At 38.9% G+C, this 44641-nt stretch carries 47 protein-coding genes and 3 tRNA genes; 14 read left to right on the top strand and 36 right to left on the bottom strand.

Annotated elements, in window-relative coordinates:
• The first annotated feature begins 409 nt into the window (after positions 1 to 409).
• The gene (locus ABJL82_RS13200; protein WP_347275161.1) at positions 410 to 1942 is read left to right on the top strand and encodes a glycosyltransferase family 39 protein; all 1533 of its coding nucleotides are present in this window, start codon (positions 410 to 412) and stop codon (positions 1940 to 1942) included.
• Between the two features lie 48 nt (positions 1943 to 1990).
• Here the strand turns inward: ABJL82_RS13200 and ABJL82_RS13195 are convergent, their stop codons facing one another.
• The 3 genes from ABJL82_RS13195 to ABJL82_RS13185 form a co-directional block, all read right to left on the bottom strand.
• A complete protein-coding gene (locus ABJL82_RS13195; protein WP_347275160.1) occupies positions 1991 to 2338 on the bottom strand; it encodes a hypothetical protein in 348 nt (115 codons plus the stop codon).
• A 231-nt stretch (positions 2339 to 2569) separates the two neighbouring features.
• Complete coding sequence (locus ABJL82_RS13190; RefSeq protein ID WP_347275159.1) at positions 2570 to 3313, bottom strand: MIP family channel protein; 744 nt, start codon at positions 3311 to 3313, stop codon at positions 2570 to 2572.
• Between the two features lie 367 nt (positions 3314 to 3680).
• Positions 3681 to 4916 (bottom strand): RCC1 repeat- and reductase domain-containing protein, encoded by a 1236-nt coding sequence (locus ABJL82_RS13185; protein WP_347275158.1) that lies wholly within the window; start codon positions 4914 to 4916, stop codon positions 3681 to 3683.
• A gap of 438 nt (positions 4917 to 5354) precedes the next feature.
• Between ABJL82_RS13185 and ABJL82_RS13180 the strand changes: the two genes are divergently transcribed.
• Positions 5355 to 6254, top strand: coding sequence for a DUF4438 domain-containing protein (locus ABJL82_RS13180; protein WP_347275157.1), 900 nt, complete (start codon positions 5355 to 5357; stop codon positions 6252 to 6254).
• Between the two features lie 192 nt (positions 6255 to 6446).
• Here ABJL82_RS13180 and ABJL82_RS13175 read toward each other — a convergent pair.
• From ABJL82_RS13175 to murD, 3 genes are all read right to left on the bottom strand, one after another.
• Positions 6447 to 6523: transfer RNA gene (locus ABJL82_RS13175), tRNA-Pro, on the bottom strand.
• 148 nt (positions 6524 to 6671) lie between these two features.
• The gene (locus ABJL82_RS13170) at positions 6672 to 7508 is read right to left on the bottom strand and encodes an HDOD domain-containing protein (RefSeq protein WP_347275156.1); all 837 of its coding nucleotides are present in this window, start codon (positions 7506 to 7508) and stop codon (positions 6672 to 6674) included.
• Positions 7505 to 8884: a UDP-N-acetylmuramoyl-L-alanine--D-glutamate ligase gene (murD, locus tag ABJL82_RS13165; RefSeq protein WP_347275155.1), complete on the bottom strand. Its 1380-nt coding sequence runs from the start codon at positions 8882 to 8884 to the stop codon at positions 7505 to 7507. Before murD ends, ABJL82_RS13170 begins: the two co-directional genes overlap by 4 nt.
• Before the next feature lie 599 nt (positions 8885 to 9483).
• Here murD and lexA point away from each other — a divergent pair.
• Positions 9484 to 10140, top strand: a complete 657-nt coding sequence (gene lexA, locus ABJL82_RS13160; RefSeq protein WP_347275154.1) for a transcriptional repressor LexA — start codon at positions 9484 to 9486, stop codon at positions 10138 to 10140.
• 19 nt (positions 10141 to 10159) lie between these two features.
• A complete protein-coding gene (locus ABJL82_RS13155; RefSeq protein WP_347275153.1) occupies positions 10160 to 10408 on the top strand; it encodes a hypothetical protein in 249 nt (82 codons plus the stop codon).
• Between the two features lie 412 nt (positions 10409 to 10820).
• On the opposite strand, the gene ABJL82_RS13150 is transcribed toward ABJL82_RS13155, so the two are convergent.
• From ABJL82_RS13150 to ABJL82_RS13135, 4 genes are all read right to left on the bottom strand, one after another.
• Positions 10821 to 11651 carry a metallophosphoesterase gene (locus ABJL82_RS13150; protein ID WP_347275152.1) on the bottom strand — a complete coding sequence of 277 codons (831 nt, stop codon included), beginning with the start codon at positions 11649 to 11651 and terminating at the stop codon, positions 10821 to 10823.
• Positions 11652 to 11721: 70 nt separating this feature from the next.
• Positions 11722 to 12138, bottom strand: a complete 417-nt coding sequence (locus ABJL82_RS13145; RefSeq protein WP_347275151.1) for a CBS domain-containing protein — start codon at positions 12136 to 12138, stop codon at positions 11722 to 11724.
• On the bottom strand, positions 12113 to 12880 hold the full coding sequence (locus ABJL82_RS13140) for a hypothetical protein (RefSeq protein WP_347275150.1): 768 nt from the start codon (positions 12878 to 12880) through the stop codon (positions 12113 to 12115). Before ABJL82_RS13140 ends, ABJL82_RS13145 begins: the two co-directional genes overlap by 26 nt.
• Positions 12881 to 12938: 58 nt before the next feature.
• Positions 12939 to 14285, bottom strand: coding sequence for a glutamine synthetase family protein (locus ABJL82_RS13135; RefSeq protein WP_347275149.1), 1347 nt, complete (start codon positions 14283 to 14285; stop codon positions 12939 to 12941).
• Between the two features lie 396 nt (positions 14286 to 14681).
• Between ABJL82_RS13135 and ABJL82_RS13130 the strand changes: the two genes are divergently transcribed.
• A complete protein-coding gene (locus ABJL82_RS13130) occupies positions 14682 to 15131 on the top strand; it encodes an MOSC domain-containing protein (protein WP_347275148.1) in 450 nt (149 codons plus the stop codon).
• A 3-nt stretch (positions 15132 to 15134) separates the two neighbouring features.
• Complete coding sequence (locus ABJL82_RS13125) at positions 15135 to 15641, top strand: MogA/MoaB family molybdenum cofactor biosynthesis protein (protein ID WP_347275147.1); 507 nt, start codon at positions 15135 to 15137, stop codon at positions 15639 to 15641.
• 249 nt (positions 15642 to 15890) lie between these two features.
• Here the strand turns inward: ABJL82_RS13125 and ABJL82_RS13120 are convergent.
• From ABJL82_RS13120 to ABJL82_RS13090, 7 genes are all read right to left on the bottom strand, one after another.
• A tRNA-Glu gene (locus tag ABJL82_RS13120) sits at positions 15891 to 15965 on the bottom strand.
• Positions 15966 to 15984: 19 nt separating this feature from the next.
• A tRNA-Lys gene (locus ABJL82_RS13115) sits at positions 15985 to 16057 on the bottom strand.
• 85 nt (positions 16058 to 16142) lie between these two features.
• A complete protein-coding gene (frr, locus tag ABJL82_RS13110; protein WP_347275146.1) occupies positions 16143 to 16703 on the bottom strand; it encodes a ribosome recycling factor in 561 nt (186 codons plus the stop codon).
• 5 nt (positions 16704 to 16708) lie between these two features.
• Complete coding sequence (gene pyrH, locus ABJL82_RS13105) at positions 16709 to 17434, bottom strand: UMP kinase (RefSeq protein WP_347275145.1); 726 nt, start codon at positions 17432 to 17434, stop codon at positions 16709 to 16711.
• Positions 17435 to 17461: 27 nt separating this feature from the next.
• Complete coding sequence (locus tag ABJL82_RS13100) at positions 17462 to 18052, bottom strand: translation elongation factor Ts (protein ID WP_347275144.1); 591 nt, start codon at positions 18050 to 18052, stop codon at positions 17462 to 17464.
• A gap of 186 nt (positions 18053 to 18238) precedes the next feature.
• Positions 18239 to 18934 carry a 30S ribosomal protein S2 gene (gene rpsB / locus ABJL82_RS13095; protein ID WP_347275143.1) on the bottom strand — a complete coding sequence of 232 codons (696 nt, stop codon included), beginning with the start codon at positions 18932 to 18934 and terminating at the stop codon, positions 18239 to 18241.
• A gap of 599 nt (positions 18935 to 19533) precedes the next feature.
• On the bottom strand, positions 19534 to 19797 hold the full coding sequence (locus tag ABJL82_RS13090; protein ID WP_347275142.1) for a SemiSWEET transporter: 264 nt from the start codon (positions 19795 to 19797) through the stop codon (positions 19534 to 19536).
• Positions 19798 to 19950: 153 nt separating this feature from the next.
• Between ABJL82_RS13090 and ABJL82_RS13085 the strand changes: the two genes are divergently transcribed.
• The 3 genes from ABJL82_RS13085 to ABJL82_RS13075 all read left to right on the top strand — a co-directional run bounded on the left by ABJL82_RS13085 (position 19951) and on the right by ABJL82_RS13075 (position 22767).
• Positions 19951 to 20985, top strand: coding sequence for a tellurite resistance/C4-dicarboxylate transporter family protein (locus ABJL82_RS13085; protein ID WP_347275141.1), 1035 nt, complete (start codon positions 19951 to 19953; stop codon positions 20983 to 20985).
• A 262-nt stretch (positions 20986 to 21247) separates the two neighbouring features.
• On the top strand, positions 21248 to 22237 hold the full coding sequence (locus ABJL82_RS13080; protein ID WP_347275140.1) for a KpsF/GutQ family sugar-phosphate isomerase: 990 nt from the start codon (positions 21248 to 21250) through the stop codon (positions 22235 to 22237).
• 5 nt (positions 22238 to 22242) lie between these two features.
• Positions 22243 to 22767 carry an HAD-IIIA family hydrolase gene (locus tag ABJL82_RS13075; RefSeq protein ID WP_347275139.1) on the top strand — a complete coding sequence of 175 codons (525 nt, stop codon included), beginning with the start codon at positions 22243 to 22245 and terminating at the stop codon, positions 22765 to 22767.
• Between the two features lie 179 nt (positions 22768 to 22946).
• Here the strand turns inward: ABJL82_RS13075 and ABJL82_RS13070 are convergent, their stop codons facing one another.
• The 6 genes from ABJL82_RS13070 to ABJL82_RS13045 form a co-directional block, all read right to left on the bottom strand.
• Entirely contained in the window at positions 22947 to 24035 is a 1089-nt protein-coding gene (locus tag ABJL82_RS13070) for a glycosyltransferase family 1 protein (protein WP_347275138.1), read from the bottom strand.
• 98 nt (positions 24036 to 24133) lie between these two features.
• Positions 24134 to 25330, bottom strand: a complete 1197-nt coding sequence (locus tag ABJL82_RS13065) for a glycosyltransferase family 1 protein (protein WP_347275137.1) — start codon at positions 25328 to 25330, stop codon at positions 24134 to 24136.
• On the bottom strand, positions 25314 to 26768 hold the full coding sequence (locus tag ABJL82_RS13060) for a flippase (protein ID WP_347275136.1): 1455 nt from the start codon (positions 26766 to 26768) through the stop codon (positions 25314 to 25316). The genes ABJL82_RS13065 and ABJL82_RS13060 overlap by 17 nt, the downstream gene beginning before the upstream one ends.
• 238 nt (positions 26769 to 27006) lie before the next feature.
• On the bottom strand, positions 27007 to 28587 hold the full coding sequence (locus ABJL82_RS13055; RefSeq protein ID WP_347275135.1) for a DUF2079 domain-containing protein: 1581 nt from the start codon (positions 28585 to 28587) through the stop codon (positions 27007 to 27009).
• Positions 28588 to 28618: 31 nt separating this feature from the next.
• Positions 28619 to 29119 (bottom strand): hypothetical protein, encoded by a 501-nt coding sequence (locus ABJL82_RS13050; protein ID WP_347275134.1) that lies wholly within the window; start codon positions 29117 to 29119, stop codon positions 28619 to 28621.
• 52 nt (positions 29120 to 29171) lie between these two features.
• Positions 29172 to 34055: a hypothetical protein gene (locus ABJL82_RS13045; protein ID WP_347275133.1), complete on the bottom strand. Its 4884-nt coding sequence runs from the start codon at positions 34053 to 34055 to the stop codon at positions 29172 to 29174.
• 218 nt (positions 34056 to 34273) lie between these two features.
• Between ABJL82_RS13045 and ABJL82_RS13040 the strand changes: the two genes are divergently transcribed.
• Together ABJL82_RS13040 and ABJL82_RS13035 are read left to right on the top strand one after the other, a co-directional pair.
• Positions 34274 to 34414 (top strand): hypothetical protein, encoded by a 141-nt coding sequence (locus ABJL82_RS13040; RefSeq protein WP_347275132.1) that lies wholly within the window; start codon positions 34274 to 34276, stop codon positions 34412 to 34414.
• A gap of 28 nt (positions 34415 to 34442) precedes the next feature.
• A complete protein-coding gene (locus ABJL82_RS13035; RefSeq protein ID WP_347275131.1) occupies positions 34443 to 34775 on the top strand; it encodes a hypothetical protein in 333 nt (110 codons plus the stop codon).
• Positions 34776 to 34955: 180 nt separating this feature from the next.
• Here the strand turns inward: ABJL82_RS13035 and ABJL82_RS13030 are convergent, their stop codons facing one another.
• Both ABJL82_RS13030 and ABJL82_RS13025 read right to left on the bottom strand, forming a co-directional pair.
• Positions 34956 to 35165, bottom strand: coding sequence for a DUF2283 domain-containing protein (locus ABJL82_RS13030; protein ID WP_347275130.1), 210 nt, complete (start codon positions 35163 to 35165; stop codon positions 34956 to 34958).
• Positions 35166 to 35245: 80 nt separating this feature from the next.
• Entirely contained in the window at positions 35246 to 35521 is a 276-nt protein-coding gene (locus tag ABJL82_RS13025; RefSeq protein ID WP_347275129.1) for a hypothetical protein, read from the bottom strand.
• Between the two features lie 213 nt (positions 35522 to 35734).
• Here ABJL82_RS13025 and ABJL82_RS13020 point away from each other — a divergent pair, with 213 nt between their 5' ends.
• A complete protein-coding gene (locus ABJL82_RS13020) occupies positions 35735 to 36040 on the top strand; it encodes a hypothetical protein (RefSeq protein WP_347275128.1) in 306 nt (101 codons plus the stop codon).
• A 167-nt stretch (positions 36041 to 36207) separates the two neighbouring features.
• The gene (locus ABJL82_RS13015; RefSeq protein ID WP_347275127.1) at positions 36208 to 37326 is read left to right on the top strand and encodes an IS4 family transposase; all 1119 of its coding nucleotides are present in this window, start codon (positions 36208 to 36210) and stop codon (positions 37324 to 37326) included.
• Positions 37327 to 37687: 361 nt separating this feature from the next.
• Here the strand turns inward: ABJL82_RS13015 and ABJL82_RS13010 are convergent, their stop codons facing one another.
• From ABJL82_RS13010 to ABJL82_RS12965, 10 genes are all read right to left on the bottom strand, one after another.
• Positions 37688 to 37954: a type II toxin-antitoxin system mRNA interferase toxin, RelE/StbE family gene (locus tag ABJL82_RS13010; RefSeq protein WP_347275163.1), complete on the bottom strand. Its 267-nt coding sequence runs from the start codon at positions 37952 to 37954 to the stop codon at positions 37688 to 37690.
• Positions 37954 to 38169 (bottom strand): hypothetical protein, encoded by a 216-nt coding sequence (locus tag ABJL82_RS13005; protein WP_347275126.1) that lies wholly within the window; start codon positions 38167 to 38169, stop codon positions 37954 to 37956. The genes ABJL82_RS13010 and ABJL82_RS13005 overlap by 1 nt, the downstream gene beginning before the upstream one ends.
• 831 nt (positions 38170 to 39000) lie before the next feature.
• Positions 39001 to 39282 carry a DegT/DnrJ/EryC1/StrS family aminotransferase gene (locus tag ABJL82_RS13000; protein ID WP_347275125.1) on the bottom strand — a complete coding sequence of 94 codons (282 nt, stop codon included), beginning with the start codon at positions 39280 to 39282 and terminating at the stop codon, positions 39001 to 39003.
• Complete coding sequence (locus ABJL82_RS12995) at positions 39269 to 39487, bottom strand: DegT/DnrJ/EryC1/StrS family aminotransferase (protein ID WP_347275162.1); 219 nt, start codon at positions 39485 to 39487, stop codon at positions 39269 to 39271. The genes ABJL82_RS13000 and ABJL82_RS12995 overlap by 14 nt, the downstream gene beginning before the upstream one ends.
• Before the next feature lie 86 nt (positions 39488 to 39573).
• Positions 39574 to 40131, bottom strand: coding sequence for a Uma2 family endonuclease (locus ABJL82_RS12990; RefSeq protein WP_347275124.1), 558 nt, complete (start codon positions 40129 to 40131; stop codon positions 39574 to 39576).
• 204 nt (positions 40132 to 40335) lie between these two features.
• Positions 40336 to 40599 carry a PIN domain-containing protein gene (locus ABJL82_RS12985; protein ID WP_347275123.1) on the bottom strand — a complete coding sequence of 88 codons (264 nt, stop codon included), beginning with the start codon at positions 40597 to 40599 and terminating at the stop codon, positions 40336 to 40338.
• Between the two features lie 3 nt (positions 40600 to 40602).
• On the bottom strand, positions 40603 to 40824 hold the full coding sequence (locus tag ABJL82_RS12980; protein WP_347275122.1) for a hypothetical protein: 222 nt from the start codon (positions 40822 to 40824) through the stop codon (positions 40603 to 40605).
• Between the two features lie 173 nt (positions 40825 to 40997).
• Positions 40998 to 41606 carry a hypothetical protein gene (locus tag ABJL82_RS12975; protein WP_347275121.1) on the bottom strand — a complete coding sequence of 203 codons (609 nt, stop codon included), beginning with the start codon at positions 41604 to 41606 and terminating at the stop codon, positions 40998 to 41000.
• 129 nt (positions 41607 to 41735) lie between these two features.
• Entirely contained in the window at positions 41736 to 41993 is a 258-nt protein-coding gene (locus tag ABJL82_RS12970) for a DUF5647 family protein (protein ID WP_347275120.1), read from the bottom strand.
• Entirely contained in the window at positions 41990 to 42301 is a 312-nt protein-coding gene (locus ABJL82_RS12965) for a hypothetical protein (protein WP_347275119.1), read from the bottom strand. Before ABJL82_RS12965 ends, ABJL82_RS12970 begins: the two co-directional genes overlap by 4 nt.
• Before the next feature lie 59 nt (positions 42302 to 42360).
• Here ABJL82_RS12965 and ABJL82_RS12960 point away from each other — a divergent pair, with 59 nt between their 5' ends.
• On the top strand, positions 42361 to 42678 hold the full coding sequence (locus ABJL82_RS12960; protein WP_347275117.1) for a hypothetical protein: 318 nt from the start codon (positions 42361 to 42363) through the stop codon (positions 42676 to 42678).
• A 365-nt stretch (positions 42679 to 43043) separates the two neighbouring features.
• Here ABJL82_RS12960 and ABJL82_RS12955 read toward each other — a convergent pair whose 3' ends face one another.
• The gene (locus ABJL82_RS12955) at positions 43044 to 43991 is read right to left on the bottom strand and encodes an aldo/keto reductase (protein WP_347275116.1); all 948 of its coding nucleotides are present in this window, start codon (positions 43989 to 43991) and stop codon (positions 43044 to 43046) included.
• Positions 43992 to 44641 lie beyond the last annotated feature (650 nt).

Genomic DNA, 44641 nt, shown 5'->3' with positions numbered 1-44641 from the left:
ATTACGTTTAACTCGGCATTGATTATACCACCTAACTTATTGTTAATCAAGATGATATATCGTTTTTTTGTGATGCTTTTCTTAACTTAATGACATTGGGTTGCAAACCTGAACCCGCGAATGTAGTCGCACGCAGACAGGGGTGTTTTGAATTTTATGCTTTGTCATTAGAATTTGTTTCGTATTTCGTATTTAGCATTTCGGATTTCACCATTAAATATTTTGCCAAAAAATGCAAAGAAATTACGGATAAGGTACTATCAGGAATTTCTCAATGAGTTGAGGTTTTTAAAATAATTTCTACCTCCCACCGTCCACAGTCGGCAATCGGCAATTTGCCGACTGTAGATTGCCAATTGCCGACTGTATTGAACCATTTAACTATTTTACACCTGCAGACAAATAGATCTTGATTGCTAAAAAAATATATTGGTATTTTATCGGCTTTTTTGGGGGGGTTGCCCTCCTGTTCTGGGAACTGGATGACATTGTCGGTATCCACAGAGACGAAGCGATATTTGGCCTGTTAGCGGAAATGATTCTCGAAGGAGTGCGGCCTCTCACCGGTATTTTCAACAATTATACATCTCCGGTCCATTCATACATGCTTGCTGTTTGCGTATGGTTTTTTGGGAATTCTGTGTGGAGTCTGCGGTGTCTGGGCCCCGTCTTTACCCTCATAACCATTATTGCAATTTTTGATATTATACGGCAACATTGCGTTATCCGGGCGCGATGGACAGCCGGCCTTCTTCTCACCTTCCCGCCCGTTGTAATGCTTTCACGGCTTTGCGGAGAAGTCTTTGTGCTTAATCCCTTTTTCTTTTTCGGGACAATTTGGATATACGTAAAACTCTGTAATAACGCAAAAAAATACGTCCGGATAACAGGATGGATACTCTCCGGTTTTGTTCTGTCGTTTGGAATCTGGAATCACGTAATTTTTCTCCCAAGCGCAGTTTCTCTCGTCATTTGCTATGCACTATTCAGGTGGCCCGGACTGCGGCGTTTTTTAATCCATGGTATGTTTTGCCTTATCGGGTTTTCAATTGGACTGATACCACGGTTTGTTTCAATGCTTGCGCTAGGAATGGACTTATTTCCCCAAAAACCTTCCATTCCTCCGGCTTCATTGAAAACCGCGCTCTTAAATCTTCTCTATACCCTATCGGGAGACGGACTTTACGCGCGGTTTTCAGGGGGAAGCATCCTCCCATTCGTATGGGGAATCCCGGCAATATTAGCGATCTTCGCAACAATATTCCTTGTTTCAAAACATGATAAAACGGAAAAGAAGATGTTTTGGGGTATCATTACCTTTATTGCCATTAACTTTGCCGGTATCTGGCAAATTACGCCATTCGGTTCTGTCGGTTCGCGCATATGGCTGATTATCGCATGGGTATTACCTGTTTTCTTAGGGTTTTGCAAGACAAACGCTAATAGAGGGTTGTGGCGTGTTTTGGGCGGCATTGTGATTTTAATAAATTTGACATTGTTGGCGGCAAATTATTATATTCCAAACAGCCGTTCAAACGGCGTAATAGAACCTTCCGTTTATGTGGGCGGTAAAACCGACAATACATGGGATTATTACGATCACCGCCAGATCACGGAAGCACTGCTTCAGTCAGATGCGGAATACATTTTTATTTCCAATATTAACGTATTTACCTTCTACTATTTAACTCCGGAAGACCAAAGACACAGGATAAAACTGCTTTGGCCCGTCATATTGGGAGGCGGAGGAAATACCCCGGAGAAAGAAAAGCTATACGGGCAGATAACCTACAAAGGGCAAATGCCCAAAACCGCCCTTTTTGTTTTTTATAACACAGACAAAGATTATCTGGCACATTTTATACAGCAACCGTTTTACAACATGACGGTTCAGGCAAAGGACATTGCCGTTCCAGGATTTCTTATTTACCGTTTAAAATAATATTGCAACATATTTGTTACAGGGTCAAATGGTTTTATACTGGTTGAATTATTTTGTGGAGATTGTAAAGATACCGCTATTTGGGGATTCTTTAATGTTGCGGGTATACACCCAGCCTACCTGCCCTTTTGCGGTTTTTACAAAAGCCGCCTTTTCCATTTTATTGATAAACACAATTTTTTCCCCGTGATGCGCTTTCCCAATTACACCGGAGAGCTTGCCATTTTTATAATTTTCCAATAAATATATTTCTTCTTTCGTTATCGTTACACGACTTTTGCCGCTACTGCCCATAAGTCTGAATCCGCTCGTTTTTTGAAGTGATTTCGCCACAAATAATACGAAGGCTGCGATAATAAATAGTAGTATAGTGGTGGTAAGCAGCTTTTTTAGCATGATGACATTCTTTTACTCTTTTTTTATCTGATGAAAAAACAGGACAATTGTCAGGTGGTATTCTAAGGGAAAAAATGGAATATGTCAAAAATGTGAAAATAAAAGTGGATTTTCTTCCCAAACAAGCCGGAAAAGAAAATAAAGGGAGAAGGGAGGGAAAAGTCCTAATACATTTTAAAACGATTTTTTGTTGCCACTGGAAAAAAGCAGGTTTGCAATCCGTATGCTACATTACCGTATTCTCTTTTGGCGGAAAGCAGGAATCGTCGTTTTCTTTACCGCCCTCATCTTTTTTTCTTTTTCGGCGAACACAGCATCGTAGAAAAAAGCGGCGGCCACACCGCCTAAAACAGGACCTACCCACCAAACATAATGGTTTGCAAACTGCCATGACGCGATGGCTGGCCCAAATGCCCTTGCCGGGTTCATTGCACCACTGCTAATCGGGCTGCCAATAAGGACGCCGAACAACACAACAAGCCCGATAGTTAATCCGGAAAAACTACCAAAAGACCTTTTATCAATTGCCGTCCCAAAGACTGTAAGAACGAGCAGAAAACTAACGATAAACTCCATAACGAGTCCCTGCATTACAGAAATCCCGTCCCCTAACGTGCTTGATCCCAGATAAACCGTATATATTGCTTCAGGAAATAAAATCTTAAGGACAAAACCAGCCAACGCAGCGCCGGCAATCTGTGCTGCAATGTACTTTATAGCCAGATTCGGATTCATCCTTCTGGTGACCCAACATGCTATTGTAACAGCAGGGTTAATATGTGCGCCTGAAATATAGCTTAGTGCATATGTTATAGAGACAATTGCCAATCCATAAGCAATGGAAATCCCTAAAACCCCAATACCGACCCCTCCTGCTTTCCGCAGGTAATAATCTGTACAAATTGCGCCGGCAGCAATAAAAACAAGCGTAAAAGTGCCTAAAAATTCTGCAATGTATTTTTTGAATGAGTCCACCCCAGATTTCTCCTCTATTAAGTTTCTAAAACACAAAATCTAAAAAATGAAACCTTCACATTTTTCTACAGGACAAACATCTAACAGGATGAAGCTTAAAACAACACGAAACCTTATAGTTACTGTATTATTTTTAAAAAAACAAATTCCACCCTTAAAACGGGAATTTTAGAATAAAAAAAAGTAATTTATCTCTAAGATATTTGCTGGCATGCTTTTGAAGAAATCGCCCATTTCGTAATGCTTATACATTTAATCCTGGTATTTGTCAAGTGTTTATTTTGACAATTTTTACGTAAAAATGAACAATATTTAATAATAGTTTTGTCGACGAAATACATCGGGTAGCCGCCTATTAATACTGTAATTATTTCACGGGGGTGGGAATTGAAGTGTTTGCAGATGCGCTATCTTCCTTTGGGGCAGGCGTAATGGTTTGATCCAATTTGATATGTGAGGGAATGGGGAGTTTTTTGTAATTGAGCGTACCATCTCCCAATTGGCCATATTCGTTATTTCCCCATGCCCAAATCGTTCCGTCTTTCTTTAAAGCGAGACTGTGATAATATCCTGCCGCTATTGAAACAATATCGCTGAGTCCATGCACCTTTAATGTAGTATATTGATAATTGGAAGTAGAGCCTGTCCCAAGCTGCCCTGTCCTGTTGTATCCCGTTGACAACACAGTACCGTCCTGTTGCAAAATGAGAGCATGATAGCCGCCGGTTGCAATTGAAACACTATTATTAAGCCCATTAATACGAATTGGAATTTTGCTATTTGTTTGTGTTCCGTTTCCCAGTTGACCATAGGTATTCATACCCCATCCCCAAACACTGCCATCAGCTTTCACGGCTACATTGTAATTGTTCCCGCTTGCAATAAAAACTGCCCCATTGAAATCATAAACCGGCGTAGGGATGGAACTTTCCGTCATAGTACCATCCCCCAACTGTCCATATCCATTGGCGCCCCAACCCCATATTGTTCCATCCGCCTTCAGCGCAAGATTGTGATGATTGCCGCCCGAAACTGCAACAACATTGTTCAGTCCCTGTACTTGCATGGGTTTATATGCATCCGATTTTGTTCCATCGCCTAGCTGGTCTAACTCGTTATTGCCCCATACCCAAACTGTTCCGTCTGATTGCAAAGCAATACTATGGTAGAATCCGGCACCAATCCCAGTGACGTCTTTTATGGTTTTCACCTTTACCGGCGTGTTGCGGTTTTCGTTCGTGCCGTCGCCTAATTGCCCAAATCGGTTATTTCCCCATGCCCAGACGGTTCCATCTGATTTCACGGCAAGATTATGCTCCCATCCGGCAGCAATAGAAACTATACCCTCCAGTCCTTTCACCTGTATGGCAAATTTCCGGGGATTGGTAGTACCATCGCCCAATTGTCCGGTATGGTTACCCCCCCACGCCCAAACAGTACCATCTGATTTCAAAACAAGGCTGTGAGAACCTCCACCTGATATTTGAGGAACGGCAGCAAATAACGAACAACAGAAAGTTAACATTGCCGCTACTATTAAAATACAATAAGAAATGTTACTCGCCATGTTTTCTGAAAACCCCTTCTGTAACTTTATTATCATCGTATCTATTTGCCTGTACTTGTTTTAATATCAATCGGAATAAAAATACATCAAACTTAATATGTGTATAGTTTATAACAATAATACGTTTGAAATTGCAAAAAAAAAATATATTATTCGGTTTCCGTTACTTAAACAATTTCCTTATCCCGAAAAACAATGGCGGAGAGTGTACGAAAAATATCAATATAAATCTTGGCAGCACTTTAGTTTTTTGAAAAATTCCAATAATCGTAATGTAGGGGCGAAGCATTTGCTTTAAATTGTCATAAAATGTGTTCATACCCAAGCGGACAAATGCTTCGTCCCCTAATTTTTCAAAAACTAAAGTGCTACAAATTTTGTATTGCCATTATTCCGTACCCTATGCTAGATTACGCCTGCATATTAGTGAAGATTCGTTAAACCTCAGTATTAGAGGAGAAAAAAAGACATACTATGGAAACAAATGGGAATCGTCTTGTTGAAATATCTGCATTGGGTGAAGTCTCCAGTCCATCAGGCGGAGCAAAGGCATACAGCATATCTCCCGAAGGGATACCTGCCATATTACCAGGCATAGGCGGAATTACTTATAATGTAAAAATTGGGGATAGTGCGATACAATGGGAAGCGGACCATGTTGAGCCCTGTGTATCCATCAGGAATAAAGACAAGGAAGAAAATGGTGCGCTCAATTTATTGGCTTGCATCGGAAATAGCGCAAAAGTTGTGTCTGGAGACGCAAAGGGAGATACAGGCGTCGTTACGGGAAAACATGGCGGCATAGAAAACGTGCTGGTAGATTTTGATGATAAAACTATTGAAAAACTCGTAATAGGCGACAAAATACTTATTCGCTGTATCGGTTTGGGCTTTTCTTTTGCAAATTGCCCACAAATAAAAACCATCAATCTCTCCCCTAAACTTCTAGAAGCATTGCCAATAAAATATGACAAGACAAAAGGGGTGATGCAAATCCCAGTAACACACACTATACCGGCAGCAATTATGGGATCAGGGCTTGGCTCACAACACTGTTATCGGGGAGATTATGATATACAATTGTTCGACAAACAAACAATAGAAAAACATAACCTGGATACCTTACGGCTGGGAGATATTGTAGCGATTATGGATGCGGATCATTCCTATGGAAGAATATATAAAACCGGGGCTGTAACGGTAGGGGTTGTTGTTCACACAAATTGCATAACAGCAGGCCACGGACCTGGGGTTACCACATTGTTTACTTCCGCTGAAGGCAAAATCTCTCCCTATAAAGACAAGAATGCCAATATAGGCGTTTATTTGAATATTGGAAGATTTAGAAAATCCAAAAAAAGAAAAACAAAGTAACATCTTACTTCAATTAACATTGGTACATTAGCACTTATTCCCATGCGTACCAGCGATTCGTTTGGAAACAAGCCGTTTCTGTGGCTGCAGTGTTATAATCACGACGCTGTCAAAGTTTTCCATAAGCACATAATATACAAAGATATGTTAAAAACGTGAACTGTTACAAATATTATAAGTAGTTGTCATTATTGGTCGGGGTGGCGGGATTTGAACCCACGACCTCTTGAACCCCATTCAAGCGCGCTACCAAGCTGCGCTACACCCCGACTTTGGGAATACTATCTTATTTTCCATCTATTATCAACTTTAAATCTCTTCATTATAGATGTGTTGTTTTTCTGAATATGAGATGAAGGGAAATTGTTCGGCGCTGCAGTGCGGTATATTGCCTCTATTTTACAAAGGGACACCGCCTTATTTCCCAATGCAAAATTCACAAGATATTTCTTCCAAAATACTCTCTACCTGGTCTTCTTTCCCTGCAAACAATTTCATTGAAAAATCATTTTCCTCTATATCTTTCTTGCTTAATACGGCATGGGCATAGTATTTATTCTCCAAAATATCTGCAAGTTTGACAATTTCTATCAGCCGTTGTGAACCGGCTGGAAACTCCTTCACGCTATCGAAAGAGTGATGATAGTGTATTACGTCAATGAGTCTTTGCGGGAAATTCCACTTATTTGTTATTAATTCTCCAATTATTGTATGGTCAAAACCAAAAATCTTTATTTCCGCATCAATAGCATCTATCTGTTTTTCATTAACTTCTTGCTGTAATGTTAAATAGGCGTCCGGATACACATTTATAATAAATGCCTTGCCAATATCGTGGATGATTCCTGAAACTGCCGCATCATTAAAAAGATTCCTTTGTAAATGCTTTGCCAAAATCATGGATGCAGCAGATACCTGCATTGTGTGTTTCCACAGAAAATCATCTTTTGTTTTCAAATCTTTCATGATATTTTTCAGGGCATGTTCAATAACAAGAAATTGCAACCCTATTAAACCTAACGTGACAATCGCATCCTTTAAACTTTCCGCCTTTTTTGCCCTCCCGTAAAAAGAAGAATTGGCCACCTTAAACACCCGGGAAACGACTCCTTGATCTTTTTCGACCAACGAGAGGATTTCGTTAATATTTACCTTTGCTTTGCCAATTAAAGTATTTAATTCAATGACAACAGTAGGAGCGCAAGAAATATTTCCCGCTACATCCAAAATTTCTTCGGCGCTATATTTAGTCATAGTGACAACACCATATTTTTAAATTGTTTGCCGCGTTCTTCATAGTTATTAAACATATCATAGCTAGCGCAGGCTGGCGAGAACAATAAAACGCCTCCCGGTGTTGTAAGGGTATTTGCTGTTTGAAAGGCGTCTTTTAAGGTATTTGCAATGCATACATGGGGGTATTCTTTTTCCCCCTTTTTTAAAGAAATAAGTACCTCTATCTTGTTTGCAGTCTTTCCAATAAGAACAACAGCTTTACAGCAATTTGCACAAACTGCGGCAAATTCCTCAAAATCGCTTCCCTTATCGTATCCTCCAGCAATAAGCACAGAGTCCTTAAAACTCATAATTGCGGCAATTGCAGATTCGGGAGTGGTTGCTTTAGAATCATTATAATACATGACGCCTTTTGCCTCTCTTACAAATTCCAAACGGTGTTCTAATCCACAAAAAGAAGTAACTGTTTTTTCAATGGTTTGTTTGTTTGCGCCGTGTAAATATGCTGCACACGCTGCTGCAAGTACATTGTGGAGATTGTGGTCTCCAGGAAGTTTGATTTTTGATACACAGGGTATCGAAATGGTATTCCCATTTATGGATATTACAATATGTTCGTTTTCACGAAATGCGCCATTTTCTACCGGTTGTTGTGTGCTGTACCACAAAACACGGCCATTACATTCTTTTTCCCATGTTCTCAGCTCCGGGTCATCGTAATTCAGAATGGCGGAATCACTCTGCTTCTGATGCAAGATAATATTCTTCTTTGCATGGATATAAGAATCAATGTCTTTATGCCTGTCCAGGTGGTTGGGAGAAATATTTGTTACTATACTTATACAGGGACTCTTTTTAATTGAAGAGAGCGATTCCAGTTGAAAACTGGATAGCTCCAGCACCACAATATCCGCAGGCTTCATTTCTTCGAGTTGCAGAAGCAGTGATTTACCGATGTTGCCGCCAACCCATATCTTATTGGAGGTTTGTTGCAAAATGTCGCCAATCAGTGTAGTTGTGGTGGATTTCCCGTTGCTGCCGGTTACTCCAATTGTGAAAGCGGGACAAAGTTTAAAGAATATGTTCATTTCTGTGTCAATGGGAACGCCGTTTTCCCTTGCAATTTGTATGAATTTTGAATCCATGGGAACTGCAGGGCTGACGATGACCATATCGGTATTGATAAAATCTTCCTCTCTGTGTTCGCCCAGCCGGTAAGTAATCTGCAGATTTTCAAGATGCCGCAGGGATTGTGAAAGGTCTGTTTTACTCTTTATATCCGTTACCGTGACATGCGCCCCCTGCCTTGCAAGAAATTGTGTTATGCCAATGCCGCCCCCAAACACACCAAGTCCCATAACGGTAATTCTTTTATTTTTAAATTCTATATACATTTCACTTGTTTTGTTTATTTCACTCAAAATTAAAAGGAGAAATCGTAACACTTTCGTTTTTTGAAAAACGTAAGAGCGAGAGACGAAGCACGAAGCACGAAAGACGAGAGACGAAGTATGTCCGTAGTCCATCGTCTGTCGTCTGTCGTCCGTCGTCCGTCGTCCGTCGTCCATACATCGTGCGGAAAACAGCGCTATTATTGGAATTTTTCGAAAAACTAAAGTGTTACGAGAAATCCGTATCCCTGATTTCTCCACTAAGGAACTGGTTGTTCCTGTGAAGCTTATAGATAAAACGTTTCTCAAAAGACGCAATCCAGATGATTTTTTTGCGATGCTTTTAACACTCCAACAGGCAGCGTAATGTCTGAATATAACCATTCAATGATTTATTTGCAATAGTGGTGAAGCCGAAAACTATTTGTTTTGCTTGAATTCTCATCAACAAAGTCTTTATCAAAGAACGAAAAACTCTCACAAGAATATTTTAAAATCAAATCCGCTCGATTTAAGAAAAAAATCGCCGCTTAATTTTTAACAAAGTAATGTTTTAAAAAGAGAATTGACAAAGTTACAGCAAAAAATATAATGGTAAACATATGTCCACCAATGAAGAAAAATTAACGGATACTGCTTTAACAAAAAAACAGGCGGATTTTCTAGCCTTTTTGAAAACATCTCTTCGGGAAAAAGGGTATCCGCCTACGGTACGCGAGATTATGCAAGGGATGGGCCTTTCCAGCACCAATATCGTCAAAAAGTACCTTGACATCCTTGCCCGTAAAGGACACATCAAAAAACAATATAACAGTCCCAGGGCTATTGAAATTATAGAAGCCCCGGCTGAAAATGCAGAGACGAATCTCATCCCCATTGTTGGAAGGGTCAAAGCAGGCGCTCCTCATCCGGCAATAGAAGATATTACGGGATATCTTGCAGTAGATAAAACAATCTGCCGTACCGGAGACGCATTTTTTTTGCGAGTTGAGGGAGACAGCATGATTAATGCTCATATACAGGAAGGCGACCTCGTCCTGGTGAGGCCGCAACCGGTTGCCAATAACAGGGAAATTGTAGTTGCCCTCATAAATGACGAGGCCACGGTCAAAAGATTCTATAAGAAGGGAAATACGCTGGAATTGCGCCCGGAACATCCAACGATGAAACCCATTGTACTCCAGGGAGAACAAGATGAGGTTCGCATCATTGGAAAGGTTACTGCGGTGGTGCGGTTGTTAGAGAAGTTACAACAATGATTTCCGGAGGGATAACGGTATGATTACAGAAGTTCATGAATCGATCAAAGTAGGGGCGATTTTTGGTGATAACAAAAAAAAGCTCAAACCCGTTTGGTTTATTTGGAACGGCACAAAATATACAATTCGGGAAATTACCTACATCTGGACGGAAAGGGTTGGAAAAACGGTGATACACTACTTTACGGTTACCGAAGGCGCCAATTTTTTTTCCATCTCCTATAACACTGATACCCTGTTATGGATACTCCATTCCATTTATACCTAAATTGGAGAAAAAAGTTAATAACTATGTAATACCTCTTCCCAAATTCCAAAAGCGTCGAATATAACCCTCTGTTTTTTTGATAATTCCAGACTGGGACAAATGAACCTTGTTGTCTCAAAAGTGGGGACAACTTATCACATTTTGCCTATTTTATGCTCAATTTATTACTGTTTTTCTATTAAAGTGGGAAATTCATATCGTGAAATAGGATAAAATTGCCCATTTGACCCAGTCTGACTGTTGAGGAAAGTTTTAAAACAATGAAGGGCTAAAGTCGTAACGCACAGATATTAAAAGCGATACGATTTCTGCTTGTCGAAGTTGGGTTAAGCTGGCATAGCCAGAACCATTAAATATTTTGCCAAAAAATGCAAAGAAATTACTGATAAGGTATTAAAGGAAGAAGAAAGAACTATGCATGTTGCAAACCATTTCTTATGGTGAACAGCGTGATTTCAGGCCGCGCAAAAAACCGTACCGGCAAATTAGATACGCCTATGCCCCTGTTTACATACAGTAGCGTATTTCTTTCACGAAAGAGACCCGCAGCATAACGAGCCCCAAATTTTGAGTAAACGATAGGCGGTCCATAAAAGGGGAAACACACTTGTCCCCCGTGAGTATGACCGGATATAACAAAATCGACATCTTCATGCCGGATTATTTCAATTGCGTCAGGATTATGTGCCAGTAAAATCTTTGGATTCTCATCCATTCCTTTCAGGGTTTTTTTAACATCTATTTCACCCTGCCAGAGATCATCTATGCCCGCAATAAATATATACTCGTCATCCCTATATAAAACAATATGCTCATTTATGAGTAAGCGAATACCATTTCTATGCAATTCGTCATAGGTGCTTCCCTTATCATCATGATTTCCAAGGATAGCGAAAACTCCCTCTTTTGCCTTCAATTCAGATAATTCTTTTGCCACCGAAGGGAGATAATCGTTGCTGCCAAAAACATAGTCTCCCGTCAGGACTATTACATCAGGACATAACGCATTGGTCTTGTGGACACAATTCCGTATAAAATCCTTTGATACATATTCACAATGGTGGATATCTGAAAGTTGTGCTATCCTTAAACCTTCAAATTTCGCCGGTAAATCCTCAAGCTTAATGGTAACGTTGTTTATTTCTACCCACCTGGGCTCTAAAAAATGGCCATAACTCCCTACTGATACCATACCCAGTACACATCCGCCTGCTCCTTTTATAAACGTTCTTCTTGAAATCATACTGGCAATATTTTCCGGATCTAAAAAAAAGACAGGTTAATTTGCAGGAACTCTTTTAAAAACAAAATGGTTATCTGTTTTTTCTGCATTCATGAACAAAACACTGCAATACATCCGTTTCCGTTATCAAGCCAAGAAGAGTATTTTTACCTTCAACCACCGGCAAACAGCCAACCTTTTTATCAATCATAATCTGTGCAGCATCTTCAATTGTAGTGTCCGGCGAAATGGCAACGACGTTTTTTGTCATTACCTCCGCAACTTTAACAGAATCAAGAAAAGTCTTATTTTCTTCCCAATTCGTAACAATGGAAGTCAGCGACGCCTTGTAAAGATCTCTTTGCGTCAAAATGCCCACTATTTCTTTTCCATTTACTACAGGCAAATGCCTGATTCTCCCCAAATACATAATATCTTCGGCAAAGCCAAGCTTTGAATCGGCATTAAGGGTGACCAACTGTTTACTCATTATTTCCTTTACTAACATCTTTTCCCTCCATTCTAATAGCCTCTTCCAATTTTTTATTCCACTCCGTTCCATAATGGTGCTGAAGATTCCCTTTTATCTTCTCATCCCATCTCCTGTAAGCGTCTTCTATCGTAGTAATAGGCTGGTGTTTTTCGGATAAATATAAAATATTTTCTGTTCGTTTCGGCAGAGGAATCAGGATAAAATCCTGTTTCTCCGACCCTACGGATATATCCGCAAGACAAACTCCCTTTGCATTTAGCAATATTTCCCTTGTGGCGGAAACTTCATTGCCTGAGAATATTCCGCGCAAAGCGGTCAAATCATCCCTGATTGCGAAAAAGGCCTTCCATTCACGCTTATAGACAAGCTGCTGATAAGCGCCTGAAGTATTATATTCGTTATAAATGCATGGTCCTGTTATTTCCTGCCCGGAAGCGGCTCCGGCACAATCAGGATAATCCATGCATTGTACGGGCCTGTACTTATAAATCCTGCACCGCAAATCCATTTTTAACGACAAGGCTTCCGGGTCTGCCGAAATGATAACATCAAGAAACCGGCAAGATTCATACAATTCGTTCCTGCGCCCTTCGCTCATAGCCAACAATTTTACATGCCGAAAGCCTGACCCTCTTTTTAGAAAATATTTTATAAAGCCGATATGCCCGCTGTTTGCAGGAATCACACAGGTAAAACAACACATTCCATCGGAACACATGCTTTCGGCAAAGGCAATATTGTAACCGCTCTCATTCATGGTATGGCTTTTATCCACTCGCAATTAATTGATTTTTGATACCCGTAATCAGGGATAACTATGTGGTTTCAAGATATTTTTTCTGTTCCCACTCCGTTACCTGAATCCTGTATTCATCCCATTCGGAAAATTTTGAATGTAAATATATTTGATAGGTATGTAAACCCAGCGCCCTCTTCATCAACTCGCTCTGTTCTAATTCATGCAATGCCTCCCCCAAAGACCCAGGCAACGTTGCAATATTACGGTATGCCAGTTCCTCCTTATTAAATTCATACACATTTTCTTCCGTTGCCTTTGGCAATTCAAGCTTTCTTTTTATACCATCCAGGCCTGCTTCCAGCATTACTGCCAAAGCAAGATAGGGATTGTTGCTTGGGTCAGGACACCTTAGCTCAGCCCTTGTTGCCTGCTCCCTGCCGGGAGAATATCTCGGCACCCTGATAAGGGCAGATCTGTTTTTCTGTCCCCAGCATATATACACCGGCGCTTCATATCCCGGAACCAATCTCTTATAGGAATTCACGGTTGGAGAAAGTATTGCGCTCATCGCCCTTACATGCTCCAGTTGTCCGGCAATAAAATGCTTTGCGTTCCTGCTTAATTTATACGTGTCATTTTCATCAAAAAAAATATTGGTGTTTGTCCTTATATCAAAAAGGCTCTGATGACAATGCATCCCGCTGCCACATATCCCAAAAATCGGTTTCGGCATAAAGGTAGCATAGAGATCATGCTTATGTGCAATGGATTTTACCACCTGTTTGAAGGTCAGGGCATTCTCCGCCGTCCGCAACGCTTCTGCATATTTAAAATCAATCTCATGTTGACCTGGAGCTACTTCGTGGTGGCTCATCTCCACATTGATACCCATTTTCTCAAGGGTAAAAATAATATCCGCCCTCACATTCCCCGCAAGGTCCCTGGGAGAAAAATCAAAATAACTTCCTACATCATGTGGGGTGGGCATAACGGCCCCGTCATTCTTCGGTTTAAATAGGAAAAATTCCAGTTCAGGCCCCACGTTATATTCAAAATTCATATCACTGGCATTTTTAATCGCCCTCTTTAATATGTAACGGGGATCTCCCTCAAAAGGCGAACCTTCAGGCATATAAACATCACAGAACAGCCTCGCAGTCACAGCAACCGTCTCCCAGGGAAGCAACGCATATGTACTTGCATCGGGTTTTAAAAACATATCACTTTCACAAATCCTTGTAAAACCTTCAATTGATGAACCGTCAAACCACAACCCTTTCTCCAAAGATTCCGGGAACTTTTCAATTGGTATGGTAACTGCCTTTACACTGCCGTTAATATCGGTAAATTGTAACTGAACAAGCTTTACCTTATCGTCTTTTGCCCGGTTAATTACTGCCAAATCAATATGTTCACCCGACATGCAATCTTGCCTTTCTCTGGTTAAAAACAGATTTTACTAAAATTGTTTTCCATGGTAAATTTCTCTGCAATGAAAATTTTGACCAAACAATCGTAATCTTTTGAATAGAATGGATTGAAGAAGCAATTTTAATTGTAACAGTTACAAAAAACAAGGATTTTATACACCGCTACAGGCAGTTGCGGAGCGAACTTATTAATAAATTGTGGTAGTTTGTTATTGGTCATTGGTCATTGGTCTTTCGTCTTTCGTCCTTGATTATGCACCGCAAGAGGTTCTCCTTGACACCAAAAACTTCCCTTGTTAAACTTCTTCCGGGATTTCCGATTTGCAATAGTGTGCAGTAAAAAAATATATTGTAATCATTAATAAACTTATTCGTATATTCAAATACCCATGGGGAAAATTGTAGCTGTCTGCGTAAGCGAAAGAAAAGGTATCCAGAAACGAAATATAGGCAAATGCAGGGCAATTAAACACTATGGCCTTGAGGGAGATGCCCATGCAGGAAAATGGCACCGCCAGGTAAGTCTGCTTGCAACGGAAAGCGCCGACGTGATGCGTAATAAAGGTTTAGAGATAAAAGACGGCGATTTTGGAGAAAATATTGTCACCAGCGGCATAGAACTAAAATCGCTTCCTGTTGGAACTACGCTAAAAATCGGAAATGATATTATCATAAAGATATCCCAAATCGGCAAATTGTGCCATGACCGCTGCGCCATTTATTACAAGGCGGGCGACTGTATCATGCCGCGGGAAGGGATTTTTGCAGAAATCCTTAGCGGCGGAATTATTAAAGCCGGAGATGAAATTTTAATACATGAAGATCCCCCTGGGGTATAAACTATGATTCGCGCCGCAATAGTAACATTGAGCGATAAAGGGTCAAAAGGGGAGCGCGAAGACAAAAGCGGAGAGGTTATCCGTACGATGCTCCAACAAATCAATACATCCATTGTCGCATACGAAATAATCCCCGATGAAAAAGACCTCATTATCAAAAAACTCCGTGAATTCTCCAAACTATCCGATCTTATCATCACAACCGGAGGTACTGGAGTCGGCCCTCGCGATATCACGCCTGAGGCAACACGGGCGGTGATAGAAAAGGAATTGCCCGGCTTCGGAGAAGCAATGCGTATGGAAGGGATGAAGCACACACCAAGGGCAATGGGTTCCAGGGCGGTGGCAGGGATATATCAGCAAACCCTTATCATAAACCTTCCCGGAAGCCCGAAAGGCGTTGAGGAAAACCTCTCTGTCGTTCTGCCGGTTATTCCTCATACCATAAACCTTATCAAAGGCGCCGTTACAGATTGCGCCAAAGACCGGGAGCAACACCCCCACAGGTAGCCACCCGAAATTGCAGAAAATTGAATGTCTCTCCTCTTCAAAACTGCATCAAAAACAACGACATCGCCCCCACAAACAGCACTCAGTCTGTTGAAAAGCATATTCCCTATAAGCTCCATAGGAACAATCTGTGTATGAAGGGTTCAGGGTACAGACATAAAAAACATAGAAGAAATGGTAGGTCAAAATTTGTTATAAAAGAAAAAAGCCATAAGAGTTTGGTCTCTTATGGCTTTTTCAAATCATATATGACCCCATGGGGATTTGAACCCCAGTTCACAGATCGAAAATCTGTTGTCCTAGACCAGGCTAGACGATGGGGCCATTTATGCACAATAGTAAATGAGGGCAGATGGACTCGAACCATCGACACCCGCCTTAAAAGGGCGGTGCTCTACCGACTGAGCTATGCCCCCATTATACAGAAATGTATGAAGATTGCACGCAAAAAATAAAATTACAAAGGGAAAAAAATGATAATATACGTTTCAAACGGTACGTTTATACCTTGAGTATTTCTTCAGTCTTTTTTTTGATTAAATCATTTACCTTAGTTTCAAAGTCTCTGATAATTTTTTGAATTTCATCCTTGGCGCGTTTGACGTCGTCTTCTGTTAAAATATTTTCCTTCTTTTCTTTATCCGCTTGTTTATTTGAATCCTGCCGTATATTACGCAAAGAAACCTTTGTTGATTCCCCAAAATCTTTTACGGTTACGGAGAGTTTTTTTCTCCTCTCCTCATTAAGCGGAGGAACAACAATGCGCAGGGTTTTAGCTTCAACAGAAGGGGTCAGGCCGATGTCTGATTGGATGATTGCCTTTTCGATATTAGATACTATAGTAGTATCGTAAGGTTTTATCAGGATTGACTGTGCATCAGGTGTGGAAATCACCGCAAGTTGCTTTAAGGGGGAAGGGTTCCCGTAGTATTCAACCCGTATATTTTCTACCAGGCCAGTGCTTGCCCTACCGGTTCTTATTCCTTTCAGATCATCTTGCAAATGGGCGATAACCTTTTCCATTTTTGCCTTTGTTTCTTTGCAAATCGAATCTATTGACATATCGGTTAATTTCCTATAAAAGTACCAACAGATTTTCCCAAAACAGCCTTTTCAATATTTCCCTTTTTATTCATGTTTAATACGATTATTGGCAATTTGTTTTCCATGCTCAATGATACAGCAGTCATGTCCATTACGCCTAATTGCCGGTTTAATACTTCGGCATAGGTCAGTTTGCTTAACAGCTTTGCGGATGGATTCTTAACTGGATCATCTGTATACACGCCGTCAACTCTTGTGGCTTTAAGCATCACGTCGGCATTAATTTCTATCGCGCGTAAAGCAGCCGCGGTATCGGTTGTGAAATAGGGGTTTCCCGTTCCTCCCGCAAAAATAACAATATTTCTTTCTTCAAGATACCGTAAACAATTTCGTAAAATAAAAGGTTCTGTAATATTCTTAATTTCAATTGCGCTTATTACATGCGTTTTCATATTGCACTCTTCCAGGGTGTCCTGTAAAAGCAATGCATTTAAGATGGTGGCAATCATCCCCGCCTGATCCGCCACAATTCTGGATTTTCCCGAACGGCCAAATTTAGCGCCGCGCAACACGTTGCCGCCGCCAACAACAAGCGCCGTTTCAGCGCCGAGTGATAAAATCTTTTGTATCGTCTTGGCAAATGTTGCAAATTTTTCAGTATCAATGCCTTTTCCGTTTTCACCACCAAAGCCTTCACCACTAACTTTCAATAAGATACGTTTATACTTGATTTTCTTATTTTTCGGCATAATGGTTGTGTGCGGCAATCTAAACTGCTAGCTATTTCCCCCTACTTCCAGCCTGGCAAAGCGATTAATTTTGATATTTTCCCCTATTTTTGCGATAATTGCAATTAATAAATCCTGAATAGTTTGTGAGTCGTCTTTTATAAACGGTTGTTCCAGCAGACATCTTTCCTTATAAAAATTTTCCAGCTTTCCCTTAACGATTTTTTCAGAAATATCAGCTGGTTTTCCTTTAGCGTCCTCCATAAAAACCCTTTTTTGTGCTTCCACAATTTCCGCAGAAATATCTTCCCTTTTTATTGCTATTGGATTGGTTGCAGCAATTTGCATGCAAATATCTTTTAAAAACTGCTGAAAGACCTCATTTCTTGCCACGAAATCTGTTTCACAATTCACCTCAACCATTACGCCTATTTTCCCGTTAGTATGAATGTAAGAACCTATTCTGCCTTCGGCAGTTGTTCTTTGTTCTTTCCCGGAAGCTTTGGCAAAACCTTTCTTTTTTATAATTTCCAGTGCTTTATCATAATCGTCATTTACTTCATCCAGGGCGTTTTTGCACTCTAATATTCCCGCGCCTGTTTGTTCACGCAATTTCATAACACTCGCTTTATCTGCCATCGGTATCCTCCAAAATAATATAGCTACGAACTATCATTGCTGCGAAGCCGGTAATCTTGTTATTACAAATAATCAAGCGGAACATCTTGAGATGTGTATCTTTAAAGGCAGTTGTTAGATTGGCAATCCAAGGATATACAAACTCTGAATTTCACGAAAAATGGAAGGGCTTTCGTAAAAACCTGATTAATCTTTTGTCAGCGTAACAAGTTGTTCTTTTCCGGCAAGAACGGCGTCTGCTACCTTAGATAAAAAGAGATTGATCGACCGTATCGCATCGTCATTCCCAGGAACACAAATATCCACCATATCAGGGTCGCAATCGGTATCCGCCAGGCAAACAGTTGGTATACCCAACTTTTTTGCCTCTTTTATAGCGTTGTGTTCATATCTTGGGTCCACTACCACAAGTGCTCCTGGAAGTTTGGTCATATTGCGAATGCCTTCCAAATTGGTAAGTATTTTCTTGTATTCTCTGTTGAGGGAGGAAATCATCTTTTTACTGTATTGGTTGATTTCGCCTGTCTCTTTCATTTTTTCCAATTCTTCAAGACGTTCTAAACGACTCCTGATAGTATCAAAATTTGTCAACGCGCCACCAAGCCATCTTTCGCTGACATAATGCATGCCACACCGCTTTGCTTCTCGCACGGTAATATCCTGCGCCTGCCACTTCGTGCCGACAAACAATATATCTTTCTTTGTTTGCACCAAGTTCGTTACAAATCGGCAAGCAGTGATAAGACCCTTCACCGTTTCCCGTAAATTAATGATATGAATCAGATTTTGCTTGCCGAAGATAAAAGGTTTCATCTTTGGGTTCCACCTGCTTGTTCTATGTCCGAAATGAAACCCTGCTTCGACTAATTCTTGAATATTCACAATAGACAAATAACGCCCTTTCCAGATTGAGATAATAAAAGAAAATAAAGGAATTTTTCAGAAAAGATGAGATTATAGTCATTATAGGCAGGTTGTCAAGTATATTTAATTATAACCACACGGCAACGTCAAAGTCACCCTACGAAAGACGCGAATCAGGAATTTGTGCCAAAAGCTCCTGTCAATAATTTGTTACCTGGAGAAAATAAAAAAGCCCAACCACAAGAAGATTCCTCAAAGAAGCCATTGCCCTTGGGGCATTTTTAGTGCGTATTCGAGAATGTCCTTCACGGAAAGCGGTATCACGCACATAATGAAGTCCATTTTCTATTGACTAGTGTCCGTGGGAAAACTTAACCCAACTTCGACAAATTTATCATGAAAAAGGCAACAAATTGAGCATGTAATAGTCATAACCTATTGGTATGGTTGAATGTTGCTTTTGGTGTTCGCAAAAAAAATATAAAATCACCCATGAGAACTCAAAGATGTAGTGCCGAAAAATGAAGGACTAAAGCCGTAACATATTAAAATTAGAGGCGATACAATTTCTGTCTGTCGAAGTTGGGTTAGGTATTATTTTTTAAAATGTGCAATTATTATTTGCCCTTGTATTTATATAAAAAGCGCAAAGAGAAAATAGTACTCACAAAAGAAAGGGTAAATCCATTGGCAAGCACAATGATTATATCTCTTAAATGTAACCCGTAAACTAACCACATACTGCAGCCGAATAGTAAAAGGGATAACATTATCGGGGAAACATCATTTAATTCCTTTGTCTTTATCCCGCGGATGATTTGCGGGATAAAACCTACTGTCGTACACAATGCTGCAATTGTTCCTATTATAGACCATGTCATATATATTTCCCCGTTTTTTTTGTTATTATCAAATAATTGTTAAAGCATACCAAAAAGGATTGCAAAAAGTAAGATCAAACGCTATATTTGACGATTTAATGGGCGGTAAGGAATGTGAAAGAACAATGAGAAAAAAAGGGGGATAAAAGATAAATGGGCGGAATAAGAAACATGATAAAGGCATTACATCCGGCTTACTTTGCGTTTGTCATGTCAACAGGCATTATATCTATAGCGTCAAATATGTTGGGAATAACACCGGTAGCACTGGGGTTGTTTTATTTAAACATTGCTGCATATGCGGTTATATTGACGATCCAGATACTGAGGATAACTATGTACTGGAGTTTACAATACGCAGACATATCAAATCCGAAACTTGGACTGGTTTATTTTACGATAGTAGCCGGAACAAATGTGCTTGGAGCGCAGTTTGTGAACATAGTCAACTGCCCGTGCGTCGCCAAGGCATTGTGGTTTTTTGGAATATTTCTGTGGGTGGTGATCACCTTAACAACATTCACCTTGTTATTTTTGAAAAACGAACAGCGGATAGAGAGCACAATACACGGGGGGTGGTTGATATCGGCGGTAGGCACGCAGTCGGTTGCGGTACTTGGTGCATTATTATCGCCGCGTTTTGCAGAGACGTCAAACTTTATCCTGTTTTCCTCGATGGTATGGTGGATGATAGGATGTTTCTTATACGTGGTGATGATAACGTTAATAACGTATCGGTTAATATTTTTCAAGATAGCGCCGGAGGTGTTGGTGCCTCCGTACTGGATCAACATGGGAGCAGTGGCGATAACTACGCTTGCGGGGGCAGCAATAAGTTTAAGCATCCCGAAGATAGGAGGACCGTTTTTAGAGATGGGAGGATTTGTCAAGGGATTTTCTGTGTTTTTCTGGTCATTTGGAACGTGGTGGATTCCGTTGTTGACAATACTAGGGATATGGAAGTACTTGTATAACCGAACGCCGTATAAGTATACTCCGCTGTACTGGGGACTGGTGTTTCCGTTGGGAATGTATACGGCATGTACGCTAAAGCTGGCAGAGGCGCTGGGGATAGGATATATATCAAACATATCAAAGGTATTTATATATATAGCGTATATTGCCTGGCTGATAGTGTTCGCGACTATGATTCGTTCTTTTCTTAAACCGGCTCCGGCAAAGCAATAGCGCAATGCCAGTTTCCTGGAGTCTTTTAGCAAACCACACGATATTTTTTTTGTAATAATTTAGTTTTTTGGAAAATTCCAATAATAACGATGTTTACCGCACTGTGTAGGGGCGAAGCATTTGCATGTTTGAGTATGAACGCATGTATGCCAGTTATCGCAAATGCTTCGCCCCTACTTTTGGAACGGTTTTTTTTCCATTTCATAGCACTAAAGTATTATAAATTTCATCTCTTTCACCTCTAAGATAAAATCCTTACGTTATGTTGAATGGCTTAACAGAAAAACAGCCTCTGTCTGACATAGATTATGCGAAAAAAGTATTATTACTCGAGTCAGAAGCAATAAAAAATCAGATTCATCGTATTGACAATCATTTTCAAAAAGCCGTAGACATCATATTTACGTGTTCCGGCAGGGTCGCAGTTACCGGGGTTGGAAAGGCTGGCATTATTGGACAGAAGATTTCGGCCACTTTGGCAAGCACCGGCACTCCTTCCTATTGGATTCATTCTTCCGAAGCCAGACATGGCGATCTTGGTAAAATTGTTGCCAGCGACATTGTACTAGCGTTGTCAAACAGCGGCGAAACAGAGGTGGTGTTGCTTTTGCCATTTCTGAAACAAATGGGAACAAAGATAATCTCCGTTACGGGCAATAATAAATCTTCACTGGCGCTGCATAGCGATGTCGTTCTTGATATTGGAAATGTTGAAGAAGCCTGCCCTTTAGGCATTGCTCCTTCTTCAAGTACAACGGCGATGCTTGCCATTGGGGACGCCCTTGCGTTAACGATATTTAAAAAGCGGAATCTTAGCAAAGAGGAGTATGCCTTTTATCATCCTGGCGGAGAACTTGGAAGAAAATTACTACCGGTTGAAGTTGTTATGCGCAAAGGCAGGGAAAATCCTGTAGCGGATGAAGATATGCCTCTGCTGGATGTCCTAGGCATTATGACGGAAACAAAAGGTAACCCGGGCGCAGTGAGTATTGTTGATAAAAATAACCGGTTGACCGGGTTTTTTACGGACGGAGATTTGAGAAGGCTTTTAAGAGAAGGGACGTCATTTTTATGTAAGACAATAAAAGAGGTTATGACCCCCTCTCCCAAGGTAATCAATAATCGTTGTTTAGTTGAAGAGGCATATAAAATACTGAGAGAAAACAAGATTGACCAAATTCCTGTGGTTGACGATTTTCATACACCAGTCGGCATTTTTGATGTGCAGGATTTATTGGAGGTTAGATTTTAAATACGGTGAAAGAGATAAAACTTGTTATTATTGACGTTGATGGTGTTTTAACAGATGGCTCGATCTTTATTGATAGTGAAGGGCGGGAATCAAAGATTTTTAACGTGCTGGACGGCACGGGTATATCTTATCTTCATCGTGTCAATATTAAAACGGCAATAATTAGCGGAAGAACGAGCAAGGCAGTAGATCACCGGGCAAAAGAATTGAATATCGCAGAGGTGCATCAGGGAATCAAAAATAAACTGGACGTTTATGATAATATCCTTGGTAAATATTCGCTTAAAGATGAAGAGGTGTGTTATATTGGCGACGACCTCATAGACCTTCCCATATTTTACCGCGCCGGTTTTCCCGTTGCGGTTGCCAATGCCATGCCTGTGGTAAAACAATATTCTTCTTACGTTACAAAAGCCAAAGGCGGATGTGGCGCTGTAAGAGAAGTTGCGGAGAAGATAATTAAATTTCAGGATAAATGGCATATTATAATGGAACGATATCAGAATAATCGTAACACTTTAGTTTTTTGAAAAAGTAGGGGCAAAGCATTTGTCCGTTTGAGTATGAACACATTTATGACAATTTACAGCAAATGCTTCGCCCCTACACTATGCGGCAAACATCGCTATTGTTGGAATTTTTAAAAAAACTAAAGTGTTACGAATAATCAGATTGTGAAGACAAACCATCAATAAAGATTTTAAAATTCTCATGAGAAACAGCTGTATATATCCAATGTCTTTTTTGCCGTTGTTTTCCACATAAATGAAGAAGCGTGCCTCTTACCTTTATTCGATAAATCTTTTCGCAACCCCTCATCTGTAAGTATTCTAAGCATATTATTTTTGATTTCATCTACATTATAAGGGTTAACAAATAAACTATTGTCTTTAAATATTTCTTTGAAAACCTGTATATCAGAGATTAGTGTTGGTAAGCCACATGCTATTGCCTCAAGAATTGGAAAGCCAAATCCCTCGTAAAATGACAGAAAGGCAAAACATTTTGCACCTCTATACAAAGGAATTATGTCTTTTCCCGGTATATAACCGGTAATTATAAGATCGTTTCGCGTGCCATAAAGTGATAATAATTGTTTTGATGAGCCCTCATCCTTTCCCACCAGAACTAATTTTAGCTGGTTAAAATCTTTATTTTCTTTTTTTAGTTTTATAAATGCTTCTATTAAACGCCCAAGGTTTCTTCTGGGATGAAGGCTTCCAACGGATAATATGTACTCTCCCTTTATATTATATTTATTTAATACAGTCGTTATGTTATTGACATCTATATCTTCTAAAAATCTCCTGTTTATCCCATGATATATTACACGTATCTTATCAGGGTTTATCCGATAGTATTTTACGATTTCAGCTTTCGAAAATTCTGATACGGTGAGGATGATATCTGCATTTCTTGCGGATTTGTAATAATAGTATCTACGAATAAAATCAGATTTGTATGAGTACCATTCTGGATTTACTGCGTAACTGATGTCGTGGATCGTGACAATGGTATTTTTAATCTTTAGAAAAGGTGTCGTATATGACGGTGCATGAAAGACATCAACGTTATCTTTCATGAGTTTGAAAGGTAAACGAAGGGTGCTCCATAAAAAGTTGTTCCTAATGGGAATCCTTACTACTCTTTTTTCTACCCTTGAATCTTCTAACCAGGGCAATGGAGGTATTTGTTTTTCAAAATAACAAATAAACCTGCAGGATTGATTTGCCAATTCAAGAACATGCTGTATAAGGTTGGATAAGTATACACCAACCCCCGTTTTTTCCCCTTCCAAACAACGGCAATCTATTCCTATTTTCAATTAATTACCCTTTTCAAACTCGGTTATTTGCCGCAAAAACGCTGAAGAAATATTCTACGAAACTTTTGACATTACGGGACAAGACCCTTATAAACAGACAGCGTCTCTCTTGCCATCTTTTCCCACGTAAACTGCTTTGCTCTTTCCAATCCTTTGCGAATCAAGTCTTTCCTTAGCCCACTATCGGCTAAAACATTATATATTGCATTTGCTATATTGTCTACATCATGGGGATCTATTAAAAGCGCTGCATTTCCAGCGACTTCTGGGAGAGAAGATACATGAGAGGTAACCACAGGTGTGCCACATGCCATGGCTTCCAATACAGGCAGGCCAAATCCTTCGTAAAGGGAAGGCAATACAAAAAGATCTGCACCGCTGTATAAATAATTAATATGTTGGCCAGGAATAAATCCTATAATTTTTACATGTTTTTCTAATCTCAGTTTTTCTATGGATTCAAACACAGCCTTTACCTCGCTTAAATAAGTTCTCCCAAAAACCTCTCCGGCTAACACTAGCGAATGCATGGTATGATGCCTTTCTAAAAATCTACCAAAACCAACTAATAGATTATGGATATTTTTCCTGAAATCTGCACCCCCTATATATAGGATGTAGTTATCTTTAATGCCGTATTCTTTTTCTATTATTTTCCTGGCCTCTGGTTTATCTAATGGAAGAAGATTATGCTGTACTCCTTCATAAATGACCTTAATACGATTGGGCGGCATCTCCACATATCTTAAAATATCCCTCTTAGTTGTTTCTGAGGGAGAGATAATCATGTCCACCTTGTTGAGCATCTTAATTCCCTGCTTAAGCGCAAAACGATAGTCAAAGGAATATGTATTTTTATAGGAATTCCAAAAGACAAAGGGGATCATATCGTGCACAGTAACAACATATTTATACCGCTTAGCCGACAAGTGAGATGGCCAACTGGTTATTTCGTTGGCATGGAATAAGTCAATATTGTCTTTATTCAAAGCCTTATGCAAAAATAATCTGTCCCAAAACCAGTGAAGCCTTTCTGGTCTTTTTGGTCTATACAAAGGATGCTCAATCCATTTTTTGATTTTATCTTCACACAAATGGGGATAATATTCTCTTAGATTTAATGGTGTACCATTTCGGAGGGAATAAAAAACATATTCATTTTCATAATCATTAAGCGTTAATACATTAACAAGATTACGAAGGTAAGAACCAATTCCTCTATATCTCGATGTTTTTTGTAGTGGTCGAATATCAATGCCGATACGCATGGAAATTTTTTAAAATACCCCACACTTCTTTTATCTCCTCCCGTTGAATGCCCTTAATCACAATGAGAATTGAGAGATATATTATAATTAATACTGAAACCGCCGCGAATATGTTTTTTATATCCCAAAAATATACAATACATATTGTTGGAAGTGATGCAGCGAATGGCCTGATTGCTAGTTGGAATAGAGGAATACAAAATCCTTTCTTTTTAATACTTCTATAATATAACACAAAGATAAAAGCTTCTGTAATTACCGTACTGATGGCGGCGCCATTCAAATCAAGCATTGGAATGAAAAGACAATTGCACGCAACATTGAGCACAAGACCCATTACGGCATAGAGTGTATATTCCTTACTCGTTTTAAAGGTTGAAATCAATAAGTAACTAAAGATATTACTGATAAAGGTAAATAAGATAGTCCATGAAAGTATCCGTAACGAATTTACTGCATTACCATAGGCTTTTCCATAAAGTAGATTAATAATTGCAGGAGCGCTTAAGGTTAATGTCATAGCAATAGGAAGTGCAATAATAATCATCAATTTACAGCTTTTTTGGCATAAGGTATTTAACAAAGGAGTAGGTGTATCAATATATTGTTTTGCCATGATGGGAAATATTGCACTCATATATGCACCTGGTATAAAGGCCAATGTATTTGTCAATCGATAAGCGGCTGTATATTCTCCTACGGAAACATCCCCTTTCATAAAGGAAAGAAGTGAGACATCGATCCTGTTGTAAAATGACCAGCAAACAGCACCGATTCCAATGGGCAATGAGTAGAACAACATTTCTTTACAAAAAGGAATATCTATCGTTAATTTTGGAATAAAAAATTTCTTGTAAAGGATAAAGAGATTCGTATTAAACACAACAATTCCCGCAATACAATTTATACATGCAAGCGTAATAATATTTTTACCCATAAACAAGGCAATAATAGCCAGTGATACATTTACAACAAAAAACAGTATCATCGTCATGCTAATGTATTGTAGCCTTTCATAAGATTGGAAAACGGCATGAAATGTGGTATTTAAAGAGAACAAACAAAGGCCAAGACTTAAAAGATATGTAGTAATTGTTGTATCGGGGGGATAATTTAAAATTGATATTATAAAAGCTATGATAGTTAAAACACAGATTCCTAAGAGTAATTTTAATACAAAAAGATTTATAAAATACCGATGGGCTGCCTCCTTTTTCCTGGATATCTCCTTAACAGCATAATTAAATAACCCAAGGTCTGTAACGGCAAGGAACATCTGGGTAAAAGCCATCGCAAAGGATAATTTACCGAATTGTACATTTCCAAGATATCGCGCTGCAACGACGAGGTAAACCATCTGAAGTAAAATGTTCGTTACCTGTGCAATGAAGACGAATACGGTATTTTGTACTATCCTTGTTTTAGTAATGGTATCCATTAGATATAATAATTTGGCGCTTAGCGATTTACCATTTTGTAAAAATTATGATTTATGAATTGAGATTTAAAAAGCAAATCAAAAATCGCAAATCATCAAATCAGAGAAATTGGTAGGTCAACCGTCTCGGTTGATCAAATCAAAGGCGATAAACGGAGGTTGGACTAGCGAGACGCTTGTCCTACCAGCGCCGTCTCAAAAACCGCTTAAATAAGATGATAATTCCTATACAATAAATCTAAAATCTTTCCTGTTCCGGATCATCAAGACTGGGAATTAAGGGGAATAAAGCCTTTTTCTTGAAAAGATATATACCATCGTCTTGGAAAACGATGGTGTGTGTTTTGGGAATTTCTTTAAGTAAAATGTCATATTTTTCATTATCTATATGATCTCCAACATATTTCAATCGTTTTTCATCTAAAATAATATAGTCGGCTTGTTCATACTCATAGGGAAACACATAGAATATATCTCTCTTTGCCAGGCGGCTTGTATAGACAGAATTTTGAACGCAAACGGAAACACCTTCCGGAATCATGCTTATTGCAGTATTTATTTTCATGCTATGCGAGGAAACCATATAATTTTTGAAGGAATACGGGTTAACCGTTTTTGTGTACTCCCAAAATAGGTACGAAATAGGTGACGCCCCAATAGTAATGTTAAACCATACAGAAACAATACACACGCTACTTATCGCAATACTAAGTTTTTTTGCACTTAATTTTTTTAAACCATAAACAAACGATATAAAGATAAAAGGTATTATAGATGCCGAGTAATGATTATTGATAGCATAATGTAACGGACATGCTGACAAAAGCTGGATGGCAAAAGAGGGCACGGTCAAAGCTAGTGTTGAAGGGCTGAGAAAAGGCATAAATAACAGCGGGGCAAATAATACATAAATAAACAAAAACTTCTTCAGGTTCATGAGTTCTTTGATAACAATCAATGGATTCCCGATAAAGGTCTTTATTATGCCAGAAAAACTATTGCCAAGATAAGAGTAACTGCCGCCCTGTGACTGAATCACAGGGTTTATTCCCTCGTAATATTGAGGGAGTATTATCTTTGCATGAATAAAAAAAAGCATCACACTAAGTGTTGATACACAGAATCCTGTTTTATACCATTTATATCGTATTGCTGTGTAGACACCCAGCGCTGCTACTCCAAAGAGAAACGGCTCTTTAACCAATGAAGATAATACCGCAGTAAAAAGGAACCATCCTTTTTTATTCGTTTCCAAAAAATAAAAGCATAAAAGGATGAGCACTATGAATACATGGTCAGGATGGAAATCGAAGAGATTGTTGTATTCCACTGCAGTAAACAGAAAAAATATTATTACAACAAAAAGGGACGATTTGTTGTTCTTTAAATGGTGATTGGATAAACAATATAATGGGATCGATGCCAGGGCAATAGTGACGGTTTGCAAGATTAAGAGGGTAATCGTTGATGGAATAACCTTGTAAATAAGGGCGTGTATGAGCAGGATGGGAGAGAAATGGCCATTAATAAGATATTCGAATTTACCATTATGGGCAATCTGCCATATCCTGTTTTCATAAAAACCCAGGTCTGCAATGGTGCTGTGAAGCGATATGTAACGCAGACAGGACAAGGAACCAAAGATTACCGTATATGTAGTTGTAATTATCCATAAAAATCTCTTACCAGCGGTATTATCAAAATCATTTCCCAGAGAAAAGAACCTTTTTTTCTTAGGAAAATATTTTGAATGAAAAAAGAAAATACATAATACGAATACCGGCAGGAATGAAAGGTATTTAAACAAAATTGTAATCATGTATTTTATTCATAGTTTATATATGCAGATTTTACAGATTTTTATTTTTCTCTGCGGAATCTGCATTATCTGTGGATTCGCATTTTCTTTGTTTTATCAATTGATAAAATTCTACCCCTACACCCGTTACAAGCAAGAAATAGGCAATATTGGCAATCTGTTCCGCAACGGGTTCCAATTTGATAATGAGGAGAAAGGCGCAGAAAAGCAGCAGTATCATAAAAAGCATGATGTAAGGCGCCGATGGTTTTTCCTGGAAATAACGCCATTTCCTGATCAGACGGGGCCTAACCCTTCTCACAATAGAAACGATAATAACCATGATGATAATATGTGCCCCATCCGGTAATCCCTTTGCAGACTTCTTTAATCCGCTAAACAGAGAGATTATGAGTAATAAAGCCCAGAATGAGTACCAGCACCATGGCCATGCCTTAGACTGCGTCCACTTTTTGATAATACGAACTGTTGTGCCCTTTAATCCCGTCAAGTTCTCTTTAATGATTTTTATATAATTTTGTCTATTTGACATTTTGATATCTGCAATCTTAAGACTTTAAAACCCAGCTCTCAATGGACGTTTACTAACAACTAGCTCCAGAAGATTTCCTTTTGGAAATCATTCCTCGTATACCACTCCAACATAAGTATCCTATACATGATACAAATGTAACACCGGATATCAATACCCCGATCTCAAACAACCGCTGAGGCTTGTATTCTAGTACAATCTGAAAATCCCCCGTTATTTCTCCTTCCTCCTCTAACCTCTTACCTCTAATCTCCGTCTTCCGTCCCACCGGCACATACCACCCATTCGCATAACCATTAACCATCTGATGCTCTGTCAATTCAACCCTTTTGTCCTTATCCCTCCACGCACTAATTAAAGCCGACCAAGGTTCATTACTGTTAGAGGTTGGTGGTTGGAGGCTGGAGGTTGGAGGCTGATTTTCGCTCTCTCGCCTCTCGCCTCTAACCTCTAACCTCTGCCCTCTAGCCCCTGGCCCCTGTCTCACATACGCCTTCCATCCAGCATGGAAACTTTCCGAGAAGACCAGCCAGAATGGCCTTTCGGCCTTAACATCAACTACATACCGCGTTGGATTAATCTTTTTGAAGGCAATCTCTGGTTCTTTTACATTCACACCTTGGGTGTGACCTTCACTCATTTCCTTTTTAAAATCTGCTGAAACGGGTTTCGTGGCTTCCACCATTTCTACCTTAAGGTATTTTGATGGTGGATATATATCAATCCTGCAATCCTCGTCGGTGACTTCAACGTTGCCCAGACAGAAAGGCATTCTCCCTGAGCTTACAAATTGACTCATGGTTTGGTCTTGTGTTAGCGCCGGTGTCTCGCGCGTCCCTTTATTCAAGGCAACACCACTGTTTCCCCTCTTAAACCCGTCTCCAAAGGAATATCTCTTACCATTAATTTCCACAAGAGGTTCAGAGAGAAGCTGCTCATAGACCGTAGTAGTAGTAGTAGTAGTAGTAGTAGTAGTAGTAGTAGTAGTAGTAGTAGTAGTAGTAGTAGTAGTAGTAGTAGTAGTAGTAGTAGTAGTAGTAGTAGTAGTAGTAAAGCCAATATTTTTTATAGAAAAGGTGTAGGCATCTGTAAGGTCGTTTTCCCTACAGTTTATTCCCGGTTTTTTCATCAGGAAAAAGAGTAATGAGGTTAGTTTCGCAGAGGCATTCTCGTTTTCTCTGGATGCGTCCTTTATTTTTTCTGCAATATTACACGAAAGACGTCCATCTTTTTCGGATAAATTCAAGAAAGATATTAAAGATGTCCGATAAGCTGCGTCGAATTCCGGGACTATTACAATACCCTGAACACCGGGATTATCTATAGAATAATCAAAATCGAGTGTCTGTATATGGTGTAATTCAAGCGGCTGCTCAAAGACAGCCTTTAATATAGCCCCTTCTTCCTTTAGTCCATCATCTTTAAAATGTGACCGTATGTATTGCTCGTCGCCAAAGGACTTGTGCTGAAATTGGGTATTTGCAATAGCCTCCGATGCCCACGTAATATCGTTAACGAAGATGCTATGGGGAGTTTCGAATTCCCGGACGAATGTCTTTTTGAGCATGCCCCCGATGTCTTTTTCTTTTACACCAAATATCTGTAATGCCTTGATGAATATTTGGGCCTCCTTATCGCTTGCCCATCGGTCCGAACTGTATGAGAGCAATCTCTCATCAAACCTCCCCAACGTAGGGTCTATGTTAACTGCGATATCGTCCAGCGTGAAGTCACTGCTATCGGGATATACCTTTTTTAACTCCTTTAGCAGATTAACACGATAACCCTGATTTTCCCTAAATCTGCTTCCTCCCAATCTCAGGATGAAATTTCTATTGGGTCCGCACCTGCCCAGGAATTCAATCCACAGTTTTTCCTGATTGATATCTATGGACTCCGCAGTTTTGAACTGGAATCTCATATAGGGGTGTTTCTGCAAGTCAATGCCATTGAGATATTTTTTGAGTCTTAAATACCGATCCTGGCCGCTGGAATAAAAGAGTCCCTGTATGTTCAAGCCTTCTTTATTATATGATAATCGATAGGACGTATTTTTGGCGTTCAATTCCCATCCATTTTTGAGTAGGGCGCTGGATTCGAGGGGTGTTTGAGTTGAAAAATTTAAGGTGTAGAGCGTTTCAGTATCCGGCAAGGATTTTAATACCGGTTTGCCCTCTTTCTCAGCATACACGATGAGTTGAATACCCTCTTCCTGGTCTTGTCTTTTTTTCCTTATCTTCACTTCATTGAGAAAGACCTTTTCAACAGCACTCTCATGGCCAATAAAGCTGGGTCCACGCTTTTTTGCAACAGAAAGTAGGAAGGATGAGATGTTCTGGTTTTCCTTTCCCGGGTAAAGTTTTAGTACCTGTGTTGTTTCAAAGTGACCTACCTTTATTTTTCTTCCCATTATATCCCTGTCATCTACAGAGGAAGGCATAAGTCTCAAGGTGGCATCCTCTTTTTTATCACCGTCAAAATCAACCCCGATGTATAAAACCAATTCCGTTGTATCGGGATCGGATAGTTCATAAGAGATGTCAAAAGAAATTTCTTCCTTTAAATCAAGTCTTTGATAATCTGTTATTTTAGGGATAAAGATTACCCTTTCATCTTCTTCCTTGCCGCCATCCAGGTAAAATGACGCCTCAATGCCATCTAAAAAGCGGGTAAGGTTGAACGTGCTATTTATACCTTGTATCTTCCAGTGGTTAATCTCAGATTGGGCAATCATGGTGTCCTTAATATTGTCGATGCCAAACCATTCGTCTGCGGCATAGTCTTCCACATCATACCGGTCATTTCCCCAGTCCCTTCTGTAAACGGCCTTTTCAAGACCGTATCGCAGCGTTTCTTCTTCAAACCTTTGTTCCCATTCCTTTTTTGTCTTTGTTTCTGCAATAAATTTCGGCACTTCGATTGTTTCGTTATTAAAAAATTCAATTCCTTTAAGCGCCTCTTTCAGGTTGCCTTTCCAGAGGGCTATCTTTCCAGGCGATACCCTATCACGATAAAGGATGGGAATGAAACCTTTTAATTTGCAATAATAGGTATTTTTTAATGTGTTTTGTATCTGTTGGAGGATGTTATTGATGGTTAAAACCGTCTCTCCCTTTTCCCTCTTTTCTTCACCGTTCAGCAGGATAATATTCAGGGGAACAAGGTTTTTATTCTTCCGCCTGTTTATCCATGAATTTTCCTCTTCCATTCTTTTCTGGTTGAAGATTTTTGTACGCTCACTGATGTTTCTTTTAATTTCTTCGGGAATAACAATTTGTTGGTTTCCTATGCTAAAACTTCTCAGATAAAATTTTCCGGCGCCACTGCAGAGCAAGATAACCTCTACAAGGTTACACACGGATTTTTCATCGTTTGGGTTGACCCCACTGTGGGAAAGGACATTAATATTTTGACGCATATAACCATCCTTTGTCTTCAGGGATTCCACGCCATAATCAGTCTCGATGACCTTATCAGGTCTTCCATTGCCGTCTGTGTCTATTCGAAAATTTATCTTGAATCTTTGCGTCTCAGGGTTATCCAATTTATAGTCCAGGCAGACCATCTGATTTTCCTTAAGATTGATTGATTTAAAATTTTTGGTCATAACAAAGTGGTTCGATTTGGAAAAATCAGAGCTTACAGCAAGGGTGTTTCCCTCTATGTTCCTACTGAACCCTGAGCCCTGAGCATCGTAATACCACTGATGTAAGTCCGTATCTTTTATACGCCCCAGTTCCCGGTTGACTTTATACCAAAAATCCTTCTCTTTCAGATTAATACCCGTCATATCAACTGTCAGAAGTGGCTTTAAGTCGTATTTCATGTTTCCGGCATAGCACAGGGTATCAACCGCCTCGTCATCATCTGTATCCAATTCCAGAATAAATCCCAATTTATTTCTGGCAGAATCTGCCAGATCATAGATGATTTTTAAATTTGGGTACTCCTCTATATCAAGATTGTGCTGAGAAAGAGGAATGATGGTCGTTTCATTTCCTGCCGTATCTTTTATAATTTCGGCATTGGACATGAAGTCCGGTCCGGAAAGTTTCATGCCTACGTTGCGGAAACTTATTTCCTCATTTATGGGAGAGACGTATGCCCATAGTCGATATGTGCCCGGGTTTGCCACTACGAATTCGGTTGTTTTTGCGTGTATCGTTTCTGTGCCAACGGGAGTTTCAGCTTTTTCGTTATTTGCGAAAAGGTAAGACACCTGCTTTTTTTGTAAGATATTTTTAGCGTACTCGATATAACGTTGAAATATTTCATGGGGTACTATAATTAATTCTTCCACTGCCTGGTTTACCGCAAAGGTATGTTTTCCTTTCGATAAATAAGTTCTCGCAAAACCCTGCCAGCGTGTTATATCTCCATGGGTAAGGGGAATGTTTCCGGAGGGTATTAATGCTTCAGTATCCACAGCAACCATGGCCGGGCCGCTGTGCGTCTCCTTTCTCAGTTTTGCAAATACATCATAATGACCCTCCTGTGATATATTCAGCGCCAGAGGCTCTTTTCCCATCGCAAATCTATATCTTGGGTTTTTCTGCGCCTTTCCGTGGATTTCGTTACTTGAGGTCACTGTGCCTGTTTCCGGAAATAATCCCAGTGTTAATTCCATGAACCCTTCTTGATGGAAGACCACCGAGTTAGAAAACTCCAGAAGCGATGCAGGATTCCTTGCCTGGTTTGCGCCTGAGAACAACAAGACGGGTTTTCCGTCAAGGTAGTTTGTTTCTGCAAGAGGTATAAGACTTTCAATATCACCAGCGATAAGGGCGGGCTGAGGAGGCAGGTATTCTGGTTTCCCGTCGACCTCATTCTCTTCAGCGCCAAGGTGCTTCGTGCTGCCAGAAATAAAGCCACTCAACGCAAATAAAAAGAAAAGCAAATAAAGACCAAAAATATTTGTCTTTTTTATATTAATCATCTTTTATGATATGGGAATAAAGAGGGGTCGTTTTGTTTAACGTATATATTTTAAATATATAAAAGGAGAGATGTTATCATAAATAAACAATGCATTCAAGGCATAAAAAGGCAATAAGTTTTTCTCTTGACACTATACAAAGTATGTACTTGATAATATGCTTATAACATACCAAAAAGGAACATACATTGAGAACAATACTATGGAGATAAAAACTTATGACTACTAAAGAGACGGAAAAAAATATACAGGAAATATGGAACCTGTTTAAAGAAACAGACGAGAAGTTTAAAGAAACAGACAAAGGAATGGAGAGATTGGAAAAGATCGTAGAAAACACTAGTAGCGCCTGCTGTTGAAAGGTTATTTAAAGAACGTGGAATAGAAGTGGACAAGGTATTCCAGAGGGTAAAGACACACAGAAATGGCGACGAAATGGCGGTTGATATACTTGCAATAAATGGTGAATACGCAGTGTTGATAGAGGCAAAAAGCACATTAAAGATAGAGGATGTAAAAGAACACCTGGAAAGACTGGAAAAATTCAAGACCTTTTTCCCTGAATATAACAAGAGGAAGGTGGTTGGCGCATTAGGAAGGATAGTAATAGAGGAAGATTCAGACAAATACGCTTATAGAAATGGTCTTTTCGTAATTGGTGAAAGTGGTGATACTGCGGTAATATTAAACGATAACGGATTCAAGCCAAAAGGGTGGTAAGAATTTCTGTTATTCAAGGTTTTATCTTTTCGTCCTCTGCGCCTTGCAGTGAGCCGAACTGTTACAAAATCTTGAATTTAACAAAAAATATCTGCGCTCATCTGCGTAATCTGTGGATAAAAATCTTATTCGCCATTGTCTCGACATTAACCAAGACGAGAACCCACCTCCCTCCCTTTATTAAGTAGTCTGTAATCTTTTTCCCATTGACCTTATAACATCTTTAAATAAGACAGATGCCTTAAAAACCTCTACACCAATAAGTTGGCCAGTGTTGTCAAGTTCAATATTCACCATAGGGGAAAGCTCTACGACCTCCTCTTCTTGTCCTTCTTTTGCAAGATAAAGAATATCTTCCTTATCATCATAAAAACCCTTAAAATCTTCCATCAAATTTTCCGCAAAAATAGCCTATCTTTGATATGCTGCGAATATTTTATATGCATTTAAATTAGCTATGAATAAGTTTTTCAGGCGTACGCTTTACCATTGCCAATTAAAACCAAATCATCTTCAATCATCTTGATCCTCTCATTGAATACTTTATCCTTATTTCTTCTCATTTCCAGCCTTCTGCAACTCAGACTGATTCCGGAAATAGTCCGCCGGGGATACATCTCCTGCAGTTCTTTAAGCTTTACACCGGTATATTTGTGCATGAAATATAACTCTATCATTATCCGCATCTTTTCCGAAATCCCTTTTTCATCTTTCAGTATCTCGAAGTAGCAAATATCTGCGTTCATTTGCGCGAATCAGCGTCCTATTGAAAATTGTAAAATGTGTAGCCCCATTTTGTTTTTCCCATTTTCCAATCTAATTTATCGTTACAACCTTGCCAAGCATATTTCATAATCAAGGCGACTCCATGTCTTTCTGAGGTATCTCTTGACAAATAGATTATACTTGTTAGGATAGCCTGCTATATTGCCGGACTTTTATAAGGTGGAATAGAAGCTATGGTAAAAGAGTACATCACATCAGCTATAAAGAAGGTAACGCTTGAATTAATATACCAAGTAGTCGATGAACGCACAGAAGAGATAATAGCCAAAATCGACGATGTAAAAAAGAGACAAGAAGACGACTTCAGGTATCTCATTCAAAAGATCGATACGGACGTTGGACAGTTAAGAAGTGAAATAAAGGGTGAGATAGGGCAGCTAAGAAGCGAGATAGGTCAATTAAGGAGCGAGATAAGCCAGCTAAACCAGAGGATTGACACGGTAATCCAAATGCTAATGAATATCAGCCAAAAGCAATAGTAAATTTTAAAATAAGATCATTGTTACAACCTCGTCAGGTATATTCCATAATCAAGGGTCTGACCCTCTCGCCCCATAAGCGCTAACTTGTTTTATTGACAAATTTTATTCATCATGGTATTTTTATATCAATTATCCCGCTAATCAATCTATAGGAGGATAAAGCCATGATGAAAGAAGATTGGGATCTTCTAAGAACCTTCTTCCCAAACGATTGGAAAAGTTTAGCAGTTGATACAAATGCTTTAAAAGGCTTGCGCAAGGATAAATCTGAAGAAAAGCTTCTTCGAACATTATTAATTCATTTAGGATGTGGCTATTCATTGCGCGAAACAGTCGTTCGAGCCAAGCGTGCTAACTTAGCAGATTTATCCGATGTTGCCTTATTAAAGCGATTAAAAAAGAGCAAAGAATGGCTATATAAATTATGTGTATCTTTATTCCGTGAGCGTGGCCTCCAAATTAATAAACGGAATAATTTTCATCTTCGCTTATTTGACGCAACAACAGTAAAGGAACCAGGGAAAACAGGAAGTCTTTGGCGCATTCATTATAGTATTGAGGTTCCTTCATTATCTTGCGATTTCTTTAAACTTACGGGAACTGAAGGAGAAGGTACAGGAGAATCTTTTCGTCAGTTTCCGATGAAAAAAGATGATTATATTATAGCTGACAGAGGTTACTGTACTGGCCAAGGAATTCATTATACAACAAGGAAAGGCGCTTATCTTAGCGTTAGAGTTAATTCGCAATCTCTACGAATATTCGGTGAAGAAAAGAATCCCTTTCCTTTATTGAAAGAAATCCAATATTTAAAAAGACCCCTTGCTATAAAATCATGGAACGTTTTTATTCCAAACGTTGATAATACTGAATATGTCAAAGGTCGACTTTGTATAATACGCAAAACAGAAGAAGCTATTAAAATAGCTCATAAAAAACTTAAAAGACATGCAAGCAAAAAGGGCATTGAACTAAAACCGGAGACCCTTATTTATGCCAAGTACGTAATAGTATTCACAACGTTTCCTGAAAATCAATTTACCGCTTTTGATATCTTAGAATGGTATCGAGTTCGATGGCAAACTGAACTGGTCTTTAAAAGATTTAAACAAATAGCACAATTTGGACACTTACCTAAATACGATGATGATAGCTCAAAAGCTTGGCTTTATGGCAAACTATTCGTTGCTCTTTTGACAGAAAAACTAATAGATTTTGCTACGTCTTTTTCCCCCTGGGGGTACATCATGGTCAAGCCAGAAGACTCAAAGCCAATGGCGTGAATTTGCTTTTATGTTTAATCAAGTAAAACGGGCTATAGAACCAGCGTTATCATTACAGGAAGTTCTTAAGTGCTGGAATGACATTGCTTGTTCTTTAGCAGAAAATACAAGAATCCGAAAAACACAGATATCAAAATACTTCGCGCGTACCTAAAACAAGTTAGCGCTTATGCCCTCTCGCCCCTCCCCCCATAAAAGTTCGCCGAAGGTGATAAGTTCAATCTACCATGTGCCTTTACATACAAAATTTCTTATTTGTCAATTGTGTACGCGTGACCCCATTGATGCTCTGCTGACTGTTTTATGCCTAACGGATGCCTTCAGCGGCGGCGGAATGCCATCCGCTGGAGGCGTAGTTATGTCAATATACTTCGTCATGCTTCCCTATATCTACAAAAACTACTTTATCCCCCTCTGCAAAATAAAAAACTACACGAACATCATATTCTATTCTGAAACTCCATAAATCTTCCAACTTACCTGATAATTTGTGGGCCCTCAGACTCCTATCAAATGGGTCATTTAGAAACATCTTTACCTTTTCCCAAAATCTTTCTTCTAATTCTTTCCTTCCTTTAATCCTGTTTTTATATGCCCTTTTGAAGGAAGAACTAAAGCCTATTTCTATCATTGTTCTATCATGGTTTTAAGTTCATCAATTTTGTCTGAAAATACTAATTTGCCCTTTTTAAATTCTTTGATACTATCTTGATAATTTTTATATATATCTTCCCTCCTTTCCTCAATGAGATACCTTTCTACCAAAAATTTTATTTCCTCCTTTTCCTCTGTTGTCAGGGACCTTATATCTTCTACCAATTCATTAAAACGAACTGTTTCCATAGAGTGCATCCTTTCTAAGTTATTATGACATAACAAGTTATTATACAGTTTCTGTATATCAACAGATTTTATCAAATAATTGTCAAATTACACGTTAAATCTTATATTGTTCTAATTGTATAATACCTAAATTGAGTGATTTTGAATTACGAACAAAAAAACGCAATTACGCGCTTTCAAATAAAAAATCAAATACTTTATAATTTAGATGTGGCCCTGATGTTTCGCCCATAACATCTGTGGAGAAATTAGAAACAATAAAAGAGGCGGTGAGGATATCAAAAAATATACAAGAGATAGAGAGGTTATTAGAACTCTAAAGTAGAAAGACTGCGATGACATGAAACGATAAAGAATTCAAGACAAAAGTGTGGTAAGAATCTCTGTTATTCAAGTTTTTTCTTTGCGTCCTTTGCGACTTTGCGGTTGACTATCATTATAAACCGTCTTGGTCTACGTATATCCGCGGATAAATTGAAATATGAAGCTTTGACCTTAAGCCTCCTTTTCAGTTAATCTTTCAATAATAATCTAAAGTAAAATTAAATATTGATTAATAAAAATGGCAGCCAAAGATTTAAATAATTAATATTTAAGATGCGCCCCTAATTATCCCTGAAAAAATAGCGGTAGAACAGGTAATAAAGACAATAAAAGAGGTATCGGAAGAAGGAGGTAAATTAAGTATGACGATAGCGGCAAAACTAACAGAAAAGGGCAGATTAGGGGGCGAGAAGAAAGGAAAGTTAGAAGGGAAGATAGAAAGGTGAAAAAACATTATTACTCCGGTATTATCTTGAGAACATAATCATATTCAACTTTGCCCAAATCCTAATGAACGCCTATATGTATACCATTTTCTCCAATATATTCAGCGTTTGGGAAGTCTCCGAGTTTGTACCCTAAAAAGTGAAATCCAGGGCACTGCGTGGGCATAGATGAAAATAAATTCCGTGTATCAATCCCCTTTTTCTCCATAAAAGTTACAAGTTGATCACGAGTAAATTTTGCTTTTTCCTGTATAATAATAGGTAACGCATGAGGTACTATTTCCTCGTGGGACTCTTTTTCTATTGTTTCCAGATAGGGACTAAATCTCTTATAAAACCGCACTCCCTGTTGCAACAAAAGACAAGGCCGGCACTATTATTTCATCTCCTCGTTTTGCGCCAAAATCATAGAGTACTGCTAACGCCAGCGCATAAACATCAGTACCTGTGTTTACGGTTGCTGCCTCTTTTGTACCTACAAGTTCGGCAAACCCCTTTTCAAACTCTCGCACATATTTACCACTTGATAGCCTGTTTGACTCAAGGATTTCGGCTATTAGCTTTTTTGACTTCTCTGTTACTGTGAGATTGTTCCAAATGGGATTTTCATCTTTTTTTATTTCCTAGTTATTCATTAAACTAATTCATTTATAGTAATCTTATAATCTGGAAAGCTTAGGGGTGAAATAGTTTCTGCACCATACTTTTTATATATTATATGATACTTATCATGAGCGGGCTTTTGGTATATTTCAACACAATCTTCATTTAAATCTACCAACCATACCTCAATAATACCAGCCTTCGCATAAAGTGGAATCTTAACTTCTCTATCAAAATTAATAGAAGTATCAGCAACTTCAACAATCAAATATATATCTTTGGGCTCGGGATGTTTCGTGATGTATGCCTTTTCATATCGTTTGGTTATTGCGATGTCTGGTTCAAGCTCTGAATGTTCGCTCAGGTAGATTGGATTCTGTATCCTTACAATTGCCCTTCCGGTCAGATGGGTCACAAAAAATTCGTTTAAACGATCCACACAACTTGCATGTCTGGAACCGATTGGTGTCATTTTGACTATCTTCCCATCTATTAACTCCAGATGTTCGTCTTCTTTAAAAATTCCGGTTTCTCCCATTTGATGATATTCATCAACAGTAATAAACCTTCTCATTGTTTGAAGATTCATATTTATTCCCTCTTGTAAATGCACTCCATTTTTACCTACATCTGTTTCCCTTTATGGCTCTTTGAGAAAACTCATCTGCTCGAAATGCGCACCGAATGTCAAAGCCCTTACAATACTTTCCTTTTTCATTAGGGCGAAACTGGTACAATCCACAAAACTCAGATCTTTATACTCCATTTTTCTAAACAGACTCAAAGCCTCCTTCTAAATTCCATCGGTCACCTTCAAAATATAAAGCTGCCCCAGTGTTTGCGCCTCCTCAATACTATCTAAAAAATCAAGAGCCAATTGGTGATTCTTAAGGGAACAGTTGATGAAGGTGGCCGTCTCGTAAACGATAAAGACAGAGGTTTGAATTCTATATGTTTCAAGCGCAACTGTGAAGTAATCTTCCGCTTCTTTATGAAACTGGTCTCCATTATTAATAAAAGCAATCCAGAAGGAAGTGTCAATAAAGGCTTTTTCCAAGGGTTATTTTCCCCTATAAATATACTTATCATGATTTAGGGAGCCGTCTTTGATTTCCACATCAACCCTTCCACAGAGTCCAAAAAGAGGACTGGCAATCTCCTTTTCTTCTTGCACAACAATCCTTACTGTTTTCCCAACCAATTTTTTGAGTTTTTCTTTTGCCTCGGGAGAAAGCTCAATGTCACCATCTCCTAGTATCTTTGTCTTACTTATGACTTCCATCTTTTTTCTCCTCCATATTTTTATTACTCATAGTATCACCATGAAATACAGAAGACACTGAGAATCGGAATATTAATGTATCTGGCATTTTCAGCGACTTCCGTTTTACGCTTTTTGATTTCCGTGTCTTCCGCGTGTTCCGTGGATACATGATCTTCGTAGTGTTTAATCTCTTAAACCCCGCTTTCACTGTAATAAATAATCTGACTGCCCGTGGTATCAAAACGGAAAGGAACATGCAACAAATGCCCTAAGGCTTGTCTTAATTTATTCCGATTATCTGGTTTTACAAAAAACAACATAAAACCGCCTCCTCCAGCGCCCAAAAGCTTTCCCCCTATTGCCCCATTTTTAATCCCAGTCTCATAAATATCATCAATATGAATAGTAGAAACTTTATCTGAAAGGGCCTTTTTTAATTTCCAACCTTCATGAAGAAGCCTTCCAAAATCAACAATATCGCCTTCTTCATTTAAAATGTTAATAGCTTCTTCTACCATGTTATGCAGTGACGAAAGCTCACTTTTTTTATTTGAAATCTGTTTTATTTTTTCTTCTTCTATTTCAGAGGCAAGTCTTGAAAATCCTGTAAAAAATAGCATTAAATGGTTTTGAAATAATTGGAATCTTGTTTTACTTAATGTAATTGGATTGACTTCAATATTGTGCTGCCCGGAAAAAGTAATCTTATTAAAACCACCAAATGCAACTGCGATTTGATCCTGAGATCCAACATGTTCTTTTATTATCTCTTGTTCAATATAAATAGCCTCCAGTGCCAATCTCTTCTCCATTATCTGGGTACCATACCTACCTGACTGTGCTGCACACGCAGACAAGCGATTTTTACCATATCTGTTTTTTGATGATTCCAGCTTACCAGATAGCCGAACAACTTCCGAATTTTTCGTTTAAACAACAATTTCTAATTCCTCAATTCGGGAATGGATAGGTTTCAGCCTTTTTATTCTTATATACACTATTGGTTGCCCCTCTTCTACATGGCTTTTGGCAACCACGTCACTCCATGTATTAAATGCATTATCTCCTTCTAATTGCATAACTACATTAGCATTATTGGGAATATTATTGGCAAATTCGGGGTGTTCCCTAATGTATCTGTTAAACTCTTTAATTAATTCAGTATTCTTCCTTTCCATAATATTCATGGTACTGTTCCTTCCAAAAATTTCTGTTTATAAGATTCCCAATTTTCATCTATATCATCGTCCGCCAAAGTCAACGCTTCTTCAAAATTAAGATTCAATTCCTCCTTTTTGTTCTTTCCTGCCAAATTGTACGAATCGCGATGTGCAAAACCGTGAGCACAATCATAACGTACAACTTCTCTCCATTTACCTTTATAATTAACCTTCAACTGGACAATAAATTTTTCCACTTTACCTCTTGAAGTCTTATGATAATGCCTCTTCCTGGTATCGTAACTGTAAGGAATTATGTATTCTTTTTCAGACATGATAACATTCTAAAAAAGGAGATTTTTTCTTAATCGCATATCGATTGATTATACACAATATGATAAAAAATTTCCTTACAAAACTCGTAGTTGAAAGGTTATTTAAGGAACGGGGGATAGAAGTAGACAAGGTATTCCAGAGGGTAAAGACGCATAGAAACGGCGATGAGATGGAGGTGGATATCCTGGCAATAAATGGAGAATATATCGTACTCATAGAAGCAAAAAGCACGTTAAAGATAGAGGATGTTAGAGAACATTTGGAAAGAGAGGATTCAGACAAATATGCCTATAGAAACGGTCTTTTCGTAATTGGGGAAAGTGGCGATGCGGCGGTAATATTGAACGATACAAATTTCCAACCTAAAGTGTGGTAAGCATTCTATTATTCAAAGTCTTTTCTTTGCGTCAATTGCGCCACTGCGGTGAACCATTTTTTATCTGAGTTCATCTGTGAAATCTGCGTCCCCCAACTCAACAAACCCAATTAACCCAACAAACTCATAACTCGCAACAATAATTAAGTATGGTGTCCCCGGAATTCAAAATGCCTTTCTTACAAACAAACAAAGAAATCAAATAAATGATCCAGGTCGATAAAAATACTGTAGCACAGACAAACAAAAGCAGCTTTTTTGGAATGAAACCATTTGAAGATGAGATATGCCAGGAGGATTGCGACGATGAGATGGATCAATTCATGTATAACATAAAACATAGAGGGTCGGCTTAATTATTTCCCTTACACATTTATAGTTTTTATAAATTCTTTATCTTTTAATCTGTGCAAATCTGCGTAATCTGTGGATGAAAGAAGCCTCTCATATATCCTCACATTCTCATCAACCTCCTCTTTAGACGTCATTCCTAACACGAAAGCCTTCACATATTTTAAGGACATAATAAATTTCAGAGACTTTTCAATCTCATGTGTCAAAGCCCCTGCCCCAAAAATCTTCATCCCAATAACAGATTTGTTCAGGCTATGGCATTTCTGCAATAAATTTTTCACTGTTTCTTGTTCCTGTTCATTGCTTTGCAGTGATTCTACCTGTGCGCTCAACGAGGGGATTACTTTTTTCGGGATAATTTTCCGTGCAACTTCTTTTACATAAGGAACGGCCACGAGTTTTGAGAGAAATCCTTCCTGATATGCATCCATGGATACCCCGGACCAGTTAATCCGGGCAAATACTACTTCGATTTCTGGAATATCGAGCGAGGCCTCAATCGCTCCAATACCATGAGCTGATATACCGATACTTCTCACATAACCCTTTTCTTTTGCCTTTACTAAAGCCTTGTGAGCGCCTGATCGCATCTTCATTTCAAAGGCATTACGGACTCCGTGGAGTAAGCAGATATCTAAATAATCCGTTTTCAATGCTTTTAATGTTTCAATGATTTTTTTATGTGTGCTTTTCTCGAAGGTATCAGAAAACTTTGTGGCGATAATAACCTTATCACGAGGAATCTGCTTTAACGCTTCCCGCAAATGCGGATGAGTTCCGTAGGAGTAACCTGTATCCCAGAAATTTATTCCCTTATCATAAGCATACATCAGCACATCAGCCAGTTGCCTTTCTGTTAGTCTTGTTTGCAGGTTAATTCCTGTGTAACCGGAACTCCCGGTTCCAAAACCAATTTTAGAAAGCTTTATTTTCCCATTCCCTATTATTTCATATTCCATTATCTGGACACCTTGCCTACCTGACAGTGCTGCACACGCAGACAAGCGATTTTTACCATATCTGTTTTTTGATGATTCCAGCTTACCAAATAGCCGAACAACTTCCGAATTTTTCGTTTAAACAACAATTTCTAATTCCTCAATTCGGGAATGGATAGGTTTCAGCCTTTTTATTCTTATATACACTACCTCTTGAAGTCTTATGATAATGCCTCTTCCTGGTATCGTAACTGTAAGGGATTATATATTCTCTTTCAGCCATAGCAATATTTTAAAAAGGAGAATTTTCATTCATATTACCAAATTATACAGAATATGATTAAGTATTTCCTTACAAAATTTGCACAGGAGATTGTATCAACGTTAATAGAGATTTGATACCAAGGAAGGTATATGCTGATCCCAAGGGGTAGTCTCAGGTAGGTAAGCCGTTTAAACCGATTAAACCGTTTTTAATCTGCGTTCATCTGCGTAAATCTGCGGCCTTAGACCTCCAACCTCATCCCCTTCTGCCATTTACAACTCTATCCCAAACCCATACATCCACCTGTAGACCAGAAAATATTTAAACGGCGTCATGCCATAACAGAATTGGTCTATAAGCAAATGCCCAACAATCGCAAAAGACAAGGCAACGTAAATATCCCGAT

It is taken from the genome of Candidatus Kuenenia sp., from assembly GCF_039794105.1.
In the GTDB taxonomy this organism is placed as follows: Bacteria; Planctomycetota; Brocadiia; order Brocadiales; family Brocadiaceae; genus Kuenenia.
This window is presented reverse-complemented; position numbering and strand designations above follow the sequence as displayed.

Bases quoted from the DNA above. Each gene is read 5' to 3' on its own strand.
- frr (WP_347275146.1), bottom strand. From the start codon at position 16,703: ATGTCAATAGATTCGATTTGCAAAGAAACAAAGGCAAAAATGGAAAAG.
- ABJL82_RS13065 (WP_347275137.1), bottom strand. From the start codon at position 25,330: ATGCGTATCGGCATTGATATTCGACCACTACAAAAAACATCGAGATAT.
- ABJL82_RS13170 (WP_347275156.1), bottom strand. From the start codon at position 7,508: ATGACTAAATATAGCGCCGAAGAAATTTTGGATGTAGCGGGAAATATT.
- ABJL82_RS13125 (WP_347275147.1), top strand. From the start codon at position 15,135: ATGATTCGCGCCGCAATAGTAACATTGAGCGATAAAGGGTCAAAAGGG.
- ABJL82_RS13145 (WP_347275151.1), bottom strand. From the start codon at position 12,138: ATGTTAGTAAAGGAAATAATGAGTAAACAGTTGGTCACCCTTAATGCC.
- ABJL82_RS13030 (WP_347275130.1), bottom strand. From the start codon at position 35,165: ATGGAAGATTTTAAGGGTTTTTATGATGATAAGGAAGATATTCTTTAT.
- ABJL82_RS13015 (WP_347275127.1), top strand. From the start codon at position 36,208: ATGATGAAAGAAGATTGGGATCTTCTAAGAACCTTCTTCCCAAACGAT.
- ABJL82_RS13135 (WP_347275149.1), bottom strand. From the start codon at position 14,285: ATGTCGGGTGAACATATTGATTTGGCAGTAATTAACCGGGCAAAAGAC.
- ABJL82_RS13050 (WP_347275134.1), bottom strand. From the start codon at position 29,119: ATGTCAAATAGACAAAATTATATAAAAATCATTAAAGAGAACTTGACG.
- ABJL82_RS13045 (WP_347275133.1), bottom strand. From the start codon at position 34,055: ATGATTAATATAAAAAAGACAAATATTTTTGGTCTTTATTTGCTTTTC.
- ABJL82_RS13185 (WP_347275158.1), bottom strand. From the start codon at position 4,916: ATGATAATAAAGTTACAGAAGGGGTTTTCAGAAAACATGGCGAGTAAC.
- ABJL82_RS13020 (WP_347275128.1), top strand. From the start codon at position 35,735: ATGGTAAAAGAGTACATCACATCAGCTATAAAGAAGGTAACGCTTGAA.
- ABJL82_RS13060 (WP_347275136.1), bottom strand. From the start codon at position 26,768: ATGGATACCATTACTAAAACAAGGATAGTACAAAATACCGTATTCGTC.
- ABJL82_RS13100 (WP_347275144.1), bottom strand. From the start codon at position 18,052: ATGGCAGATAAAGCGAGTGTTATGAAATTGCGTGAACAAACAGGCGCG.
- ABJL82_RS13155 (WP_347275153.1), top strand. From the start codon at position 10,160: ATGATTACAGAAGTTCATGAATCGATCAAAGTAGGGGCGATTTTTGGT.
- lexA (WP_347275154.1), top strand. From the start codon at position 9,484: ATGTCCACCAATGAAGAAAAATTAACGGATACTGCTTTAACAAAAAAA.
- pyrH (WP_347275145.1), bottom strand. From the start codon at position 17,434: ATGCCGAAAAATAAGAAAATCAAGTATAAACGTATCTTATTGAAAGTT.
- ABJL82_RS13040 (WP_347275132.1), top strand. From the start codon at position 34,274: ATGACTACTAAAGAGACGGAAAAAAATATACAGGAAATATGGAACCTG.
- ABJL82_RS12970 (WP_347275120.1), bottom strand. From the start codon at position 41,993: ATGAATATTATGGAAAGGAAGAATACTGAATTAATTAAAGAGTTTAAC.
- ABJL82_RS13140 (WP_347275150.1), bottom strand. From the start codon at position 12,880: ATGAATGAGAGCGGTTACAATATTGCCTTTGCCGAAAGCATGTGTTCC.
- ABJL82_RS13055 (WP_347275135.1), bottom strand. From the start codon at position 28,587: ATGATTACAATTTTGTTTAAATACCTTTCATTCCTGCCGGTATTCGTA.
- ABJL82_RS13150 (WP_347275152.1), bottom strand. From the start codon at position 11,651: ATGATTTCAAGAAGAACGTTTATAAAAGGAGCAGGCGGATGTGTACTG.
- ABJL82_RS13130 (WP_347275148.1), top strand. From the start codon at position 14,682: ATGGGGAAAATTGTAGCTGTCTGCGTAAGCGAAAGAAAAGGTATCCAG.
- ABJL82_RS12960 (WP_347275117.1), top strand. From the start codon at position 42,361: ATGATAAAAAATTTCCTTACAAAACTCGTAGTTGAAAGGTTATTTAAG.
- ABJL82_RS13025 (WP_347275129.1), bottom strand. From the start codon at position 35,521: ATGAACGCAGATATTTGCTACTTCGAGATACTGAAAGATGAAAAAGGG.
- ABJL82_RS13180 (WP_347275157.1), top strand. From the start codon at position 5,355: ATGGAAACAAATGGGAATCGTCTTGTTGAAATATCTGCATTGGGTGAA.
- ABJL82_RS13080 (WP_347275140.1), top strand. From the start codon at position 21,248: ATGTTGAATGGCTTAACAGAAAAACAGCCTCTGTCTGACATAGATTAT.
- ABJL82_RS12965 (WP_347275119.1), bottom strand. From the start codon at position 42,301: ATGTCTGAAAAAGAATACATAATTCCTTACAGTTACGATACCAGGAAG.
- ABJL82_RS12955 (WP_347275116.1), bottom strand. From the start codon at position 43,991: ATGGAATATGAAATAATAGGGAATGGGAAAATAAAGCTTTCTAAAATT.
- ABJL82_RS13005 (WP_347275126.1), bottom strand. From the start codon at position 38,169: ATGGAAACAGTTCGTTTTAATGAATTGGTAGAAGATATAAGGTCCCTG.
- ABJL82_RS13195 (WP_347275160.1), bottom strand. From the start codon at position 2,338: ATGCTAAAAAAGCTGCTTACCACCACTATACTACTATTTATTATCGCA.
- ABJL82_RS13085 (WP_347275141.1), top strand. From the start codon at position 19,951: ATGGGCGGAATAAGAAACATGATAAAGGCATTACATCCGGCTTACTTT.
- ABJL82_RS12980 (WP_347275122.1), bottom strand. From the start codon at position 40,824: ATGGAAGTCATAAGTAAGACAAAGATACTAGGAGATGGTGACATTGAG.
- murD (WP_347275155.1), bottom strand. From the start codon at position 8,884: ATGTATATAGAATTTAAAAATAAAAGAATTACCGTTATGGGACTTGGT.
- ABJL82_RS13090 (WP_347275142.1), bottom strand. From the start codon at position 19,797: ATGACATGGTCTATAATAGGAACAATTGCAGCATTGTGTACGACAGTA.
- ABJL82_RS12990 (WP_347275124.1), bottom strand. From the start codon at position 40,131: ATGAATCTTCAAACAATGAGAAGGTTTATTACTGTTGATGAATATCAT.